We start from the raw sequence: 57671 nt of genomic DNA on the forward strand, positions 1-57671 counted from the left end.
CAGCTGGGACGGCGTCCTGCCCGAGGTCACACTGCTGGTCGAATGGCCCGAAGGCGCCGAGACACCCACCGACTACTGGCTGTCCAACCTGCCCGCCGGCACCCCGATCGCCGAATTGGTCCGCCTCGCGAAGATCCGCTGGCGCATCGAGCACGACTACCGGGAACTCAAACACGGCCTCGGCCTGGACCACTTCGAGGGACGATCCTGGAGGGGCTGGCATCACCACGTCACCCTGGTCACCGCCGCCCACGCGTTCCTCACCGAACAGCGCCTGGCCCCAAAAGCCGATACAGCGGACTCACCCTCTACCAGATCCTCGACACCATCCAGGACCTGCTGAACTGCTGGACCGGTACCTGCACCACCTGCCACCAGCCCCTGCCCAGAACATTCGCCACCAGCCCAAAGAGAGCCAGAACAACCTAACGGAGTCCTACTAGGCGCCAGATCGGCGACGCGGGACGCATTCGACGCTCCAGGGCGTCTGAGCCGCGTACTTGCGACCGTCGTCAGGGCAACGGCTTCGGCACAACGAGGAGTGAGTCATGAAGAGCGTGGTCCACTACCGGGCGGGCGATGCGGCAGCCGTCGCACACATCGAGGACCGACCGGAGGCGCCCGCCCCTCGGGCCGGCGAAATCCAAGTGCGGGTCAGCGTCTCCCCGGTCCACCGCGGCGATCTGGTCGCGACGGAGACCGGCCTGCCGGACGGATCCGCGGGGCACAGGCTGGGCACCGAGGCGGCGGGCGTGGTGAGGGCGGTGGGTCCATCGATGCCGGCGCTCCATGCCGGCGATCGGGTAGCGGTCTTTCCGGCCCCGGGCGCATGGTCCGAGCACATCACCGTGCCGGCCGAGGCCGCCGTAGCCGTCCCGGATCCCTCAGCGACGAAACGGCGAGCGTCCTGCTCGTCAAAACCCTCACCTCTCGTGACGTGCTCCGTGCGGTCGATGAACTGAGGGCCGCCGCGGCGGCGCCGAGCGATTCTCCACTCCTCGTGTCGGGGGCCGCGTCCGCGGTCGGCAAGCTCATCGTTCAGCAGGCCCGGGACCGCGGCTGGCCCGTTGTCGCGGTCGTCCGCAGTGACCGTTCTGCGTCAACGGTCCGCACAAACTGGCCGGACGTGCCCGTCGTGGTCTCCGCAAGCGGCGGCTGGCAGCGCGAGCTGGAGGGGGCGGTCCGCGGGAGGCCGGTGCCCGTCATCGCCGATGCGCACCGGTGGTCCCTTCGTGCGGGAGATCCTGCCCTTTCTCGACGATGGCGGGACGCTGGTCCTCTGGGGCGATCTGGCCGCGCAGCCGTGGACGCTGTCGACGTCGGAGCTGCTTATGTGAGAACTGAAGGTCCGCGCGGTGAGCGTCTCACGCTGGGCGACCCGCCCTGGGGATATCCGGGCCGCGGATCGGCGAGCCGCCGTCCAGATCGCCGCGCATAACCCACACCTTCTCGCCGTTCATGCCGCCTACCCGCTCGACGAACTGCCGAGCGCCATCTCGGCGGCACGGACCAACGGCACCGGCACCGCGTTGCTCAAGCTGAACTGACCAAAGCTGGACCGCAAGGGAGCAGTGACCTCATGGAATTCAGGACCATCGGCACCATCGGTGCAAGAGCACCAGCGCGAGCCGTGGCCGCCCACGCGGCACGCGCCGGGCACCCGGCGCTGGTCAGCAACAGCCGCGGCCCCAGCACACTCGGCGACGCCGTCGCCGCCATCGGGCCCGGCGCCTCGGCGGCCAAGTTCGAAGAAGCGGCGGCGGCCGACCTGGTCCTGCTCGCCGTCCCGTTCGGCGCGGTCCCCGCGGTCGGGCGGCGGCTCGGGGACTGGACGGGCCGAGTGGTGGTCGACATGACCAACCAGTTCGCCCGGTCCGACCCCTACCGCGGCTTCGCCGACGTCTCACCGCTGACCGGCAGCGAGTGGGTCGCCCAGCAGCTGCCCGGCGTCACGCTGATCAAGGCCTTCAACGCCATGTTCGCCACCTACATGGCTCCCGATCCCCGGCACCAGGACGGCAACCAGGTCGTCTTCCTCGCCGGTGACGACGAGAGCGCCAAGGCCCCCTTCACACGGCTGCTGACCGAAGTCGGGTTCGCGCCGGTCGACTTGTGGAGCCGGCCTGGTACGTGGGGTGGGCGGAGGCCCCCGCGCACGTCCGGCCCGTCACCGGGGGGCTCCTACGAGCAGGTGCCGATGACGCACTTGTCGCCGCCGTCGGCGGTCGACGAGATCCTCGGCTCCCGCGGCCGCCCGTCGGGCTGGGTGCTGCAGAAGCTGGACGGCCGGCGCGGGCCCGACCGCGGCGTGCTCCACTGTGACGAGGCGCCACCGGGGGCGCCGGTGCTGGAGCTTGAGCGCGCCCTGGACGCTGCTGAGAGGGTGGGTGTGCGGCTGTGCTCCTTGCGTGGTGCCGCCCCGGAACTGGAGTCGCTGCAGTCGCCCTGGGGCGTCGCTGACCGACACGGCCCACAGCTCGCCGCTCCGGCGGCTGACGACTTTCGCGCCCTTGATCAACGCGTCCCAGTGGCCCTGGCGGGGCGTCTGCGGATTCCAGTCCCCGGTGAACGTGCTCTTGTAGATCCGGAGCCGCCGGTCGGTGGCCTGCCGCACCCAGGTGGCCGCCGCGTCGACGTACGCCTGGAAGCCGGCGTCGATCCCGTCGATGGCCCACTGTTCCTTCCAGACCTGGTTGAAGTCGGCCGCGTCGTCCCCGCTCCTGGAACGGGGCTGAGGATCTGCCCCACCACAGGGGAGCCGGGTAGCGGGAGTCCGGCCTGGCCGCCTGGGTGTGGAGGCGGGGCACGCTCAGCGCGCGGCTGACCGAATGTGGTGGCATACGGCAGAGGCCCGCACGCTGCATATCGCTACAGCATCACGGCGAGCAATACGCGATGGCAGTGCCAGTTAGGGCGTTTGGGGTTGGATTTTGGAAATCGACGACCCAGGTGTCGTCCTGGGTATTGGTGGTCCTCCGATCAGCGAAGTACGGAGATTCTCCGGAGTTCAGGCTGAAACCGCCGGAGATCACCTTCTGGCCGGCCGGACAGACGGCCGTGCTCCGCCCTGCCCCGCCAGGAGGCGCTTCGGTGACCTGTCCAAATGCCATGGTGGTGTTGACGGTGCCGGCGGGGCCTGCCGGACCGGCGGGCCCTGCCGGACCGGCGGCACCGGTTTGGTTCCAGGTCATCGCGAGCTCAGTGGATCGGCACCGCTGTCCGGCCTCGAAATCGATGACCCGGAGCGCTCCGGTGCTCCGGGCGTAGCAGCCTGTGTAGACCCCGTCGGCACCGGGGATGTCGGCGTGTGCGACGCCGCCGAGCATGCTGACGGTCACGCCCAACGCCGCGGCGGCAATCGCGCCCACCTGGGCAGGCCTGCGCCCTGAAAAGGGCGCGTGTAGAGAATGAGACACGACGGTGCTCTCCAGGGAGGTTCGGGGACCGGGGTGTAGGCCAGGCCAGCTGCGGCCGGGGCGTGCCAGCGAAGCGATTCTTCCTAAAGGCCCCGAATTTCACACATGCTCACAAATTATGTCCCTCTTATGCCGCCATCGACGGCGAGAACGCGTGCAGCACGCCGGGGGACGAGAACTCGTCACCCGGCCTACCGTCAGCGGTTCAGGAACCACTGAATGGTTGCCCAGTCGACGGCGAAGACCTCTGCCAGACCGACCGCATCACGTCCCGGGGTCAGGGAACGGGTTACGGATCTGCGAGTGACTGCAGGAATCTCACACCCCTGTGGGACACCTCAAACACGGGGCTCACACCTGCTCACTCGCCCCGATCATGCCGTCGGCGTCCGTTCAAAAACCCGTGCGTACTCCAGTTGTCCCGTTGGGCTCGACGCGACGGGTGGTCGCCGGGAAGACGGGAGTGCCGGGGGTGTCCACGGCTTCGGGGTGAGGGGGGCGGGCAGTCGAAGCGGGTGATGCGGGTGGCCGGACTGGGTGGCGGCGAGGGCGGCGGCTCAGCGCTTGAGGTGGCGAGGCTGGGCTCTGCGGTTGGCGGGTGAGGGATCGCCACGCGGTTGGCCCGCCCGAGCTGGCGGCGCTGGTCCCCCCTACGCTCGATGTAGGGGGGACCAACCCAGAAAAGGGACCGCCATGGACCTCCAGCTCAAGGACAAGGTCGCCGTCGTCACCGGAGCAAGCAAGGGCATCGGCCTCGCCATCGCCGATGCGTTCGCCCGTGAAGGCGCACACGTCATCGCCGGCAGCCGGAGTATCACTCCGGAGCTCGAAGCGCTTCATGAGAAGTACGGCGTCACCGCAGTTCCGGTTGACCTGTCCACCGCAGACGGACCAGACACACTCGTCCGGCTCGTGGTGGACCAGTACGGCAGGGTCGACATCCTGGTGAACAATCTGGGTGCCGCGACGCCCCGTCCGAGCTTCCTGGACATCGACGACGCCGAGTGGCAACGGATCTTCAACATGACCCTGTTCAGCGCGGTCCGGACCAGCCGCGCGGCGCTTCCCCACCTGCTGGACGCGGACGAGGCTGCCATCATCAACATCAGCTCCATCAACGCGCGCCTGCCATTCCCCGCGGTCGTGGACTACTCCGCGGCCAAGGCCGGGCTGACCAGCCTGACCAAGTCACTGTCCGAGGAGTTCGCACCGCAAGGCGTCCGGGTCAACGCGATCGCCCCAGGACCGGTCCGCACTCCCTTCTGGACCGCTCCGGGTGGCTTCGCCGATGCCACGGCGGCCCAGGCCGGCACCACCGCACAGGAAGCCATGGATGTTGTCGTGCCGCAGAGCATGGGCATCTCCACCGGGCGGGTCACCGAAGCTCACGAAGTCGCCGATCTGGCTCTCTTCCTCGCCTCGCCGCTCGCCAGCAACATCACAGGCGCCGAGTTCACCATCGACGGTGGCCAGATCAAGACGTTGTGATCTCTTACCCCTGCCTGCGGCCCTGCCGAGGGAGTCACGGAATCCAGGGCCGAAGACGGTCATGAGGTCGTCGAGGTAACGGACCTGCTCGCCCTCGTCGCGCACCAGGTCGGGCTTGAGGGTGACGCCGTCGGCCTCCTTGGCCATGTACCAGCCGGCGCCGCCGTAGTCGCCCGCGCCCTGGTAGGTGCAGCAGCCAGCCTCCATGATGGCGACGGGCTTGCCGTGGGCGAACTCCTTGCGCAGGTCGTCGCGGTAGGTGGGGGCGTTGCGCAGCCCCCGGAACGCGTCCAGGCCCACAACGTCGAACGGGGTCCAGTCCACGCCGTCCAAAGGGCAGGAGGCGTAGCTCACGCGACCGCCGAAAAGAGGCCGTACGGCGTCGACGACCTCACCCAGGAAGGCGTTGACCTTGCCGGGGATGCCCTGGAGCGCGACCTCGCGGCCGGGGCCCGCCAGGACCGGGACGCGCTCGTTGCAGGTGTCGCCGGGCAGGTATCCGCGGGCGAACAGGCTGAGTTCGCAGCCAGTGACGAGGGCGACCTCGGCGCCGTCCCGGCGCAGCCGCTCCGCCCGTTCGGCGCAGTCGGTGAACAGCGGCAGCATCTCGGCGTTCGTCAGTTCGCAGGGGAACGGTGAGAAGCAGACCTCCAGGCCCGCTTCCGCCGCGTACCGCGCCGTGGTCTCGATCCGGTCCGGGTCGCCGCCGGTGATGCGGACCGCTGTGCAGTGCAGGTCCTTCGCGACGACCCGCTCGAAGCGCCCGGCCCTCGGCCGACTCGTGTGTACCGCCGGCCTGCCTCTGGCTCTCGTCAGCCGCCGGTTTGCCTGAGCAGTTCAGCCGCGATGGAGAAGGGCGGCGCCGCATTCGGAGACTTTCGGGCGTGCTTGACGATGGCCACTTGGAGCGAGCGGTCATCAGGCGACCGCGGGTAGGCGAGACGCACGGGCTCCTGCAGCTCGGGGGAAAGCTCGGTGAAGCGGCCACCGTCGGTGAAGACGCCCTTGTGGGTCAGGTAGGTCAGCAGGCCCATGCGGTCGGCGAGGCCGAGCGAGCTGTGCAGGGCGATGGCTTCCCAGACCCGGCTGATGTCGCCGTCAGGGACCCCGTGCTCAGCCAGCAGCTTTGCGGCGATGTCCGCGCCTTCGACCTCGAATCGGGCATTGCCCTCGGCAAGCGTCCCCAGCCCGAGGTCGTGCATGACCGTGGCTGCGAACAGCAGGCCCTCGTCGTATGCCGCATCGGTTAGCAGGCCTTCTTGCTGAGCAGTCAGCCGTGCGAAGTAGAAACTGCGCAGGCTGTGGTCGGCAATCTGCTTGTCCACCGTCTCGTGCACGATCGCGAGGGCTGCGTCGGCGATGTCGCCAGTTGGTAGAACCAGATGATCGTTCATGGTCCGAACCTAAGCAACCACAGCCGTCCACAAACAGTGGCCCGCGGGCCTTCTCCCGCCATAATTGGGCCATGATCTCCAACGATGTGGCCGTGCCCCTGCGCCATCACGTTGTCGTACTGAGCCTGCCCGGCGTGCTGCCGCTTGAGCTCGGCATCGCGGCGCAGATCTTCTCGATGGACCCGAACTACGAGCTGACGGTTGCGACGTATGAGCAGGTCGTGCCCGTGGCCCGCTCAGGGTTCTCCGTCACCGGTGCAGCCGGCCTTGATGCGCTCGAAAAAGCAGACACTGTTATTGTCCCGGAATACCAGCGCAGCCGGTCGTGGAACTCCCTGACCAGGGAGTTCCTCCGCCAGCGGCGGAAGAATGCGTAGACCCGGTCCCACGGCGGGAAGTCGGCGGGCATCGCCCGCCACTTGATCCCGTTGTCCACGAGATACCGGATCGCATCCAGCATCGCCCGGCGGCAGTACGCCTCCGCCGACCACCCGACCGCGCAGCCGGCCCGGCACCGGCAGCAGCGGCCGGATGACCGCCCACTCCCCATCCGTCATGTCCGTCGGTAGCACGGCCGCCTGACCCCGTTGTCGGCAGCGTTTCCGAACCGGTGAGCCAGGCACTCACACTCCAGAGCGACCGAACTGGACGGCCCCGCCGTCGACAGGGAACACTGCGGCACTGGGGCCTCCTGATGTTGCTCGGTGATTCGACACCAACGAGCTGTTCAGGAAGCCCTATCCGTATGCACCAAGCGCCCCGCGAACACCCGATCGGGACTCCCGTTCGACGCGCATCTCTCAAGATCGGAAAGACAACAGCTACTAACGCCTGTTCCTTCTCGACTCTGTTCTGTTGCATGCAGGAAGTCAGATGTGGACAAAGAAGCAGGTCATCAGATGCACTGCCCGAGCGCAGGCAACAACAGGACGGCGGGCCCGTTTTTGATGGTGTCCCGCCGAGTGGTGTAGTCGGTCTGGGCCCTGAAACACCCGGTTGTCCGCCCTGGGCGTGCAACCGGTGTCAGTGACTGCTCCCTGAACAGATACAGGCCACCGTGCAAGTCTCCCTGGTGAACGGCCCGTTCAACCGGAGGAGCACACGATGGCCTTGTCCCAGTCCGACCTGATGCGGCTGCGGGAGTCACTACATACGGCCGACGGAGTCGAGTCAATCAGGGTTCTGCAGGAGCTCATCGAGGCCGAGATCACCGAGGCCGGCGTGTGGCAGCGGCTGCACGAGGTCCTGCTCGCGAAGCTGCGGGCCGCCGACGCGCTCGATTCCTCCCGCGCGGCCGTGGACTCCTCACATGTCAGGGCCTTAAGGGGCCGAAGACGGGACGAAGTCCTGACGGTGGCCGCGAAACTGCTACTCGACGCAGCCAGCCAGGAAAGGCCGTCCGTGTCCGTGTGAACCACTCGGAATCGTCAAGCCGGGGACCGACACAGCTCGTCGCGTTCAAGGAACGGCCGCTGGATCACACCGCCTTCCCCTATGTGTTCCTGGTCCAGCCATGTGGTGACACCGAGCGCGCCGAGCCTGTGGAGTTCGTCGAGGATCTCCAGCGCCTCCGCCCGTTCCGGCAGTGTCTGCCACTTACCGTCGGGCAACGGGCGTGCGGCCGCGCGGGTAGCGGCCTCCGCACGGTCGGCGGGAATCCCGAACCGGGCGGCCTCGCCACCGAGCAGCGGCAGTGCACCGCCGAGTTGCTCGACGCCTACCTGTCCACCGTGACCGACCTGCTCGCGCACGGCCGCTACACGCCCGCTGTCGGACCGCGCCTGCACAACGCCCACGGGGCCGGCAGCCACGACATGGGCGCCGGCCGCCTGGGCGACCTCGCCTACCAGGCCGCCTGGCGGCACGATCACATCTCCGCGGCGGGCATCCTCAACCACGCCCTGACCCGCGCCCAGAACCCGGCTGCCCGCTGCCTGTTCCCACTGCGCCTCGCCCGCACGCTCGCCGCGCGGAACGAACGCCGCGCCGTACTGCGCGCCCTCGCCGCAGCTGAGACTCACCTCAGTGACGCCGGTGCCGACCGCCCGCCTGGTGCGCATGGGTGTCCGCCGCCGTTATGCGGTCTGTCAAGCTGTCCCAACCTGCACATGTCTCAAGGCTTTGCTGCTGCCTGGCCGCGTGACGGAGCCGCGGACCGGGCAGCAGCAGACGGGTTGGTGGCGATGATCGCTTCGGTGCGTCTTCGTCGAAAGCGCCGGCGGGGCGCGGCGACAGCCGCGCTGAGGCCGCAACGGCAGGGAGGCAATAAGGCATTGTCCTCCGCCGCCCGGTTCCAGGGCGCTGAAACCATCGTGAAACCGCGCTGAATGCACCCTCCCGCAACCTCTGCGGCATGACCACAACGACATCGCACTCACTCGCCATCGCGGCCAAGGGGCTGCGCAAGGCCTACGGGGACAAGACGGTCCTCGACGGCATCGACCTGGCGGTGCCGGCCGGCACCGTCTTCTCCCTGCTCGGCCCGAACGGCGCCGGCAAGACCACCGCCATCAAGATCCTCTCCACCCTCATCACCGCCGACGCCGGCGACCTGCACGTCGGCGGCCACGACCTGGCCGCCGACCCGCAGGCCGTGCGGGCCGCAATCGGCGTCACCGGGCAGTTCTCCGCCGTCGACGGCCTGATCACCGGCGAGGAGAACATGCTCCTCATGGCGGACCTGCACCGCCTCTCCCGCCACGAGAGCCGCCGCACCGCCGCCGAACTCCTTGAGCGCTTCGACCTGGTGGAGGCCGCGAAGAAGCCCGTCGCCACCTACTCCGGCGGCATGAAGCGCCGCCTCGACATCGCCATGACCGTGGTCGGCAATCCGCGGATCATCTTCCTCGACGAGCCGACCACCGGCCTCGACCCGCGCAGCCGCCACACCATGTGGGGGATCATCCGCGAGCTCGTCTCCGGCGGCGTCACCGTCTTCCTCACCACCCAGTACCTGGAGGAGGCCGACGAGCTCGCCGACCGCATCGCCGTGCTCAACGACGGGAAGATCGCCGCCGAGGGGAGCGCCGAGGAGCTGAAGCGGCTCATCCCGGGCGGGCACGTCCGGCTCCGTTTCACCGACCCGGCCGCGTACCAGTCCGCCGCCGTCGCACTGCGCGAGGTCACCCGCGACGACGAGGCGCTGTCGCTACAGATCCCCAGCGGCGGCAGCCAGCGCGAACTGCGCTCCATCCTCGACTGGCTGGACGCCGCCGGCATCGAGGCGGACGAGCTGACCGTGCACACCCCCGACCTCGACGACGTGTTCTTCGCCCTGACCGGCGGCACCAACGTCCCCAACCAGCCCAAGGAGACTGTCCGATGAGCGCCCTCTCCCTCGCCGTCCGCGACTCGAACACGATGCTGCGCCGCAACCTGCTGCACGCGCGGCGCTACCCGTCCCTCACCCTGAACCTGCTGCTCACGCCGATCATGCTGCTGCTGCTCTTCGTCTACATCTTCGGCGACGTGATGAGCGCGGGCATCGGCGGCGGCGCCGACCGCTCCGACTACATCGCCTATATCGTCCCGGGCATCCTGCTGATGACCATCGGCGGCACCGTGATCGGGACCGCGGTGTCCGTGTCCACCGACATGAACGAGGGCATCATCGCCCGCTTCCGCACGATGGCGATCCACCGCGGGTCTGTGCTCATCGGGCACGTCGTCGGCAGCGTGCTGCAGTGCATCGCCAGCGTGGTCCTCGTCGGCGCCGTCGCCATGGCCATCGGCTTCAGGTCCACGAACGCCACGGCCCTGGAGTGGCTGGCGGCGTTCGGGCTCCTCGCGCTGTTCGCCCTGGCGCTCACCTGGATCGCGGTCGGGATGGGCATGGCCAGCCCAAACGCCGAGGCGGCCAGCAACAGTGCACAGCCGCTGATCCTCCTCCCGCTCATCTCGAGCGCCTTCATCCCGGCCGACACGATGCCGGGCTGGTTCCAGCCGCTCGCCGAGTACCAGCCGTTCACGCCCGCCATCGAAACCCTGCGCGGCCTGCTGCTCGGCACCGAGATCGGCAACAACTGGTGGATCGCGATCATCTGGTGCGTCGGCCTGTCCGTGCTCGGCTACCGCTGGTCGACGGCGTCGTTCAACCGCGACCCGAAGTAACGGCCATGACAGCGCGGGCCGCCTCCCGCAGCTCGTCCCGCCCCAGGGCGGCGTACCCCGACACCGCGTCGGCGTACGCCGCCCTGTCGGCTTCCTCGGCCGCCTGCCGGGCGCGGTCCGCCGACATCGTCGGCTGGAACTCCCGCAGCACCCGCAGCCGTTCGGCCAGCGCGATCATCCGTACGGCACAGGCGTCGCCGGACGCGAGCCCCGCCATGCCCAGCGCGTGCAGCGCCGTACCGAACACAGGGAGTTCGCTGGGCGAGCCGGACGGGCCGGAGAGCAGGGTCCGCAGCCCCTGCCGCAGCCGGTCGACCGGCCCCGCGACGAGCTCGATACGGCCGGCGTGCGCGTGCGCCGTCACCAGCACCGACTGGATCTGGAACGCCCACGGGTCGAGCCAGGAGTCGCCGCCGTGCGTCGAGCCGGCCGCGAGCATCCGCTCCACCGCGCCGCGCCACAGCCCGAGCCCGACCTCCGTCAGTCCACGGGCCAGCGCGATCTCGGCGCGCCCGCCGAGGTCGGGCCGGTAGAAGTCGTCCTGCTGCGGGATGTTGTCGCCCTCCGCCTGCCGCAGCCAGTACTCGGCCTCGTCGGGGTCGCCGCGCTGCAGGCAGGCGAGGACGAGGAGCGAGCGGATGCCGATGTAGTCGTGCCCGTCGCCGAGCCACGGCAGCACCTGGAGCGCCGCCTTGAGATGCCCGTACGCTTCCTCGCCCTGCCCCGTCCGCAAGCACAGCTCGCTCAGCCGGGAATGCATCAGGAGCCGCACGGACGGATTGTCGACCGGAGCCAGTGCGACGACCATCCGGCGGGCCGAGGCGAGCGCGCGGTCGATGTCGTGCTCGTACTCCCATACGTAGCAGGCGATGCACTCGGCGAGGCCGGCGACCAGCGGCTGCTCGCTGTCGCAGAGCCCCCGCAGCACGTCGTAGTCGGGAGGCAGCATCTCGGGAACGGCGCTCAGCACCACCGCGTGGGCGCGCAGCAGTGTGTCCGGCGGGGCCGGGGGCAACCGCCGGAGGGTGACGAGCTGGCGTACGGCGCGCGGGCCGGGGCCCATGAACACGGTCGCCGTGCCCAACACCGCCGCGGCGCGGGCGACTTCGACGTATTCGGGCCCGGGGTGGTAGTGCGACAGCGGCGGGCCGGTGTCCGCCGCGAGGGCGGCGAGGCGGGGATAGTTGGATTCGGTGGACCACAGAGCGGCGAGGACGGCGGTGAGGGCGGCGATGGCGGGGCCGTCCGTACGGACCAGGGCGTGCCGCAGGGCCAGTACGAGGTTGTCCTGCTCGGCCTTGATCCGCTTCCAGGCGGCCAACGGCTCCGAGCCGAAGAGCACGTCGTGGTGCGCGACCCCGAAGTCCCGTGCCCAGTCGATGAGTTGACCGACGGCCTCCTCGTCCTCGCCCGCCGCCGTGCGCCGGGCCGCGCTGAACTCCCGTACGGTCTCCAGCATCCGGAACCGCACGCCGGCCGGGGTGTCGGCGACGGTGAGCAGCGATTGATCGGCCAACTGCTCCAGCACAAGCAGCGCGTCCTCGCCGAGCACCTGCTCCGCCGCCTCGCCGGAGAAACCACCGACGAAGACGGACAGCGTGCGCAGCGCCGCCCTGGCGTCCTCGGCGAGCAGGTTCCAGCTCCACTCCACGACCGCGTGCAGCGTGCGGTGACGCTCCGGCACGTCCCGCGCCCCGCCGCGCAGCAGCGCGAACCGGTCGCCGAGGCGGCGGGCGATGTCCGGAACCGACAGGACTCGCACCCGCGCCGCCGCCAACTCCACGGCGAGCGGCAGCCCGTCGAGGTGGCGGCACAGCTCGGCCACCGCGCCCGGCGGCAGCTCCACGCTGCTCCTGGCGGCCCGGGCCCGCTGCGTGAACAACTCGACCGAGGTACCGAGACCGAGTTCCGGCAGCGCGTACACCGCCTCCGATGTGAGGCCCAGCGGGGACCGGCTGGTGGCGAGCACCCGCAGATCCTTGGAGGACGAGACCAGAGCCTGTACGAGGTCGGCGGCGCCCCGGATGACCTGCTCGCAGTTGTCGAGGACCAGCAGCGCGGCCCCGGAGCCGAGCACGCCGAGGATGCCGGACACCGGGTCGTGGCCGCTCATGGCACCGGGCCGCCCCTCCCCCGCGCCGAGCGCGGAGGCCACCTCCGCGGCCACGTCCTCGTCCGCGGTGACGCCGGCGAGCGGCACAAAATACACCACGCGCTGCTCGGCCCGGCGGCTGACGGCATGCGCGAGCCGGGTCTTGCCGAGGCCACCGGGGCCGACGACGGTGACGGCGCGGGAGACGCGCAGCAGCCGCTCCACCGCCGCGATGTCCTCGCCCCGGCCCAGGAGCTGGTTCGGCTCGTGCGGCACGCCGTGCCTGACCACAGGCGCCTCGCCGCGCAGCAGCTCCTGCTGTACGGCCTTGAGCCCGGCACCCGGATCCGTGCCGAGCTCGTCGCGCAGCTCACGGCGGTACGCCTCGTACCGCATCAGCGCCGCGGACGGGCCCGCCGTCGCCGCCTCGCCGCGCAGCAGCTCGGCGAGCACCTCCTCGTCGCGTGGACGCTCCGAGGCGGCCACGGCCAGCGGCCCGGCCGCCTCCGCGTGCCGCCCCAGCCGGGCGAGCGAGAGCGCCTGCGCGCGTACGAGCGTGCCGCGGACGGGGGCGCGCTCGGTGCGCAACGCGGCCACGGGGTCGTCGGTGTCGCCGGCCCCGTCAGGAGTGCCCTCCCACAGCGCGAGCCCGGCCTCGGCCGCAGCCAGCGATCCCGCGTGGTCCCCGGCCCTGGCCCGGTCCGCGCTGGCGGAGGCGTGCAGCAGCAGGGCGGAGCTGTCGACCTGATCCTCGGCGAGGGCGAGCCGGTATCCGGTCGGCGTGCTTGCGAGGACGTCGGCGCCCAGCTGCGCCCGGGCCCTGGACACGAGGACCTGCAGCGCCTTTCCCGGCCGCTCCGGCAACTCGTCCGGCAGCCACAGCCCTTCCACAAGCCGCTCGGTGCTGCAGCCCGTGCGCAAGTCGCCCGCGAGCAGCGCGAGGAGGCCGCGGAGCCGGGGCGCGGTGACCTCCTGTCCGCGATAGGCGACACGCGGCAGCAGGGTCAGGTCGGTGGTCACCCGTGCAGACTAGCCAAGGCGCCGGCCGCCCGAACTCCCACTGCGCGGGCGGCCCTCGCCCAACGCGCACCCGCCGCCTGGGCGGACGCCGCAGCCGCGCCGACCGTTCCTCCACCCGCGCCAACCGATCCCGCCGCCGTGCCCGCAGCCCGTGCCGCCGCGCGTCGGCCAACTCCGCCCGTAAGCGCACGTACCTGGTTGCGCGCTGCCGGCACTGCGGGAGTCCAGCGTCTTGACGTCATTGCGGCGCGCAACCGGTCGCGCAGCTCCAGCAGCCGCAGCAGGTGATCGGCGAGCGCCGTACCGCGGCGGCCCGTACAGCACCCGGTAATGAGGGCGGCACGCGAAGCGACTCCCGAAGTCGTCAACAAACGACTCCCATTCTCGTGTCCACAGCCAGCCTGGCTCACATGCCTGCACAGCGGCACGGCACATAGGGCGCCTGTGTACGGCAGGGCACAAGTGTCTGCTCCAACGCGACGGCCGACCACGGGCTGAAGCTCCCGTGCCCACGCGACAGGAACATTTGGTTCCACTCGTGCGTACTATCTCTACACTTCCACAGGCCGCGACAGTTGTGTCCTGCGGGTGGACCGGCCATCACCGACGGGACACACTCTCCATCCATTCGCGGACAAGCCCCCGTTCCTTTCACCACCATGCCCGCGGACCAAAAGAAAGGCTCATGTCATGCCTGAAAGCCAGACCCACACCACAGAGTTGACCTCGCAATACCTCGCCCAGGTGACGGGCGACCTTGAGCGCAATGCCAAGGAGCAGGAACGTATCGCTGCGGACATCGAGGCCCTGCAGGAGCAGTTGCGTGCCCTGCAGCACGACCACACCGTGCTGGTGAACATGCAGCAGGCACTCGGCGGCGCACGCCCCGCCGCCAAGACAGACACCACAGCCGCGCCGGCCGTGCCGCACCAGGCCTCCGCTGCGCCCAGGCAGAGCAAGCCGAAGAAGACGGCCGCCACAGGTGCGAAGAAGACGGCACCCAAGAAGACCGCCGCCAAGGCCTCACCCGCGCAGGCATCCAAGACAGCGGCCAAGCCGACCCTCGTCGACGTGATCCGCGGCCATCTCGGGCAGCAGAACGAGCCGCGTTCCGCCGCCGAAATCTCCGCCGCACTCACCCAGGCCCACCCTGACCGCAGCATCAAGACCACCGTCGTGCGCACCACCCTGGAAAATCTGGTCGCCAAGAGCCACGCACACCGCACCAAGCAGGGCTCATCCGTCTTCTACACCGCGGCAGCCGCGGAAAAGCCTGCTGCGGCCGAGCCGCACCAGGAGGAGGCCGTGGCCGGCTGAACTCCCCCACCAGCGCCATCACACCGCCGCCAGCACGGGGACGGCGCCAAACATTCCAAGTAGCGGTCGGCGAGCGCCGGGATCAGGTGGCGGAACATGTGCGAGCTGGTCGGGAAGCCGTGCAGGAGCACGACTACGGGTGCCTCGGGGTCGCCGGCCTCCCGGTAGAAACCTTGCAGATCGCGGCGGATGCGGGTCTGGTCGACGCCGTCGGAGTCGTCCTTGCCGGAGGCGAGGAACGCGTCGACGGCCGGGGCGGCGGCGAGGCGGGCCTGCCAAGTGCGCACGACGTCGTGGAGCGGGGTGAGGCTGTAGGTGTGCCGGGAGTCCTCCAATGCCGCTGCCCAGTCACGCTCGAACGCCGGCACCCAGCTGCTGGCGCGGAGTTGGGCGAGCAGCTGCGCGGCAGCGGTGGGAGCGGGGGCGGGCGCGTGGTCGGGCTGGCGCTCACGGGCTCCTCCTGGTGGGTCTCCTCGCCACGGTACGCGGGGCGCGCGCGGCGTGGGGACGGACGCCGCGTCCAGTCCGACAGCGACAACGCAAGACAGCGCCAGCCCGCTCCTCGACCCGTGCCTGTTTGGCATGTGGATCCAACAAGACGGCTTCCCTAAGAGCTTTCCCCTGACCGAAGACGGCGTCGTCCGACCGGTCAATCGCACCGGCTCCGCCTCCGTCAACTTCGGCTCGGATGGCCACGGCGAGATCGTGGCCAACCTATGGCTGACCGGGACCCACGACGGTAAGTCCGTCGAGCTGAACATCACGGGAAGAGACACCTTCACCTACGCTGTCCGAGACTCCACCGTGCACTACGACTCAAATTCGAAAGATATGCAGCAGATTCTGTACATCGACAACAAGAAAGTTCTCTCCAAGCCATACGAGAATCCGCTGCATGCTGACCAGGCCACCTGCACACAGGCTCATCTGACCCTGGCGAACGTCGACAGCACTACCCACTTCGACCGGCCCGCGCCCTGACCGTGGTGCCCGGAAATCGCAGCCCTCATCATCGCAGTCGACCTGGGTATGGGCGGGGAATTCGAGCGTAGCCGGGCGCCATCACAAGATCGTCAACAGAGCCCGTAATTCCACGATCGCGCCGCGAGCGTCGCGTAATTCCCAGCAGGACGGCAGGGTCTGCGAGGGGCCGCCCGATCTTCCCGTGTCCGGGCCGTTCCGCTCAGTCGAGGGCGCTTCGGCGTGGCCAACTCGATGAGCTGCGCTCGCCCTGGACGGATCGGCCCGGCGTTGGTGCTGGCTGGCTGTCGGGCGGCCCCCCGAAGTGCGGCGCCGCTCCGGGAGAGGATTTTTGGTGCACAACGAGATTGAGAGCCATCTGCCCTGACCGTGTGTGACATGCCGCGTCTGGCGTAATGGGCTGTTCGGGGTGGTCGGCCGCGTCACCCTGTGCGGGTTGATCACGGTCGTGTCAGGAGCCCGTGTGTACAGATCACGCGAGCGGGTCGAGCGCATCCGCCGTGACCGCAGGATGGACCAAGCGTGTCGGAGCGGGCGCTGGACCCGTGGCACGAAGTGAGCAGCGACACGGTGGCCGAGGCTTTGACGACGCCGGTGCAGGGGTGCGGCTATGGCGGAAGGTGAGCGGCGGCCTGACAAGGGCATGCCGGACCGCTCGGAAGGGTTCGGTGAGCGGCTGCTGGGGGTGCTGCTGGACCGGGCACACGAGATGCCCCCGCAGCTGATCGCCCCGCTGATCGCGGAAGAGGTGGCCAGGGTCGGTGGCCGCGACGTCTCGATCCTGCTGCAGGACTACGGCCAACTGGTACTGGTGCCGCTGCCAGGTCGGCGGCTGATGGTCGGCGAGCCTGAGCCGATCGATGACTCCCCCGCCGGCACGGCCTTTCTGCACGCGACCACTGCCGAGGTGCCGAAGGCCGACGGCGTTCGGATGTACCTACCGTTGCTGGACGGCAGCGACCAGGTGGGCGTGATGGCCCTCACCCTGGACAGCGTCGATGACGACGACCGGCGGCTGCTGCGCAGGCTCGCCGGCCTGGTCGCCGACATGCTGGTCACCAAGCACAGCTACACCGATCAGTTCTTCCTCGCCCGGCGCCGCGAACCGATGAGCGTGGCCGCGGAGATCCAGTGGTCCCTGATGCCTCCGCTGGCGATGTCCGTCCCGCAGGTCGCGGTGGCCGGAATCCTGGAACCCGCCTACAACGTCGCAGGCGACAGCTTCGACTACGCCCTCAACGAGGACATCCTGCATGTGGCGATGGTCGATGCGATGGGCCACGGCCTGGACGCCGCCACGATGGCCACCGTCGCCGTCGGAGCCTACCGGCACGCCAGACGTGCCGACATCGGCCTGTCCGAGATCTACGCGTTCATGGACCGGGCCATCGCCGAGCAGTTCGGGCCCGACCACTTCGTCACCGCGCAGATGATGCGTCTGAACATCACAACGGGCGACCTGCAGTGGGTCAATGCGGGTCACCCCGCACCGCTGCTGATCCGCAACCACGAGGTCCTTCGGCAACTGGAAGGCCCGACCACCTTGCCGGTCGGCTTCGGCGGTGAAGAGCCCCAGATCAGCCAGCAGATGCTCCAACGCGGCGACCGAGTGCTGTGTTTCACCGACGGTCTGATCGAGGAGCACGAAGCGGGCGAAGAGCAATTCGGCGAGGAACAACTCATCCACTGGGTCAACCGCATCGAACGCACAGAGAAGGGAGTACGAGCGGTGGTGCGCTCACTCTCCCACGCCCTGAAGCAGCAACGGGGCGGCCGCACCAGCGACGACGCGACCCTCTTCCTGATCGAATGGCGCGGGGGCGCGGCCGACCACCTCGCCGTCCTGGAGTGAGCCGACAGCCGCACCACCATAAACAGAGCCGATGGCACGCAGACCCGCTGCCTGGCCAACCACGGTGCACACTCGCCACCGACTGTCCACCAGTGCGCCCCTGACCACGGCCACACACGGAACCGGGGTCCTCACGAGCCTCCACGTCAGAAACGCGAGACGAGGCACGGTGTCGAAGTGCTGTGCCTTCTCGTGGACAGGGCCAATCCGCACCGTCTTCGCGCAGACCGCCGCCGAGACCGTCCGCACCCAGCGGAACGTGGTCGCCGACATGCTCGGCCGGCAGTTTGCCCAGGTCAAGACCGTGCTAGGACGCCGCCACAGACATCACTGCATTCGCGGACTTCCCGTCGGCCCACTGGAAGAAGATCTGGAGCACCAACACGACCGCCGCTCACTCATTTGGAGTAATCGGGCTGTGCTCCGAGTCGCGTGTCACCCGTTCGGAGTCGTCAATGGAGAGTGGCCTGACACGAGACCTCCGTTTCATCGCCCCGAGGGGTTGATGCCATGGGAACCATCGGCTCCACTGATGCCCTCACGGATGTTCACGCCGGCGACCCGTACCCCGTCTATGAATGGCTGCGTGAGACCGAACCGGTGTACCGGTGCCGGACCGGCGCCTACCTCCTGACCCGGTACACGGACTGCCGGCGTGTACTGACCGAGCGCGAGTGCTTCCTCGCCCCGGGCGGTCCCCGGCCGTCCGCGGGGACGGCCGGTCGTTGCGTGCCTGTGCTGTCCCGCGTCATGAGCGCGCAGAATCCACCCCGGCACACCAGAATGCGCACCGCGGTCGCTCGGCGTTTCGTCGAGCACGTGCGACGTCAGCAGCCGTGGGTCAGCAGACTCTGCGACCACCTGCTCGAACCCGTGGTGGAGACGCTCCGCTACGGCGTCGCCGACATGACCACGCTGGCCGAGGCGTTTCCCCGCGACACGATCATGCACGTGCTGGGACTGCCGCAGGGCGATCAAGAGCACGTCTCCACACTCGTCACCGACATCTTCCCCACCTCCGGTCCGCTGCCCGAACGGGACCGCGAGGGCACTGTGGCGATGCGGCAGCTCACCGATTACCTTCAAGGGGAAGTGGCTCGACGTCGCCGCTCGCCCGGCGACGATCTGCTGTCCGAACTCGTCCGAGCTCACACCGCCTGTCCCGAGGCCTTGCCGCACGACGAACTGGTCAGCATCCTCACGGGACTCACGGTCGCCGGGTACCCGCAGATCGCCGCGGGGATCGAGACCGGGATCGTCCTGATGATCCGTCACCCGGAATGGGCGGTCTTCTTGGACGACCCCGTCCGTGCCCGGCTGTTCGTCGACGAGGTGCTCCGCTACGACGCACCGGTGCAGTTCACGCCCGCCCCCCGCATTCCCGCGAGGACGGTGGTCCTCGGCGGCGTGACGATACCGGCGGGAGCGCAGGTCTGGCCGGTGCTGGGTGCCGCCAACAGGGATCCCGGTGTGTTCACCCGGCCCGACGAGTTCTGGCCGGGGCGCGGCGAGGCACGTCACCTGAGCTTCGGCGGAGGCGCCCACTACTGCCTCGGCGCCGAACTGGTGTACCTGGAAATGGCGATGCTGCTGCGACGGCTGCGGCAGCGTCTTCCCGATCTCGCGCAGGCACGGCCGCCCGCCCAGAGGGTTGGGCGGCTGCGCGGGTTCACTTCCGTTGCTGTCATGCGAACGGAGGCTGATCGTCATGACCGGTAGTGGTCCCCACGCATACGCGGACAGCGTGCACGTCTTCCTGGAGAGCGCCGCCTGCTCCACGTTCCTCGACGCTGCTCTTCGTGTCTACGAATCGATCAGGCCGGGCTTTCCCTATCCCTGCTTCGGGGTGCTGGTCGGTCGTATGCAGGGCGGCAGCGCCCGCATCGAGCGCGTCGAATTCGGCCGCAACGTCCGGGCCACCGACGGCGCGGCCCTGGGGGAATTCTCGGAATCCATCGTTCCCTGTTTCGGAACGGCCTATGAGAACCCGCATCGCGGGTACTGGTGCGATTCCGCCGACCTGCTGCGCATCCTGCGGGACGCCGAGCTGGACGGGCTGGACATTCTGGGGTCGATACACCTCCACCCCGACTGGCACAACATCGACTCACCGGGCGGCGGCGGGTCACGGCTGAGCGAGCACCCGACGCGCATGGACACGTACGTCTTCGCCAACACCGGGTGGCCGATCAACCTCATCTGTTACCTGGAACGCCGGAACTGCAGCATGTACCACTCATGGGGCGCATGGACGCCCCGTACCGGCGACCCCTCGAACCCTCATTGCGACGCGCTGCCGGTGCGCCTGGCCCTGCCCGCTCATGCACGGGTTCACCGGACCCGAACGGCCGTGCGCTCCATGGAGGACCCGTGAATGCAGAAGAGGTCAACGACGCCGTCGCCTGCCCCATGCCGCCGGGGCACCGGGATTCCGGCGTTCTCACTGATCTTGTGGACGCGAGGGGCTACGTCGACGCCCCCTATGCACTGCTCGCACAGTTGCGGGCCGAAAAGCCCGTACGGCGCGTGGTGTTCGCCGGCGTTCCCGTGTGGCTCGTCACGCGCCATGAGGACATCCGCACGGCGAGCAAGGATCCACGGCTCAGCAACGATCCGCGGCGCGGCAACAGGACCGTGCAGACCGCTCCGTGGGTTTTCGCCACCGAGACGTACACCGTCACCCGCAATATGCTCCGCTGCGACCCTCCGGACCACACCAGACTGCGTGAACTGGTGGCAGGTGAGTTCACCCCTGGCCGCATCGAGGCCCTGCGTCCACGCATCCAGCAGATCACCGACGACCTCCTGTCCCCGGTCCTTCCACTGGGGCGCCTGGACGTCATCACCGACTTCGCGAAGCGTCTGCCGCTCACCGTCATCTCGGAAGTACTGGGTGTGCCTGCCCGGGGACGGGACACCTTCGCGCGGCTCGCCGGCATCTACGTCGAGATGAGCGAAGGCGACCACGGCCGCATGCCCCGGGCTGCCTCCGAGATGCGGGACTACCTCACCGGACTTCTGAAGGCGAAGAGGCAGTCCCCCGTCCGTGTCGACGACCTGCTGGGGCGACTCCTCTCAGCCGATCACCAGGAGGACGAGGTGATCGGCATGTCCTTCCTCCTCCTCGTGGCCGGTTTCGAGACAACCGCGAATCTCATCGGCAGCGGGGTGCTGGCCCTGCTGGAGCACCCCGAGCAACTGGAGCTGCTCCGCAGGAAGCCACACCTCGTGGGGCAGGCGATCGAGGAGATCCTGCGCTGGAACGGCCCCATCAAGATGGCGCCCGTCCTGCGGTTCACGACCTGCGATGTGGGGATCGGAGACGTCACCGTTCCCGGTGGCGGAGAGGCGGTACTGCTGTCCTACGGCGCCGGCAACCGGGATCCCGCCCGCTTCGCCGAGCCCGACCGGTTCGACATCCTCCGCGACAGCCGAGGGCACCTCGCCTTCGGACACGGGATCCACCACTGTCTGGGCGCGCCGCTCGGCAAAGCGGAAGCCGCGATCGCGCTCCGCGCCCTCCTGGAACGTTGCGACGGACTGGCGCTCGCGAGCGATCCCTGCGAACTGGCCTGGGGACGCAGCCGGTTCATGCGTGGACTGACCAGCCTGCCGGTCACCTTCCGGCCCGTTCCACGAGGGAGCACACCATGACGACTCCACGACCGAGCGCACTCGTGACAGGAGCCTCCCGGGGCATCGGGGCGGCCGTCGCCCGTGCGCTGGCACCCACACACGATCTGCTCCTGGGCGGCCGCGACGCCCGGACGCTCGAGGCGCTCGCCCGCGACCTGCCGGGGAAGGCCGACCCCTGGGCGGTCGATCTGGCGGATCCCGGGGGCCTCGCCCAGGCCACGACGGACATCGACCGACTGGACGTGCTCGTGCACAACGCCGCCGTCGCGGAGCCCGGCACGATCGCCGACACCCCACTGGACGCCTGGCAGCGAATCTTCGCGGTCAACCTCTTCTCCGCCGCCGAACTCACACGCCTGCTCCTGCCGTCCCTCCGCCGCTGCCAAGGACAGGTGGTCCTGATCAACGCGGGGTCCGGACTCCGGATCAAGGCGCACCGCGGTCCCTACGCCGCCAGCAAATACGCGTTGCGAGCGTTCGCAGAGGCACTTCAGGCCGAAGAGGCACCCAACGGAGTGCGGGTGACCTCAATCCACCCGGGTCCGACCGACACCGAGCTGCAACGCAAGGCGGCCGAACGGGCCGGCCGCGAGTACCGCCCGGATCAGTTCCTGCGGCCCGAGTCGGTGGCCGCCGTCGTGCTCAACGCGGTACGGGCGCCCGCGGACGCGACGGTGACCCGTACCGTCATCGACTGAGGACCGCCCTGCGACCACTGAGTTCAGTTGACAGGTCTGCCGCCTGGTCCATATCGGCGCCCGTCCCGGTCTTCTGGCCGCCGGCAACAACGACTCCAGGCGGGACCACTGCACGTCCGTCAGATCTCCACGTGAGCTGTACTGAGATTGGTGGAGTCCCTGATGCCAGGGTTACGATCCTGGCGAAGGAGAACCACATCAGTGCCAGCACCACGGAAATACCCCGATGAACTACGTGAGCGCGCGATCCGCGAAGTCCGGACCACCGGACGACCCGTCGCGCACGTCGCGAAAGACCTGGGCATCCACAAGGAAGCCCTGCGCGGCTGGGTCCGCCAGGTGAGGCCGATGCCGGCGAACGTGACGACCGGCTGAGCACAGCCGAGCTCGACGAACTCAAGCAACTCCGCAAGGAAAACGCTGAGTTGAGGCGGGCCAACGAGATCCTGAAGGCCGCATCGGTGTTTTTTGCCCAGGAGATCGACCGCCCCCGGACGAGGCCGAGCAGGTGATCGACCACCTGCGAGCGAAGGGCCTCGGGGTCGATCCCGTCTGCCGGGAGCTGGACCTGTCGCCGTCGACGTACTTCGCCCGCAAGAAGCGCCCGAAGTCCGCCCGGCGGCTCCGCGACGAACAGCTCATGCCCATGATCGAGCAGATCCACGCCGAGTCCGGCAGCACCTACGGAGCCCGCCGGATCACCCGCGCCCTGCGGCGCAAGGGAGTCGAGGTGGCCCGCTGCACTGTCGAGCGGCTGATGGCCGAGCTCGGCGTTGAGGGCGTCATCCGCGGCCAGCGCAGGCGGACCACGGTGTCCGAACCATCGGCGCCCAGGCCGCCGGACCTGGTCGACCGGGACTTCACTGCCGACGGCCCCGACCGGCTCTGGGTCGCCGACATGACCTATGTCAGGACCTGGTCCGGTTGGGCTTACGTCGCCTTCGTCCTGGACGTGTTCTCCCGCATGATCGTCGGCTGGCAGATCGCGAACCATATGCGGACCGAACTCCCCCTGGACGCACTTGAGATGGCGCTCTGGCGTCGGCGGATCAAGAAGGGCTCCGGCCTGGTCCATCACTCCGACAGGGGGTCGCAATACGTGTCAATTCGCTACACGGAACGGCTGTCAGACATCGGTGCCTCCGCGTCGGTCGGCTCCGTCGCGGACTCCTATGACAACGCCATGGCCGAGGCGCTGAACGGCACCTTCAAAGCTGAGTTGATCGAGATGCAGGGCCCCTGGCGGGACGTCGACCAGGTCGAACGGGCGATCTTCCAGTGGATCACGTGGTACAACGAAGAACGCCTCCACTCCGCCCTCGACTACGTACCGCCCAGCAAGTACGAACGGGACTTCTGGCAGAGCCTGGAACAAGTCCCGCAGTCCGCCTGAACCAACATCATCGGACTCTACGAAACTCGGGACAGCTCAAGTCGTAGAGCAACCTGTGCTTCGCAGGCGACTCGTTCGGCGAGGGTGGCGCCGTCGGGGAGCGGAGGTGCGGCGCTGCCTGTAACCCAAAGTTGGGCGGTGGTTCCGCCGAAGATGGGGCGGAAGCTGATGCCTCGTCCGTCACTGTAGATGAGGTGGGCTGCGCCGTCGGCGGGCGCTTCGGGGTCGATTGCCCAGTCGCCGCCGAGGTTTTGGGTGAACCGCGCCACGGGCCTCTTCAGGCAGCTCTCCGCACGCCGCGATCCCCACGCAGGCGTCACCTGGCGGATCCCGGAACCCGGGTGGGCCGACCTGGAACCCGAGCGGCCACGCCTCCTCGCCGTCATGGCCGAACGAGGCCTGGAGCAACGGCCCACACCGGACCTCTTCACCGCCCTCACCGGCGGCTGGGCCGCCGATCTGATGGAGCAGGTCATCTCGGGACAGCGGGAAGCCCCGGCAGTCATCCAGGAGCACGCCAAGACTGCTCCATCATCACTCCCTGGCAACGTCATCACACTACGCCGGGCCTGAGCCTGGCTCCAGGCGTACGAGCCTTTGGACGACGCCCTTGTCTTCTCTCGTGCCCGCGGTGTCACGAGAGCCGCTGTTCTGCAGGGCCCAGGCATCTACGCTTGCTTTGCCCGTGGCGAAGAGGCGAAGGGGGAACGTCGTGCTGTACATGCCGCTGCACCGGCAATTCCGGTACATCCACGAGCCGTTGCCCGTCGGCGACGACGCGATACCCGGCTTCGGTCACGATGAACTCGTCGCGACGCTGCGGGAGCGGCTGACCTACTCGCACGGCGGCACCTTTCTGGTCACCGGATTCCGGGGCGTCGGTAAGTCGACGCTCGTGCTGCGGGCTCTTTCCGCCGCAGCAACCCAGGCCCAACAGACCAGCACACACGAGTTATTGACCGTGCATCTGAACATCGCGCGGAGAATGGAGGCGGACCAACTGCTGTTCGCCGTCGTCCGGCGGATCTTCGAGACGCTGGACGACGAGGGCAAGCTCCAGCGGCTGCCGCGCGATGTCCAGGAGTCCTTGCTGCTCGCCTACACCCGAACCTCGCTGTCCTTCAAACAGACCCAGTCGGAAGGCAGCGAGCACGGCGGCACCATGGGCATCGGCATCCAGAACGGCCCACTCGCCTCCCTATCGCCCACGCTGAGCATGACGGGTCGGCGGACAAGCGCCCGCGCGACGGAGGCCTCGTTCCTGGCCTACTCCGAGACGGACGTCGAGCACGACCTCATACGGATCATCCAGTTGCTCGGCGGCACCCAGGCCCATCCCGCCGCTCGGCGGCGTCGCCTGCTGCGCCGCCGACGGGAGCCGCGTCGGTTGCGGGTGCACCCCGTGATCGTGCTCGATGAAGTCGACAAATTGACCGACAACTCCGAGGAGGCGCTCGGTCATCTCGAGACGCTGCTCGGCACGCTCAAGAACGTACTGACCGCACGCGGCGCCCACTTCATCCTGGTCGCCGGACCTGACCTGCACGACCAGGCGCTCAGGGACGCGGACCGGGGCAACGGCGTGTACGAGAGCGTCTTCAGCTGGCGGATGTACGTGCCGTGCCTGTGGGCAGCACCCGAGCGGTTGGTACGGGGGCTGTTCGAGGCCCGGCAAGCGGAGATCAGGCGCTCGCTCGGACCACCGCGCCCACCACCGAGGAACTGGCCGGTGGGCCGGACCTGGGACGGGAACGTCCCAGAGGGCTGGCCGGACGACGAGCCAGCGGACGGGCCGGAGGGGCTCGACACGCTGATCGAGTATCTGCGGTTCAAGTCGAGAGGCGTACCACGCAGACTGCTGCAGGAGTTCAACGCCCTGGTTGGATGGGACAGTTCGGGCCACCCCTTGCTCCAGGTGCCAGACGAGGACTGGCAGCGGATGCTGTTCTACGGCCATCTTCAATCGGTGGTGTCTGAAGCGGTATCTGTGGGCGCGGCGAACCCGCTGGCGCCCTTGCCGATCGACAACGACCGGTGGCGTCTTGGCGGATATCACGTAGTGGACTGGGCGCTGCGCAGCCGTGGCCGGGTGTTCACGGCAACGGATGTCACGAGCGACGGTCAACTGGATCCACTGCTGCGGTTGGACAGCCCGATGGTGGAGCGGCTGCTGCGCCATCTGGTGCGCAGAGGGGTACTCGACGTGACGAGCGAGGGCAGCCGGCCCGATGCCACCGAGTACGGCAATCCAGCAGACGCCCGAGTTACGTATTACCGGCTCACCGATTCGTACTCCCGGCAACTGGCGGGCTTCGCGTGGCGCAGCGAGAGCGAACGCGCGGATCTGCGGCTGACGACACCACCTCTGCGCAGTCCCTGGGACACCACGCTCGCGCGCTCGCCTGCGTCTGCGGATCCGTCTGCGACGGGTGCCTCACAGCTTGAGCCGCAACCTGCCGTGCCGCCCGTCGTGCGACTGGGTGACCGCTACGAGGCGCTCAGTCCGATCGGGGCGGGTGGGATGGGTGTCGTCTACCGGGGGCGCGATCTGCGGACCGGTGAGGCTGTGGCGATCAAGCTGCTGCACCGCGGCCTGACGACGGACGAGAACATGCTGGCCAGGTTCCGCCGCGAGGCTCAGATCGGGATGCGCATGCGGCACCCCAACATCGCGCACACGATCGACGTCGTCGAATCCCCAGAGCACGCACTGATCATCGACCTGATCGAGGGTCCCGACCTTGCCCACGTCCTCGATGCGCAAGGGTCTCTGACTCCCCAGGAGACCACCCGGATCGGCAAAGACCTCGGCGAGGCTCTGCGGTACATGGATTCCATGGGCCTGTATCGGATCGACATCAAGCCGTCGAACGTCGTCCTTCACCCGACCCGCGGCGCCGTGATCATCGACCTCGGCGTCGTCCGAGCCCTAGAGGAAGCAGGCACACCGCTGACGCTGGTGGGCGTCGTGATCGGGACGCCGATGTTCATGGCGCCCGAGCAGGTGCGCGGCCAGGTGGACATCAGATCAGACCTGTACGCCCTGGGCACGGTGCTCTACCGGTGCATCGCCGGTCGGCTGCCCCACCAGGTCACCGATGCGGCCAGCATTCTTTACGCCGTCCTCCATGAGGACATTTCTGTGGACGCCCTCCCGGTCTCGCCTGCCCTGCGCGACGTACTGCGTACCTGCCTGGCCCGTGACCCCGATCTCCGCTACCAGCGACCGCAGGACTTCCTCGCGGAACTGGAGGCGACACCGGAGGCCCAGGAGGAGGCGGGGCCACGGGTGGTGCCGGACGCAGGGTGACGTGCGGCGCCGCACAATCGCGGTGATATCCCTGGTCCGGCGCTGGTGGGCCCACAAGCAGGGCCGGGTCGTCGACGAGAACACGCTCGGCGGCAACCTCCCCTTCGCAGGCGGCCTGGGCACCCAGGTGGTGAAGGTCTTTTACCTCGTCGCCGCCCGCATCGGCCTGCGCGAACACGAGGTTGTGGCGGGCCGGGGCTGGATCCCGGCGAAAACCGCGAGCATCCCGGACGACCACAAGGGGTACTACCCCAGGGCCACCCCGATCTCCATCCGGGTCACCAGCACCATCGACTCCGGCTTCCTGGTCGGCGCCCAGCTCGTGGGACGCCTCAGGTCAGAGATCTCCAAGCGCGTCGACACCTCGCGACCACCCTCTTCCATGGCATGAGCGTGGCGGGCATCAGCGATCTCGACCTCTCCTACACGCCGCCGCTCGGTTCCCCGTGGGACGCCGTCCAGCTCGCCGCGCAGACATGGAAGCGCGAGCACCGCCCATGGGCCACGGCCTGACCTGACCGATCGCCGCAGCAGGAGGTACTCCCGCCTGTTGCGGCCGTTTTGACGATCGGCGCAGCGGCCCGTTCCCGTCGATGTCAACCTCGCCAGGTCCGCAGCGGGCAGTTCAAGTGACCCCTCAGGGCCGTTTTCTCTTCGGGCCGTTTCCTTGACCTTGGGCATCACCGAGACGCCCTCTCAGCGGCCACCTGCTACCACTCAACTCAAGGTCCGCTATCAGCACACAGGCCGCCAACCCCTGGACGACATCAAGGATCGAGCGGCACGAAGGCGACAGTCCCTCCACAGCACAGGCAGCAGCAGCCGACGCCGCCCTACCCCTGCCTGCGCACCAGACGTACCGGCATCTGCGCCGCCTCCGCTGCTGGTCCGGTCCTCGACTGGCCGCTCTGTGGATTGCAGCCCCATGCCCACGCAACAGGCACATGGGACAACGCACCGGCCCGGAGACACCGTCGTCTGGACACGGCCGCGCCGTCCCGGCGCCTGTACGGCCCCTGGGTCTTGGCATCGACCCTCAGGACAGTCGCCCGGACGGCGAGCGACAACCTCGATCACCTATTCCGACGCAGGTCAGAGGGGTGGGAGCTCCCCCGAGCGCCGTCGGACTCCAAACTCACGAGCAGCGGATTCAGTCCGTTCAGGCGAAGTTGACGCTCCGACACCCAAAAATGAACGTTTCCGCAGGTCACAGGCCTGCACAGGTGGGGCGGGTGGGACTCGAACCCACGGCCGACGGATTATGAGTCCGCTGCTCAAGCCAACGGCGAGGTTCGCTTCCTCGACACTCTTCGGCCGCCGACGACGTCCGGAAGCCCGCTCCTGGACCGAAAGTTGCCTTGGCTACGCCCCCGCCGAAGCTTGACGACCAGCGGCAGCTCCGTCAGTGAACGTCTCGTATGGAGGAGGCCGAGGGGTAGTCCGGGTCACATGTCCGAGACCAAGATCCGGGCCATTGCCGGACCGCGTTGCCACCCGCCCACCGACAGCGCACCGTCACCGCAGGTCAGCGTGGGTACTGCTCGTGTACCACCATGAGACGAAGAGCATCCCAACGGCCGCCGGCAGGTCAGGAGTCAGATTCACCTCTGCGCAGCAGGCACCCCTTTCTATTTCACCGTCCACCGCCCGATCATCACGCGATGGATCCAAGGCTCAGGCCTCCTCGACATCCACGAAGAGGAGCCGCACACCGCCGGTCGCCAACTCGAAGACCTTGCCGACAAACACCGATGCCTCTTCGGTCGTCACGGCATTGCTGGCCGCGTCGTAGTCGGTGAAGTACAAGTCGAGCACGCGATATGCTGGGGTCGGGCTGCCGTCCTCCTTCGGCCACACCTTCGCGCTCTCGATCCTCTGGACTCCAGGAATCCTCTTCGCCAGCGCGAGCTGCTCGCGGTAACCGGCCTCGAAGTCATCCGGGGATTTCGGGTTCTCGTAGATTGCAGTGATTTTCGTCGGCATTTCCCTCTCCTTGTCCTGTTGCTTACTGGGCCTTCCAGTTCGCATTGTCAGGAATCGATTTGTCAGGCACCCGGACCTGGATGAGGGACGGGCTGCTCGTGTTCTCCAGGGCACCCGTCAGGGCCTCCCTCAGCTCCCTGTACGTGCCGACCTCCCACCCTCGGCAGCCGAACACCTCGGACAGCCTGCTGTAGTTCCACCGGTGCAGGAGGCACGGATCGTAGAACGGCTTGTCGGCATGAAAGACCGAGGAGTCGGCGAGCCACTGCTCCACGGCGTAGACGCCGTTGTCGATGACGAAGATGATCGGATTGAGCCTGAAGCGTGTCTGCGTCGAGAGGCATTGGGCGGTCATCTGGAACCCGCCGTCGCCGGAGAAGACCATGACCCGCTGGCCGGGCGCCGCTGCCAGACAGATTCCCGTCGCGGCCGGCGCGCTGTAGCCGATCGACGAATAGGACGACTGGACGATGAATCCGCCCTGGTTGGGGATGTCGAGCAGCAGGCTCCCGAAGTAGTTCATGCTCGCGTCGGCGCTGATGACGGTGTTCCGGTCGACGTACCGCTGGATGAACTCGTAGAACCCCTGGTACGTGATGATTTCGGAGGAACTCACGTCAGGTGCGCTACGTGCGGGCCGCTCCGGGAGTTTCCGGGACTTGGGCGTGATTTTCGCCGCCAGAAGGCCGTCCATCAGGTGCTCAAGGGCCACATGCCCGGCGAAAAACGTGCCGAGCTTGACCGCTTCGAACGACGCGAAGGCGGTCTTGTCGTAGTCCGGTTCCCAGCCAAGGGAGTTGATGTCCGTCAGCCACACGCCGAGGGCCAGCACGAAGTCGGAGGTGGCGGCCAGCTCTGTGACGCTCTCGGACGAGGCCTGGCCGTCGAGCACGCCGGCGAACAGCAGATCGTCCTCGGAGAGGACGGCCTTGCTGAGGAGTTCCGTGACGAAGGGGATGTTCAGCTGCTGGATCAGGCGCGCGGCCTTGTCCTGCAGGCCGTGCCGGTCGACCTCCGGGCCCACCCAGATGAGAGGGTTCTCGGCGCTTTCGAGCCGCGCGCGGACCTGGGCGACCGACTGATCCAGGCTGTCCCGGTCCGACAGGGGCCTGGCCGGCTTGAGGACGCCGCTGGGCGGCTCGCACTCGAGGTCGACCATGTCCTGGAGCAGCTCGATGTAGATCGGGCGGCGCTCACTGATGCACGTGCTCAGCGCGTGGTCGATCAGGCGCGGCGCGAGCTCCGGGTTGTCGACCCGGATGGCCGCGGCCGTGATGTGCTCGAAGGACTGGAGGTCGGTCTCCCGCCCGGTGATGAAGTGGTGCGCGCTGAAGCCGGTCTGCTCGAAGGTGATGGTCTTCTTGATGCTCGGCGTGCCGTTGATCAGCACGAGCGGCACCTTCTCGACATAGGCGCCGGCGACGGCGTTCACGGCACACAGCGCGCCGGCGGAGTAAGTGACACAGAGGGCCCCGATGCCCTTCAGCCTCGCGTATCCGTCCGCCGCATAGCCGGCGTTGACCTCGTTGACTTCCTCGATGAGTTCGACGCCGCTCGGCGCGACATACCGGTTCAGCCATTCGATGGAGTAGTCGCCCGCGATGGCGAACAGGTGGTCAAGACCCAGCTGGTGGAGCCGGTCTATCAGGTACTGCCCGACCGTGCAGCGCTCTGCCATGGCGTAACTCCTCTGTGATCAGTGGTCAGTATTCGCTTGCACCGCCGAACAGCCGGGGCAGGTAGATGTCGAAGATGCCCGGACACTTGCGCTCCGGATACCGCTGCAGCAGGAAGTCCTTGAAGGCGGCGCCCGTAAGGCCGTCCCCGACGGCCTGCCGGGCGGCGGAGAGGTACTCGATGTTGCGGGCGACCTCGTATCTGTCGGCGGGAAGGCCGTGGCCCGGCAGGAAGAGCTCGTACTCCGACACCAGCAGGTCCTGCAGCACCCGGATCCAGTGGCCCAGCTGTGATGTCAGATACAGATGGGTGCCGCTGTAGAGCAGATCCTGGGCGAAGTACACCCCCAATTCGGGAAGCCCGAGGGTGAGATGGAAGTCGGTCTCGGTGTCCGTCACCCGGTCCAGGACGTACCTGACCCCGTCGATCGTCTCCTCCCCGGGGCTGGCGACCTGCTTGGGGACGACGATGTGCTCCGGGAGGAGGCCGCCGAGCTTCCAGTGGTCGCGGAGCGACTCCTCCCCGTGCTCGTGGATGAAGGTCATGGTCTCGGAGAGCGCATAGACCGTGACGTCGCGGAACGCGGCGCCCAGGCCGAACCAGTGGTCGGGGTGCCGGTGGGAGAGATACAGCCGGTCGATCGGCTTGCGCAGGCTGTCCGCGTACGCCCTGAACTCCCTCGCATAGGGGGCGAGGAACTGTGCGTCGACGAGTACGAGGGAGTTCCTGGACTCGACGATGTGCGTCGCGTTCGCGATGTTGCCGTCGCTGAAAGAGGAAACGAAGGTGTGAATACGGACGTCGCCCGCCCGCTTCACGACCATGACGATGGGGTCCGACATCTGAGCCGGCATCCGGGACCTCCCCGATTCGGAACGGGACGAGAGAAGGACGGGGTCATGCGGCGACGCGCGTGTTCAGTTCCTCCAGCGCCGCTTTCGCGACGTCGTAGGCGCTGTCCGCGCCCCGCACCGGGGCGTCCTCGCCGGGCCGCCAGAAGCGCCTGCGCGCCATCCGCATCGAGCTGACGAACGGCGGGATCGCGTTGAACACCTCGATCAGATACGGCCCGCGGTACACCGGCTCGACCTCGCTGCGCACGAGATCCCACGGAATCCAGCTGTCCTTCACCGTGCCCCGGTCCGGCGCCGAGATATGGACGTAGTGCAGCCGGTTCTGCCGCACGGCCCGCGCGATGTTGTTCCGGAAGACCGAAGGACCCTGGCTCTCCATCAGGACCTGCGCGGTGTCGATCGTCACGCCGCCCTGCGGGTGTTCGAGCCCCTCGAGGAAGTCGAGGACCTCCGAGACCATGTTGGGCGGCGGAGTCTCCCAGCTCTTCACGGGCTCGATGGCGAGCTTCACCTCCCGGGCCGCGGCGTACTCCGAGAGGTCCTCGAAGACTCCACGGGCCGCGTGGAAGCGCGGCTTCATCCACTCCTGGAGGTCGTCGCTCCACAGCGGCTCGCCGTCGTCCGTGAGGGGGAAGACGCCGTAGGGGTAGAGGAACGGACCCGACATGATCGTGTCGCCGCCGCCCAGGGCCCGGGTGATGTCGACACGCGACTTCAGATAGGAGAGGGCCTGGGCGCGCTGCTCCTCGTAGGGCGAGGTCGGGTCGAAGGTCCGCGTGGTCCCGACGTTGGTGGTGAACCTGACCCCCCGCAGGCCCGCCTGGTCGAAGGCCTTCCTCAGGCCGATGTAGCCGTCGAGCTCGAGCTTGTGGTCGACGGTCGCGGGCCGGGCGGCGATATGTACGTCGAAGCCGGCGTAGCCCATGTCGGTCAGGGCCTTCAGATGAGTGATGAGGGTCTGGGTGTAGCGGGTGTCCTGCGGACGCAGATCGGCCGTGAACATGAAGAAGCTGAAGTACACGTCCCGGTCGACGTTCGGTTTGAGGCCCCGCGCCAATGTCACGTTCATCGTCACCAGCCCAAGACGTCGGCGAGGTAGGAGCGGGCCTTCTTGGCGTACTCGAGCGGGACGGCCTTGTTCGGGTCCTGCTCGGCCTCCACCACCAGCCACCCCTCGTACCCGGCGTCGGCCAAGACTTCGAGGATGGGCCGGAAGTCGATCGCGCCGTCTCCGGGTACGGTGAAGACGCCGAGCTCGACGGCCTCTTGGAACGACAGGCCTTCTTTACGCACCCGGCTGACGATCCCGGGCCGGATGTCCTTCATGTGGACGTGGCCGATGCGGTCGGCGTGCGCCCGGGCCAGGTCCAGCGGGTCATCGCCGGCGAAGGCGAGGTGGGCGGTGTCGAGCAGGAGGTGGACCAGGGCGGGATCGGTCGAGGCAAGCAGCCGGTCGACGTCGGCCCGGGTCTGGACGCCGGTACCCATGTGGTGGTGGTAGCTGAGCTTCATCCCGGCCGAGCCCGCGATCTTGCCGAGTTCCTCCAGACCGGACGTCAGGGCGTCCCACTGGGCGTCGGTGAAATGCGGGCGGTTGGCGAACACATCGACGGGAAGCAGATGCGACGAAGCGCCGAACTCGGCCACGACCAGCTCGGTCCCGCCCAGCGCCTTGAGATGGGCCAGCGTCTCCTCGAAGGCAGCGATCGTCTTGTGCCGCATCTTGCCGATCGTGAAGTACGTGCTCGTCCAGGGCTCGGATATCTGCAGGCCGCGGAGGTCGAGGGCGGCCTTGAGCACGGCGGGGTCCGAGGGGTACTTGTGCCCGATGCTGCAGCCCTGGAAGCCGGCGAGCGCCATCTCGCTCACGGCCTGGCCGAAGGAGATGCCGGCGTCGATGGTGGGGAAGTCGTCGTTCCACCACAGGGTGCAGCAGACGCCGAGCTTCACCTTGTCCGGGCCGAGACGGCCCGCTGATTCGGTCATTTCGTCGCCCCCTTCAGATAGCGGTCCTCGATGCGGGGTGGCTGGGCCCAGGAGCCGTAACCGGGCGCCTTGGCACCTGGAGGGTTGGCACCGATCGCCCGCCACAACAGCCCCTCCTGGTAGGAGGCGGCGGTGACCGTGGAGGTCTCACCCGCCGCACGGGCCCCGTGGCGGTCGGTCCACTCGGGTGGCAGCGAGTACCACATCCCGGCGTACCAGAGCTTGATCACGTTGCGGGCCACCGGGCCCAGGCGGTCGTCGCTGAAGATCCGGTGGCGTAGGGCCCGGTCGAACACATCGGTATCGAGAGGGGTCCGGTCGAGCGGGGTCCGTTGATGACTTCCGGCATCGCCGGCCGCGTCGGCCCGGGCTGCCCGATGGGCGTCCAGGAGAGCGACGACGACCTCGTCGCCGCAAGCGGCTCGCACTTTGGACAGGTACTGGTCGGCCATACCGGTGCCGAGCAGTGCGGTCTCCTCGAAGGCGGTGAGGTCGACCGACAGGGAGAGGAAGCCCTCGAACGACGGGGCGGTCACGGCGTCGCTGCCGGGATCTCGAAGGTGGGAGCGGAGTGCAGGCCGTCGCTGCCCGGCAGGGGGTTGCATATCAGCCGGTTGAACCCGTCGCGCAGGCGGAACATGTCACGGACGGCCTCCTGCAGGAGGTCGGGGTTCCCGTTGAACGCCCTGGTGAGCAGGGCGAGGAAGGCGCCATAGTCGGCGTTGAACTCCCGTGCCGCAGCGGCGAGTTCCGAACCCGCCGGGTAGTCGGCGAGCCGGGCACTCACCTTCACCGGGTACACCTCGTCCCAGGCGACGCTGAGCGGTGCTCCCGAAGGCGCATCGGGGTCATCGCCCACCTCGTAGTAGCGGCCGAGCTGCAGCTGCCGGAACCGGTAGTAGTGGGCCAGCTCCCCGGCCGCGTCGTGGATGCCCGCATCGAGGCCCTCGCCCTGATCGGCGATGAAGCTCAACGCCCGGCAGGCCGAGTCCAGGTCGGTCACGACGATCACGTCCCCGCCGCCAGAGTAGAAGTACTCGGACCCCACCTGCAGGGCCGGATCCCCGCAGAAGAGCTGCCCCGGATCGGCGGCCGCCACCTTCTCCAGCCCTTCGATGATCTCCGCGTAGAACTCGCCGATGCTGTAGAAGCGCATCTTCTCGGCGGTCGGACTGGAGACGAGGAATGGCCCCCCGCTGTCCGGCAGCGTCAGCAGCCGTTCGGCATCGGGTGCCCGGGCCGGCCGCTCGATCTTGCAGAACGTCTCCACCGCCTCGGGGGAGAGCGGCCGCAGGTCGACGGTGAAGTCGTCCTCCCCGTCGGGGAGATAGGCCGGGTAGGAGGGTACGAAGCCGGGGCGGGTCAGATCGGGCTTCCCGCCAATGGCGTTCAGGACGTTGGCGACCAGGGTCAGGTGCAGCATCTCCTCCACCGCGACCACCCGGATGATGTGGGCGGCGTCGGAGTTGGTGGTGGATTTTATGGAGTAGTACGCGGTCAGGTACGGCGGGATCGTCGCGTGCTCGAGCGCCATCGCCGCGTGCAGATAGGCGATCAGCTCGTCGCGGTTGTCGATGGTCGACGCGGTCACCGGGCCACCTCCTCCTGGGGTTGGCGCTGGGCGGCGACGTTGATCGGCGCGGTCTCGGAGTCGAGCTGCGCCAGCATGGCGCGGGCGCTGCGCAGGCACAGGGCGGCGACGGTGAGCGTCACGTTCGACGTGCCCACGGTGGGCATGCTTCCCCCGCCGACCAGATAGAGGTTCTCGTGGTCCCAGGACCGCTGATCCGCGTTGACCACCGAGGTCGCCGGGTCGGAGCCCATCGCGTGGGTGCCGGCCAGGTGGTTGCCCCCGCGGATCTCGTACCCCTGACCGTCGTGGACGGCGTAACCCCAGAAGCCCGGGTCGTAGGCGGTGTGGTCCTCGGCCCCGAGGCGGGCGAAGATCCGCTTCGACAGCTGCCGGGCGTACGCCACCCCCCGCATCGTGTACTCGGGGATGTCGTAAGTGAGGATGGGCCGCATGTTCCCCAGCTGGTCGGTGAAGGCCTGGTCCACCGAGATGCGGTTGCTCGGGTTGGCGGGGACCTCGACCATGAACGCCAGCTGCAGCTGGCGGGAGACCCGGTCCACCAGGCCCTGGCGCAGCGACTCACCGTAGCGGCCGCCGGAGTCCACCAGGTCGATCAGGTCGGTCATCGGCGCCCCCCGGGCCCAGCCCCAGCCGTCGTTGTGGATGTCGACGCTGAATGCGGCCTGGCGGCGGCGGAATCGACCCCCGCGCAGGTCGGTGATGCCGCCCGTGCAGTTGGTGCCCCGGAAGGTGCCGGCCGCCTCCGGCAGCAGGGCCCACGCGAGCAGGTACGCGTGGTCCATGAAGTTGCGCCCCATCAGGCCGCTCGAACTGCGCAGGCCCGAGGCCAGCATCAGCCGGGGGTTCTCCACCGCGTTGGCGGCCAGGATGAACAGCCGTCCCCGGGCCTTCATGGTGGTGAAGCCGGGGCTGTCGGGCGAGTCGTAGCGGCGGTACTCGATCTCGGTCACCCGGCCGGTCTGCTCGTCGACGTGCACTTTGTGGGCCACCGCCTGGGCCACCAGGTCGACCCGGCCGGTCCGCAGGGCGATGGCGAGGGTCTTGCCGGCGTTGTACTTGGCCTGCACCGGACAGATGGGCACGCAGTTGTTGTTGCCCTGGCACCGCTCGCCGACCTCGACCTGGTACGTGCTCACCGCCCCTTGCGGCACATAGCCCTTCCCGCCGTCGTAAGCCGGGTTGGGTATCCCGTTGCGCCCCTGAGGGAACGGCCGGACCCGCAACTCCCGCTGTTCACCGTCGAGTTCGACCGGCATTCCGTCGAGGTCCTTGGCGACCACCTGGTCCAGGTACGACAGGGGCAGCCCCTTCATCGGGAACACGTAGTCCTCGTCGAAGGTCATCCCGAGGTAAACCTGGTCCGCCACGTCGGCGGAGACACCGATCTCGCGTTCCGCCTCGTTGTAGTACGGGGCGAGGTCGTCGTAGGTGAGCGGCCAGTCGGTCCCCTCGCCGTAGAGCGTGTGCATCCGGAAGTCCTCGGGCAGCATCCGCAGCGTCTTGCCCTCCCAGTGCATGGTGGTGCCACCGAGGACCCTCGTGTAGGTGGTGTCGGTGGCGAAGGGCCCGCTCTGGACGATGTAGGACGAGGCGTCGGGCGCCCCTGGGAAGATGCGCCGCGCGTCGGTACCGCGGGGCATCGGGGCATTGGCGACGGCCGGGTAGGGCGCCTGGTTGTCCTTGCTGATCGCCGAGTAGAAGCGGTCGAGATACTTCTCGTAACCCCTCAGCGTGAGGTCTTCGGCCGGGCCCGCTTCGAGCAGCAGCACTCGCCTGCCGGCATCGCTCAGCCGCGAGGCGATGAGGGCGCCGGCGATTCCGCCGCCCACGATGACGGCGTCGTAAAGGACCTCGGCCGCCGCCGCGGGGTCGGTGCGCTGCGCCGCCCCGCCGGGGAACTTCTCGTACATGGGGCGGTCACCCCTCCTTCGCTGGGCGCAGCCGGGACCACCGAAGTGGTGGCCCGGATTCGAGTCGGTCGGCCACGGTCACGCTGCTTCGGCGCGAGCTCGCATGGCGGACAGATAGGCGGCGTAGCTCCACGTCAGGTTGCGAACGCTGCGCTCGTAGCCGGTGGTGCCGTCGAACTGCTCGGAGAGCTCCAGGTGGTCGCTGTGGTAGATGACGGCCTGCACCATGTCGTCACCGGTGGTCAGCAGGGCGGCGGCAGCTGCTGCCGGGGCCGAAGACGCATCGATGCCGGACTGGGCGAAGAAGGGTGCGGACAGCTCGTCCAGCGGTACCTTGCCGCTCGACTTGATCTCGGCGGCCAGCTTGTAGTGCAGCTCGGCGACGTTGCACGTGGACAGGGCCCAGGGGTGACCGCCGAGCGTCGGGTGCGCGGTGTCACCGTTGTAGACATCGCCCGGGTAGCGACCGAACAGCGGCCCGATGCCGAGCTGTTCGCGGTCCGCCTTGTTGATCGGGTAGAAGGCGATGCCGCCCTCCTCCCACTGCGCGCGCAGCTGGGCCGCCGTGGCGAGGAGCTTGGTGTCGGTGAAGGACACGGCGCCGTACAGGGCCGCCTGGACGATGTCGATGTTCGGGTCGTAGCCGTCGACGACCGGGCGCTGGGGTGAGGGCTGGGCCCCGCCGCCGGGGTCGGCCATCAGGCTCACGTACTTGCTCCCGTCCCAGTGTCCTGCGAGGGCCTCGCGCAGCCACTTGATGGCGGGCTTCAGCCCGGTCGGCTTGTTGATGCCGATGATCTTCGAGGACTGAATCTCCTCGAAGCAGCGCAGCTGGGCGGCGCGGGCGAAGAAGCCGAACCCGCTGTGCTCCTCCCACAGGTTGGTGGTGGGCTGCTGGTAGACGCCGAGGAGGAAGTCCACGTTGGAGTTCACCAGGTCGACCGCCCGCTTCTGGGCGCCGAGGTCGAGCTGGTCGTAGGCGGCCAGGATGGTGATCGACTGCAGGGCGGGGCCGTCGTTCTGCTCGGTCCACGGGCGGGAGTCGCCAGCGATGTTGAAGCAGGCGTGCCCCTTGGTCGGCTGGGCGTTGGAGTGGCAGAGGTCGGCGAACTGCACGTAGTCGTTGAGCGTCTCCACCGTCCCGTCCTGACCGGTGGGCATGTTGGCCTTGGCCACCTCCATGGCCGTGATGGCTCCGTCGCGCACCCAGTTGAAGACGTAGTCCTCGTCGATGCCGGGGGTCTGGGCCGGGAACGACGGGGCGGCGATGACACAGCCCGGCTTCGAGTCCCGGGAGTAGTCGCCCGGCGATTGGGGGTCGCGGAAGGTGAAGCCGTTGCTGGCGATGTTCCGGAGCATGAAGGTGAGCATGATCGGCACGAGCGTCTGCGGGTTCACCGCTCCCGGTGCGAGGGAAGTCTGGACGTTCTCCCGCGGTTGTAGAGCTTCGGCCGGCCGGTTTGTGCGGGCGCGCATCTCTGGCGTGATGTAGGACTCGGACATTGCTGAACTCCGTTATCTTTCGAGCGGATCCATTGGATCCGGCCGGCGGTCGAATCGCTGGTCAAGCGGGTCGAAAGGCTTGAAACTGAGCGCATCCATGAGTTGTGCTCGACGGGGTGCGCGGGCTTCCGGCGTGAGTGAGCTCGACGGATGGCACGCGAAGATCACTGCCGCATCACCAGCGGTGCGCGGGAACCCTCGAGATGGCCGAATGGGTCGCGGACGCCTTCCGGTCGACTGGGGGCACAACCTGCCTACTACCGGATAAGTCAGGCGGGCCGATCACCTCGGACTCATGTTTTCGCCCTGGAGGCACGGTGAGGAGAGTCGCGCACGACAAGGCCGTCAAGCCTGCGATGACCAACTAATCCGGTGTTCGCGTCGACGCCATCCCGTAATTGCAGTAACTAGGGAATGCATCTATCCGCCCCCTCCCCCGTTTTCTCGGAAAGCACGCGATATCAAGGCTTTCCGGTTCACTGAACAATGCAGAGCTGCTTTGAAGCAGCCTGAAACGTGGCCACGGTACGCGATGTTCGTGCCACTTGGCGGCACCCCCACTTTACGTAACGCAAGCTACAGCTAGCGGGAAGGTGCCGCAATATGAAATCCACATGTTGCGTACGAGGTTGGAGTAATCGGGAGCGACTCACTGTTGCAGAACTGCGCATCAAAGCCTGATAGTGTGCATCAGTTTCAGCCATATTCCTATTCCCATTGACTGCGTTCTCACTCCTGTGCAAGATCTCAGCGTGGATCCACTGTGTAATCGTCGATCGCAGTTCATGATTGGTTCTCGGTCGGACACCACGTACGCCCCTTCCCCGAGGCCGGCGAATACTGCCCAGCCCCGCGCACCCCTGGGTCCAGCGCCCCGGCGCCAAGACCAACCCTGATGTCGCCCACGTCCGCATCGGCGAGCCACGCCGGGCGCACTTCCAACCAGGACCAAGATCCGGACCGTTCACGGACCAGCACCCCGTCTCTCTCGGGACGGGACCGCCTTCTCGACAGGTCAGCGTCCCGGCCGGCAACGCCGCGCGAGGGCCAACCTGACCGGCGTCGCTCTGGTCCTCGGCATCACATCCGCCGATCAACTCGAAGCCACCCGCGCCGGAATCACAGCCGCCGCGGGAGGGACCCGGGGCCCAGTCCCTGAGACTCCCCCGGGAGATTCCCCCCCTCGCGGAAACTTCTGTCCCAACTCTTGACCCGCTAGGCGGGGAAGTGCACAGTCTGTCGTTAATGCGCATTAGCTAATACGCATTAACGACGCCGCCGATAGAGCCAGACCCTGCCCCGGAGGAGAGAAACGCTGTGGAACACAGGAAGCGGCCCGGACGTACGCCCGCTCCGGCCGGGCGTACGTCACGACCCCGGCAGGCCGAGGTGGCCCGGCTCGCGGGAGTGTCCCAGGCGACCGTGTCCCTGGTGCTCTCCGCAAAACCCGACGGCAAGGGACGCGTCATCTCCGAGGAGACCCGCCGGCGGGTCCTGGAGGCAGCCCGCAGCCTCGGCTACGTGCCCGACCCGGCCGCCCGACGCCTGGCCGCCGCCCGCAATAACCTCCTCGGCGTTTTCAGCTTCACCGCCACGTTCCCGACCGATGTGCAGCACTCGTACTACCCCTTCCTGGTCGGCGTGGAGCGCGAGGCGGCGGCGCTCGGCTACGACCTGGTGCTGTTCACCGGGTCGAGCACCGGCGGCGCGGGGGCCGCGGGTCCCGACGCCCTGAGCCGGGTCCGGCTCGCCGACGGCTGTCTCTTCCTCGGTCGGCACACACCCCGGGCGGAGCTCAAGCGGCTGGTCGAGGACGGCTTCCCGGTCGTACACCTGGGCCGCCGCGAGGAGTTGGAGGGCGTGGCATGGGTGGGCGCGGACTATGTCGAAGCCACGCGTGACGTCGTAGGCCACCTGGCCGAGTTGGGGCATCGGCGGATACTCCTCGTCCGCGAGGACGACGACGCGCCCGCTTCGACGGACCGTCAGCGCGGCTTCCTGGAAGGGCTGGAAGCAGCAGGTCTGCCCTCCGGGCCCACGACCGTCTTCCGGTCCGCGGATCCGCAGCGGGAGCTCACGCCCGAACGGCTGCGTGCCTGGGCCGATGAAGGGGTGACGGCCTTCGTCGCGGAGGAGACCGACACCGGGGCGGCCTGGCGAGGCTTGCTCTCCGCCGTGCGCGAGGCGGGCCTCGACTGCCCCACAGAGGTGTCTCTCGCCCTGCTCGGCAGCCCGCCCGCCGACCTGGCGGGTGAACCCGAACCCACCGGATTCGACATCCCCCGGCCGCAGTTGGGCGCCGCGGCCGTACGTCTCCTGGCCGCGCTCGTCACGGGCGAGGAGGCGCGAGAACCACTCGTCAGTTGTGTGTTCCGCCCGGGCCTGACGACCGGACCGCCGCGTGCCCGTTCCTGAGCACGGTCCCTACAGACCCCCACACCCCCCGACGAACGTGAACCAGCAGCAAGGAGAAGCGTGATACCCAAAGCCGACATCCTCGTCGTGGGCGGCGGTCTCGGTGGCGTGGCCGCCGCACTCGCCGCCTGCCGGGCAGGACGCAGCGTCGTGCTCACCGAGGAGACGGACTGGATCGGCGGCCAGCTCACCAGCCAGGCCGTACCGCCCGACGAGCACCCGTGGGTCGAGCAGTTCGGCACGAGCGCCTCGTACCGGCGGCTGCGCGAGGAGATCCGGAGGTACTACCGCCACTGGTACCCGCTGCGGGCCGAGGCCTTGGCGCTCACCGACCTCAACCCGGGAGCGGGCCGCGTCAGCAAGCTCTGCCACGAGCCAAGGGTCGCCCTCGCCGTCCTGGAGGGCATGCTCGCGCCCCACCGTGCAGCGGGACGGCTGACCGTACTTACGGAGCACCGGCCGATTTCCGCCGAGTCCGACAACGATGTCGTACGGTCGGTGACCCTGAAGGACCTGCGCGACGGGACGCATCGCACCCTCACCGCGCGTTATGTCCTGGACGCCACCGAGACGGGCGAACTCCTCCACCTCGCGGGCGTCGAGCACGCGAACGGGGCCGAGTCACGCGCCGAGTTCGACGAGCCGCACGCCCCGGACGAGGCTCAGCCCCTCAACCAGCAGGGCATCACGGTCTGCTTCGCACTCTCCCACCACGAGGGCGAGGACCACACGATCGACCGCCCGGAGGACTACGGCTTCTGGCGCACCTACCGGCCCTCGTTCTGGCCCGGCCCGCTGCTCGGCTTCGAGGCGCCCGACCCGCGCACGCTGGAGCCGGTGCCGCGGACCTTTGTACCGAATCCCGTTCTCGACCCGCTCAGCGTCTCCGCCGACCAGAGCGCCGATGCCGGCGACAAGGAACTGTGGGGCTTTCGCCGCATCCTCGCCCGCAAGCTGCACTCCCCGGGCGCTTTTGACTCCGACATCACGCTCGTCAACTGGCCGCTCAACGACTACTGGCTCAAGCCGTACATCGGGCAGGAGGCCGAAGCGCTGCGCGAGGCACGGCAGTTGTCGCTCTCGCTGCTGTACTGGCTGCAGACCGATGCGCCGCGCGCGGACGGCGGCACCGGCTTCCCGGGCCTGCGGATCCGCCCGGACGTGACCGGCACGGCGGACGGCCTGGCCAAGGCGGCGTACGTCCGCGAGTCCCGCCGCATCAAGGCCGTCACCACGGTCACCGAGCACGACGTGGCGATCGACCTCGTCGGCCCACACGGCGGCACGCGTCACCGCGACTCGGTGGGTGTCGGCAGCTACCGCATAGACCTGCATCCCTCGACCGGCGGCGACAGCTACATCGACATCGGGTCCGTGCCGTTCGAGATCCCGCTCGGCGCACTCGTGCCGCGCCGGGTGCGCAACCTGCTGCCCGCCGGCAAGAACATCGGCACCACGCACATCACCAACGGCTGCTACCGGCTCCACCCGGTGGAGTGGAACGTCGGCGAGGTCGCCGGTGCCCTGGCCGCGCACTGCGTCGCGGAGGACGTCGAGCCGCACCAGGTCCAGGCCGAGGACAAGCGGTTCGAGGAGTTCGCGCGGCTGCTCGACCGCGACGGAGCGCAACGCCACTGGCCGGACGTACGCGGCTACTGAACGACCCCCGCGCGGACGGGAGTTCCGGGCGGGGCGGCTCCACCCGCCCCGCCCGGTGACCGCCCGCGCGAACCGATCCAGCACAAGGAGGTGCCCGGACATGAACACACCCCGCATCCGCGTCGGCATCGACGTGGGCGGAACCTTCACCGACGCCGTGGCCGTGGACGCCACGACCCTCGAACTCCTGGGGCAGGTCAAGGTCCCCACCAGCCACCATCACGAGGACGGCGTCGCACACGGCATCGTCGAGGCGCTCGACCGGCTCCTGGAGCAGACCGGCCGCGCCCCGGCCGACGTCGCCTTCCTGGCGCACGGCACGACCCAGGCTACCAACGCCCTCCTGGAGGGCGACGTGGCGACCGTCGGACTGATCGGCATCGGGACCGGCCCCGGAGCGGTGCTCACCCGCCGCCTCGCCTCGTTCGGCAAGCTCGAACTCGCCCCCGGTAAAAGGCTTCCGTTGGCCTACGCGCATGTCACCGACCCTCAGGACACGGCAGCCGTCCGCCGCGCCGCCGAACAGCTGAAGGACGAGGGCGCTCAAGTCCTCGTCGCCAGCCAGCCGTTCAGCGTCGACCGCCCCGAGGGCGAGCAGGCTGTCCTGGACGCGGCACGGCCGTTCGGGCTGCCGATGACCGCCGCGCACGAGATCACCTCGCTGTACGGGCTGCACAAGCGCACCCGTACCGCCGTGGTCAACGCGGCGATCCTGCCCCGCATGCTGGCCACCGCCGACCTCGTCGACGCCTCCATCACCAAGGCGGGCGTGACCGCGTCGCTGATGGTGATGCGCTGCGACGGCGGTGTGATGGCGCTCGGCGAGATGCGCCGCCGACCGCTCCTGACGGTCCTGTCGGGACCGGCTGCCGGAGTCGCGGGCGCTCTGATGCAGGAGCGTGTGAGCGAGGGCGTGTTCCTCGAGACCGGAGGCACCTCGACCGACATCAGCGTCGTACGCCGCGGCAAGGTCGCCGTCCGGCACGCCACCATCCTCGGCAGGACCTCATATCTGAGCGCCCTCGACGTGCGCACAGTCGGCGTCGGCGGCGGCTCCATGGTGCGGATCGGCCAAGGCCGGGTGACGGGCGTGGGACCGCGCAGCGCCCACATCGCGGGACTGCCGTACGCCTGCTTCGCCTCCCCCGACCAGCTGCGCGACGCCAAGGTGGACACCATCCGGCCCATGGACGGCGACCCCGCCGACTACGCCGTGATCGACGCGGCGGGCGGGCGATTCGCCGTCACCATGACCTGCGCCGCCAATGCCCTCGGCCGCGTCCCCGAGGGCGCCTTCGCCCGCTGCGCCCCCGAGAGCGCGCGCGCCGCGATCGCGCCGCTGGCCGCCGTGCTCGGCACCGACGTCGCGACCGCGGCCACGCGGATCCTCGACGCGGGCATCGCCCAGGTGAGGACGGTGGTGGACGCCATGATCCGCGACTACCGCCTCGACAGGGACACGGCGGTCCTCGTCGGCGGAGGCGGCGGTGCCGCGTCCGTCACCCCGCACCTCGCTCACAGCAGCGGCATGGAGGGCCGGATCGCCCGCCACAACGAGGTCATCAGCCCCATCGGCGTCGCCCTCGCGCTCGTACGGGAACAGGTCGAGCGGATCGTGCCCGGCGCTTCGCAGGAGCAGATCCTTGCCATCCGGGCCGAGGCCGAGCGGGCGGTCGTCGCCCAGGGCGCCGCCGCCGAAGGCGTCGAGGTCGAGGTCACCGTGGACCCGCAGACCAACACCGTGCGCGCGGTCGCGACCGGCGCCACCGAACTGCGCACCCAGGACAGGTCCCACCGCGCCGACGACACCGAGCGGCTCTGTGCCGCGGCGGCCAGTCTCAAGGCCGCCCCCGCGGCGGTTCACGTCCTCGCGGGCACCGCCGCCCACACCGTCTACGGCACGCAGACGCGCCGCCGCTTGCGGCCGACCCGCCGCCCCATCCGGATCGTCGACGTGGACGGCGTCGTACGCCACCACGCCGCCGACGCCCGAGTGGAAACCACCACCGTGGCCCGCGCCCCGGAGGTGCTCGCCCGGCTGGTGGGCGAGTCCACCTCGTACGGCGACGGCGGGGTACGCGCTCCCGCCCTGCGGCTCTTGCTCGGCTCCCGCATCGCCGACCTGTCCGGCGTCCTCGATCCCCAGCCTCTGCTCGCGCTGGCTCGCAGCGAGTTGCGGGCCCGTGCGGCCGACGAGCCGGTGGTCGCGGTCCTGGAGGTGCGGTCATGACGGCCACAGTGGGTGAACACGCCGTCCAGGACAGGGCGTTGACGGATCCGGCTTCCGTCGACGACATCGATTGGGCCGTACGGCTGCTGGCTGCCACCCCCACCCACGAGGGCCGCGACCGCGAGCTGCTGCGCCAATGGGCCCGTAGGGCCGACGAGTTCGGGTCCCGGCTCGCCCCCGTCCCGTCCACCGCGCGCGTGGTCGAGCGGGACGGCGGCCTGGAGCGGATGCTGCTCGCCCGCTATACGTCACGGCCTCCGACGGTCGAGCTCTACACCGACACGCTCGCCCTGGCCGAGGAGCTGGTCGACGCCCGCGGCTGGCGTGCCTGGTACCCGCCGGGCTCGGTGCGCGCGGCCGCGCTGGCCCACGAGGCCGTGCACGCCCACCTTCACCACGGCCCGGCGAAGGCCGCGCTCAAGCAGGCACTCGGCCACACCGTGCTGCGCGTCGGACGTCACCGCGTGGCCGGCCATGTCGCCGGTGCCGAGGAGGTCGCCGCGCACGCCTACGCCAGAACCGTCTGCGGACTCGGCCGCAGCCCCCTGCTCCTCACCGCCGCCCTTCGCGCGGCGCTCACCCGGCCCGGAAGAGAGAAGTGACCCATGGGTGTCGTCATCCTTCTCGTCATGGCGGCCGGCGTCGCCCTGATGCTCACCCGCAGACTGCCCACCGCCTTCGCGCTGGCTCTGCTCGCCGTCGTCATCGCCTTCCTCGCCGGGGCACCGCTCACCGGCAAGAACAGCGTGCTGGACACCGTTCTCCAGGAAGGCGCGCCGACCCTGGCCGCCACCATGATCGCGATCATTCTGGGCTCCTGGCTGGGCAAGCTCCTCGACGAGACCGGCATCGCGGGCACGCTCGTCCGCAAAATCGTCGAGTTCGGCGGTGACCGCCCGACCGTGGTGGCCCTCGGCGTCCTCGCCGTATCCGCACTCGTCGGAACAGTGACCGGCTCGGCACCAGCCGCCATGCTCGCCGGCATCGTCGGCATCCCCGCCATGATCGCCGTCGGCGTGCCCAAGGTGACCGCCGCGGGCACGGTGCTGATGGGCATCGCCGTGGGCATCCCCTTCGAGCTGCCGCTGTGGCAGTTCTTCTCCACCGCGCTGGATCTGCCGATCCCGACCGTGCGCGGCTTCATGGAGAAGCTCTTCCCGTTCGCCCTGGTCGCCGCCCTCGCGTTCGTCCTCGTCGAGACGCGACGGCGGGGCACCGAGCACGCCTGGTCACTCAAGTCCGTCGACGCAAAGCCTCGTTCACGACGCGAGGACCTGGGCGATGCGCCCTGGTACGCGCTGCTCACTCCCGCCGTCCCGCTCGTCCTCGCCCTGGGCTTCGAACTCGCCATCATTCCCTCGCTGTTGGCGGGCGTCCTGTACGCGCTGGTCACCACGACCCGGCCCGGCGAGATGAACAAGCGGCTGCTGCGCACCCTGTACGGCGGCTTCGAGGTGGCCGCCCCGCCGATCGCCCTGTTCATCGCCATCGGCATCCTGCTCGCGGCCGTGAAACTGCCCGGCGCCGTCGACGCACTCGAACCGCTCGTCAAGGCCGTCAGCCCGCACAACGCCGTGGTGTTCGTCCTCGTCTTCACGCTCCTCGTCCCGCTGTGCCTCTACCGCGGCCCCCTCAACGTGTTCGGGCTCGGCGCGGGCATCGCCGGCGTCCTCATCGCCACCGGCATCTACCCCGCGGCCGCCGTCCTCGGCATGGCCACCTCGTACAACCAGGTCTTCGGCGTCGCCGACCCCACCAGCACTCAGACCGTGTGGAGCGCCCAGTACGCGGGCGTCACTCCCCAACAAGTCATGGTGCGCACCCTGCCGTACGTCTGGGCGGTCGCCCTCGGCGGCCTGTGCGTCACCGCCGCCACCTACCTCTGAGCCGGCGGACCCCGTCCGGGCCGGCTGAGCCGCAGACCTTCTGGCATTGGAGGCCACCATGCACGAGCAACACCTCGACCGGCGTCTCTTCCTGCGGGCCACCGCCGCCACCGGAGCCGCCCTCACCCTCGGGACGGCCCTGGGTGCCCAGCCCGCGGCCGCGGCGCCCGGCGGATTCCCCGACTACACCTACGTCCGCACCCTTCTGACACCGTCTCAGCTGAAGTACAACCCCACCGGCGAGATCATCTTCCCCTGCATCAGAGGCGTCTACGACAAGCTGAGCTCTCCCCTCGGCCGCTACTACCTGTACTACGCGCCGCACGACGCGCCCGGTGGGATCTGCCTGGCATACGGCAACTCACTGGAAGGGCCGTTCACGGAGTACCCGTCGAACCCGATCGTCTCCAACAACTGGTCCCCGCACTACTCGGTCAGCCATGTCTCGTCCCCCCACGTGCTGTGGAACGAGGACGCCAAGGAGTTCTGGCTGTATTTCCACGGAGAGAACACCACGACCCGCCTCGCCCGCTCGACCGACGGCATCCACTTCACGTACGACAAGGTCGTCCTGTCGGCATCCATGCTCCCGGCGGGCACCACGGAGACGTCGTACGCCCGGGTCTTCCGTCAGGACCTGCCCTCACGCGGCGCCCGTTACGTGATGGTCTTCATGCTCAACAACACCACCAACCACCGTGACATCCACTGGGGTTGGTCCGCCGATGGCCGCACCTGGACCTACGACCAGCAGCCGCTGGTCCGGCACAGCGACGTCGGCGCCGTCAACATCGGCGGCCCGCACCTTCTCTACCGCAACAACAGCACCTACGTCGTCTACAACAAGGACAAGGAGAGCGGCGGCGACATCATGATCACGGAAGTCGGCAACGACTTCAGCAAGCGCAACCACCTCGGCGTCTTCTACAACTCCCGCAGCACAGCTCCGGAGAACGGGCGCTCCGCGGCTCCTTCCTTCGGCACCGACGGCGGCGTCCCGTACATGGTCTACGAGGCGGGAGAGAGGCTCGCGGGGGCCATCGCGGTGGCCCGGGGCTGACCCGACGGGTCGACTCCCCGCTGACGTCCGGAACTCGTCAGCGGGGAGGGACCCGACGCCTCACCGCGCCACCGCCTCCAACCAAAACGCCTTGCCCTTCGAGGTGTTCTCGGACAGGTCGATCGACAGCCCCTCGGCGCGCAGCTGCCCACCCGTGAACTCCCCCTTCGCAGCGTGGGCCTGGCTGCCGTCGTCATCGATCGTGATGTCAGTGATGGCGTAGGTCGCAGGGCCCTTCAGCCAGCGCACCTTCGCATCGACCGTGGTCTGGGGCGTTCCGGCCGCGGTCGCGATGAGGAGCGCGGTGCGGCGCCGTACGTCGGCCCACATCCACACGTACGGGCCCTTGCTGCTGTCCCACTCCGTCGTGTCCCAGCCCTGCCCCAGGTACACCGGCATGAACTGGCCGTCCGTCAGGGCGGTGATCTCGGGCCGTCTGCGCCAGGCGTTGAAGACGCCCATCAGCTTCACCGCCGCCTCGGGCCACTTGCTCGCGTCGCCGGGATCCTGGCCGAACTTGACCGCCCGGACGGCCATGTAGGAATAGTAGTCCTCCATGCGGCCGGTCATCCTGCCGCCGTTCATGTACGTTGCGCCCATCGGCAGGTGGCCGAACGCGGTGAGCGCCGTACGCAGCGACAGGTCCTCTCCGGTGATACCTCCGTTGGAGGTGTTCCAGCCGTTGTACGCGATGTGCAGCAGGCCGTTGTTGCGGTCGCCCTGCGTGGGGGCGATGTCGAGTTCGCTGGTGAGCTTGGGCAGGTACTGAGGGTTCTTCGTCACCAGGTCGTCGAGCATCGCCCTGGTGAGGACGGCCTTGCGGTAGACGTTGTCGCTCGCGTGCGAGTAGGCGGTCGTCTGCTCGTTCTGCCAGTACTCGGTGAGATCGATCATGTGCTGGGTGACGCCGTAGTCGTTGAGCAGTGTCTCGATCTGCCCTCTCTTGTAGGCCAGTTGAGCCGGGTCGGCGAGGTCGCGGCCCTTGAGGTGGCCGTCTCCCGTCAGGCAGAACCACAGACCGAAGCCGAGTCCGTTGCCCTTGAGGGTCTTCGAGAGCGTGGCCAGGCTGGTGATGGACTTCTTCATGGAATCGCTGGGTTCGATGGAGTCACGCGTGGTGTTCCAGTAGTCGTCGAGCATCACCATGTCGAGGCCCGCCCGCCTGGTCTGCGGAATGACGGTGTCGTAGTAGTAGCCGGCGGGCAGTTCGTGGCCCGGGCCGCCGCGGTAGTCCCAGTCGTTCTGGTGGAAGAGCGTGGTGGTGTGGTGGTACTTGAAGCGCTTGCGGAAGTGCAGTTCGTCGGCCATCTTGCCGTCGACGACATCGCCCTTGAACACGGTCAGGTTCACCGCGAGGTACTCGAACTCCTCCCCCGGCGACAGCGTCAGTTGCAGCGATTCGGGGTGGGTGTCCACGGAGACGGTGTCCTGCTCGTGCCAGGCGTTGATGCCCGCGAACGGCGGCAGCATGTAGTCGGTCGGGTAGTTGCCGTTGCCACGCTGTGTCTTCCAGTTGAGCTCGGGGCTCACGCTCCAGCCGTCGCCGGTGTCGTACACGGTGAGGGCCTTCTTCGGCCAGGACTTGCCGACGGGTTCGGTGCTCAGCGAACCGCGGGTGCTGAACCACTTCATGTTCGGGACGTGGTGGAGGGTGTGCGGGTCGTTCGGCAGCCGTAGGTCGATCGCTCTTGAGCGGGTGAGGGTGAGTTCACGGGCGGTGTCCTCGTTGCGTACGAGGGTGAAGTAGCGCAGGCCGGCGTCGCCGTCGTAGATCTCGAAGACCAGGGTGACGCGGAACGGGCAGGGCTCGGTTCTGCTCAGGGGGATGCGGATGCGCTCCCCGACCCGCCAGGATCTCTCCGTCGTGCGTACGGCGATGAGTTCCCTGGTCGTCGCTCCCAGTCGCCAGCCTCCGTCGTCCGCGCGGACGGTGTCGGTGCCGTCGAGTTCGTGGGCGAAGAGCGACGAGGGGGCGCTCAGGTAGTCGCGTCCGGCGCGCTTGTTGAGGATCCGGGTGAGGTGGATCCCGCCGTTCTGGTAGGTCACGGTGGCACGCAGGGAGTCGTTCTCGAAGGTCCACTCTCTGGATCTGCGTCGGATGGTGTCCGACACGGCGGCGGCGGATCCGGTGCCCGCCGCGAGGAAGGCGGCCGAGGCCGCGCCGAGGAAGAGACGACGGCTCACAGGAGACATGGAGGAGATCACCCTTCGTCTGAGGGAGGCTCGATGCGGAGCTCAACGGCCGTGATGGCAAAGGCCAGCGGCCCGGGCAGGAGCGGGGCGAGCAGCGGCAGCATCCACAGGAACGCGACGCACAGCCCGACGGCTGCCGTGATCAGGGCGCAGCCCGCCGGGTCGGCAACGGAGCGTGTCACGGCCCGGCGCAGGGTCGGACGCCAGCCGAGCGCCGGCTCCGGATCCGCGGTGGCGCGGAGGGCGAGGACGAGTCCCATGGCCGCGAGAGCTGTCAGTGCCCAGGACACCGGGCGGGCGCCCGGAAGGCCTGCCCTGGCGAGTGCGAGGTCGAGGACGACCAAGGTCAATGCCGCGAAGACCGTCACGCCCGCCAGCAGGGAACGGAGGAATCCGTGAGCGCGGAACTCGGCGACGTACTCCCCCAGCGTCGCCGGACGGTCCTCGCGGATCGAGCGCCGCAGGACGGCGCAGGCCGCGGCCAGCGCCGTCGGAGCCGTGATGAGTGGCAGGGAGGCGACTGTTGCGGCCAGACCGACGGCGAGCATGTCGGCGAAGAGCGCGAAGCGAGGTCCGAACAGCTCACCCGGCTCCCGGCGTTCATGTACGAAAGAACGCACGGCTCAACCCTTCAGCCCGGACGTCGCCATGCCCTGCACCAGATAGCGCTGGAAGGCGAAGAAGAACAGCACGATCGGCAGGAGCGAGATCACCGACATCGCGAACATCGGGCCGTACGCGGAACTGCTGGACTGGTCGACGAAGTTCCGCAGAGCCAGCGTGATCGTGAACTTCTCCGGGTCGAAGAGGTAGATCAGCTGGGTGAAGAAGTCGTTCCAGCTCCAGATGAAGGTGAAGATCGCGGTGGTGATCAGCGCGGGCCGGGTCAGCGGGAGGACGACCGACCAGAAGATCCGGAACGGCCCGCACCCGTCGATGCGGGCGGCCTCGTCCAGTTCGCGTGGCAGGCCGCGCATGAACTGGACGATGAGGAAGACGAAGAACGCCTCCGTGGCGAGGAACTTGGGCAGGATCAGCGGCCAGTAGGTGTCCACCATGCCGAGCTTGTTGAAGATGATGTACTGCGGGATCAGAACGGCGTGGTGCGGCAGCATCATCGTCGCGATCATGAAGCCGAACATCACGCCCCGCATGCGGAAGCGCAGCCGGGCGAAGGCGTAGGCGGCGAGGGAGCAGGACACGACGTTCCCGATGACCGAACCCACGCTGATCAGGAGCGAATTGATCAGGAGCCGGGACACCGTGACACCGCTGACACCGTCCAGGGCGGTGGTGTAGTTCGACCACTCGAAGTGGCTCGGCAGCAGCTTGAGGCTGGTGAGTACTTCGTCCGCCGGTTTCAGTGACGTGGCGAGCAGCCAGACCAGCGGGTAGAGCAGGACGAGCAGCGCGGCCAGCAGTCCGACGTGCTTCACCACGGTCACGGTGCGAGCTTGCGTGTCGCTGCTCTTGAAGCTGCTGCCGTTGCTCTTGAGGCTGGGCGCGGTCGTAGCCATCAGGCCCCCTCGTTGGCGTAAAAGACCCAGGAGCGCGAGGTCTTGAAAAGGACGAGCGTCACCGCGCCGATGGCCAGGAGCAGGACCCATGCCATGGCGGAGGCGTAGCCCATGTGTGAGGCGGAGAAGCCGCGTTCGTAGAGGTAGAGCGTGTAGAACATGGTCGAGTCGGCCGGGCCGCCCTTGCCGCCGCTGATCGCGAACGCGGGTGTGAAGACCTGGAAGGACTGGATGGTCTCCAGGACGAGGTTGAAGAAGAGCACTGGGGACAGCATGGGCAGCGTCACGGACACGAACCGCCGCCACCGTCCCGCGCCGTCGAGTGCCGCGGCCTCGTACAGGTCGGACGGGATCTGCTGCAGCCCGGCCAGGAAGATGACCATCGGGGCGCCGAACTGCCAGGCGGAGAGCAGCGCGACTACGAACACCGCGAGGTGGGGGTCGGAAACCCAACCGCCGGTGTGGATGCCGATGGAGGACAGCACGTCGTCCACGGTGCCGCCGTCGTTGTAGAGCGCTCGCCACACCAACGCGATCGACATGCTCGCGCCGAGCAGTGAGGGGGCGTAGAAGGCCGAGCGGTAGAAACCCTTGGCGCTGCGCGTGCTCCTGAGCAGCAGCGCGGCGCCCAGCGCGAGGGCCAGTTTGAGCGGGACGGCGACCACGACGTACAGGAGCGTGGTGCCCACCGACCGCCAGTACCGCGGGTCCGCGGTGAGCATGTCGGTGTAGTTGCGCAGTCCCACCCACTTGGGGGCGTCGAAGAGGTCGTAGTCGGTGAACGACAGGTACAGGGAAACGGCCATGGGCGCGAGCGTCAGGAGGACGACCCCGAGGATCCACGGGGAGAGGAAGACGTAGGCGGGGCCGTGTCGTACAGCGCGCCCACGGCGTTCCCTCGGTGTCGCGGAAGCGCGTGCGGCACGGGGCGGGGTGGCCGTGGCGGTCATCGCAGCTCCCTCTTCGCCTCGGCCACGAACTCCTCGGCGGCCCCTCGCGGGCTCTGCATCCCGTAGGTGACCCGCTGGTAGTCGCGGGTGAAGGAGACCTGGAGGACGACATCGCCACGGGGTGGCGCCATGGGCGGTGCTTCCGTGCCGTAGGCGGCGATCTTGCGCCCGTAGTCGTAGACCTCCTTCTCCGGGCCGGTGAGACCCTTGCCGATCGCTGCGGCGATCTTCTGGTTGGGAGGTGTGGAGCGGGCGACGCCGAGGATCGTGCCCGCGTCGGGGTCGTTGAGCAAGAAGTCGATCAACTCGGCGGCCTCCTTGGGATGGTGGGTTGCCGCGCCCACGCCGACGAGCATGGTCGGCTTGAAGTACTGGCCCACCCTGCCGTCGGTCGTGGGTACGGGCGCGAAGTGGACGTTCTCGCCGAGCAGCGGCGGATATCCGAGGAACGGGGCGTCCCAGTTGAAGTCGGTCGCCGCCAGCCCTCGGCCCATCGGGGTGTCCTCGACGGCGCCGCTGATCTGGGCGGTGTCCCTGGCCTGCGAGACGATGCCCTGGCGGCGCAGCTGGTCGGTGAAGGTCCAGAACTCGGTCAGGTCGTCGGCGGTGAAGCCGAGCCTGTGCTGGGAGACGTAGAGCTCCTTGCCCCTGCCGCGCAGCCAGGTCTCGAAGGCGTCCTCGTTCACGCCGATGTCGGTGAGGCCGGTGTAGGCGTGACCGCCCGGGCCCTTCATTCCGAGCGCGCTGACCTTCTTGCCTGCCTCGACCCAGTCGTCCCAGGTCCAGCCGGGCCGGGGCGTCGCGACTCCGGCCTTCCTGAAGACCGTGGAGTCGTAGGCGAATCCGGTCGATCCCCGGCCCATCGGGAGGGCGTACTGCCGGCCCTCGTAGACGCCGGTTCGGGTCAGGCCCTTGTCGAAGTCGGCGGTCCGTAGCGTGTGGCTCTTGATGTAGGGGCCGAGGTCCAGGAGTGTGCCGCTGCCCGCGTACTGGGAGATCTGCCGGTAGTCGAGCTGTGCCACATCGGGAAGGTCACCGCCCGCCGCCTGCGTGGCGAGCTTCTGCACATACGCCTCGTAGCCGGCGAAGGAGGTGCGCACCGTGATGCCCGGGTGCCTCTTCTCGAAGAGGTCCACGGCGTCGTTGGTGCGTTGCGCGCGGTCCTCGTTCCCCCACCAGGAGAAGGTGAGCGTCACTTTCCCGCCCGCCTCCGTGCTCTGCCCGTTGCCGCTGGAGCAGCCGGTGAGGCCCGCGAGGAGCAGGGCGAGCACGGTGCCTGCGGCGGCGCCGAGAGTGCCTCGTCTCCGGCGGATGCTGGGTCGTGTCATGGCGATGCCTCCTGGGGCGTGGCATGGACATCGTTGTCGGAGATCAGGAGCAGTTGCCCTCCCCGGCAGAGCGTGCGAGACGGCCGGCCAGGAGCCCGCGAACCGCCGTCGACGGCCGTCGGTCACCCGCAATGGCAACGTTCCCATTGCGGGCGGGAAGACACCGGGAAGAAGAACGCGGCGTGCGCATCATCGCGAGGAACTCTCCATCAGACGGGCGGCTGACATGGCGCGGGAGCGCGGCCCGTTGGGCCGTGCGGGGTGAACGGCGGGCCGCAGCAAGCGCTTTCACCTCCGGGAAACCTAAGTGGCGTTCGACCGGCCGGTCAACGGTGCTGCAGGAAGTACTTGATTGGACCAAAGGTGCGCGTACGCCGGTCGTCACACGTGATCTGCCGAGTGCCGCAAGGGGCTCCGAGAGCCTTGACGTGCACACGGTGCGGCCACACAATGACCGCACACTCTGACAACGTTGTCGAAGGGTTGCGTCGATGTCGCAGCACGCCGTGGGGTTCACACGCCGTCAAGCCATGCAGCTACTCGGCGTATCCAGCACCGTGACCGCCTTCCCGCTCACCTTGGGTTCGGGCCGGGCCTCCGCAGCGACAGCCACGGCCGCCCCAGCAGCGGATCCTGTCTCCGACACGTACTACCGCGTCCTGCTCTCACACACCCGGTGGTCGGAACAGCAATGGGACCCGGCCCAAGGCCACTACACCGACAAGGACTTCGGCTTCGCCGTCGTACTCGGCAACGCCGTCCTGCTGACCCGGGGCTCGTACGACGCCGAGCGCGCCGGAGTCGACAGGGACACCCTGCGCGCCAGGACCGTCGCCACCGTGAAGCACTTCGCGGCATCCAACCGGCTGACCGGCGGCACCTTGTGGGGGCGGAAGCTGTTCTGGGACACCACGTTCCAGTCGTACTTCGTGCTCGCGGCCCGCCTGTTGTGGGACGACCTCGATGAGGCGACGCGCCGGGATGTCGACACCATTGCCCGCGAACAGGCGCAATACACCACCCAGTTGGGCACGGGCGACGATCCCGACTCCGCCGGCTGGACCCCGCACGGCCTCAGCGGGGGATTCGAAGGCGACACCAAGTTGGAGGAGATGGGGGTCTATACCCAGTCACTGGCCCCCGGTCTGGCCTGGGCGAGCGACGATCCGCGGTACGAGGCATGGCACGCCGCCTTCGGCCGGTGGAGCCGCAACGAAGCGGGTCTGCCGGCCGCCGACCTCGCCAACCCGGCCCGCGTGGACGGGGTCGCCGTCAGCGCGAACACCGCGCAGAACCTCTTCGACACGTTCATCGTCGAGAACCACGGCTCGTTCGGCCCGCACTATCAGGAAGAACTCTGGCGTACTTCGGGACGCAACAGCGCCCACTTCCTCGCCGCGGGCCGTGTCCTGCCCGAGGTGCTCACGGCGCAGCCGAATGCCGGGCCGTTGTGGCGCACCCTGCTCGGCGTGATGAGCGATGCGGGCGAGCCCCTGATGCCGATGGTCGCCGATCGCGAGCACCTCTACGGCCGGGACGTCATTCCGCTCGCCTTCCTGGCCCAGGTCGTCGGCGACCGCGCGGCGGCCCGGTGTGAACTGGCCCTGGCCGAGCGCCTGGAGGCGTATCAGGAGTACCCGCCGCAGTACCGCCTCGCGAAGTTCTCGGGCGAGCCCAAGTACGAGCCGGAGGCCCGGGCCGAACTGGCCATCAGCTACCTCCTGCACGAGTGGCGGGCCCGGTCGGGGCAGGCACCCGTGCGTCCGCTGTCACGGCGCGAGCTCTTCGAGCAGGCGAGCGGCGTCACCGACTACGGCTCGGGTCCCGGCCTCGTCTCCCATCAGTCACCGGGCGCGTGGTCCGGTGTCGTCAGCAAGTCCGGCTTCGTGAAGTTCGCCTGGCAACCGGCCCATGACGACTGGCTGTTCGCACTCAGCGGTACGACACCGATGTTCCTGCCGAGCACCGGCGCCAAGATCACCGGGCGTTCGGTCGTCACGTACTCGCTGCCGCGGGACGGGTTCGACGGCAGCGCGAGCCTGCTCACGCTGGACCACGGGTATGCGGGGTTCACCACGTTGCCGTCCGGCGCCGTCGTGTACGCGACTTCCGGAACGGCGTACGGCGAGGGCCACTTGGAGGTGCGCAACCTGGCCATGCCCGGGATGCCGGGGCTGGACGGGAACCGTACCTATCAGGCGGCCGAGGGAAGCACGACGGTCGTGGCCGGGAGCGATGCCACCACGTCCGCCGGCCCGCGCGTCGACGAACTCACCTTTCCCCGCGGCCAGTTCCGTCATCTGCGCATGCTCGGGGTACGTCCCGACGCGTCGTACGGCTACTCGCTGTACGCCTTCGAGATACGGGACGGAGCCTCGGGCAGCGACCTGGCGCACGAGGCCGGGTCGACAGCCTCAGCCTCCTCCTTCGACCCGGGCAAGGAGCCCGCGCTCGCCGTCGACGGTGACGCCACGAGCCGCTGGGCGGTGTCGCGCGCGGACCGTCCACGTGCGGACAGCTGGATCGCGGTCGACCTGGGCGCGTCCCGGGACGTGGACCGGGTGACGCTTCGCTGGGAGGCCGCGGCGGGCCGTGCGTACCGGATAGCGGGATCGGCCGACGGGCAGCAGTGGACCGACCTGGCGGCCTGGCCACGACCGGACCTCACCAGCCGCGGCGGATGGCTGGACATCGACGGCCGCGCGGGGCTCGTCGTACGAGGCGGCGCCAACCCGCTCTCGGTGTACGGCGACACGGTCGTCCTCTCCGACGGACCGGCCGAGAGCGTGGTGGTCGAGGCACTCCCCGGCGCGACGCCCGAGGAACTGCGTGCCGCGGCCGCCCGCAAGACCCCGTCGACGCAGTCCGCACAGGTGAAGGCAGCCCTCACCGACCACCACCTGAGCCTGTTCAACCTTTCCTCGGACTCCGTGACCACCACCGTGACGATCCCGGGTTCGCCTGACGAAGGAATCCGCCTCTACCAAGGCGTTCAAACCGTCACTGAATCGGGCACGGACTTCCACGCCGAACTCTCCGCCGCCTCTGCCGCCCTGGCGCCTTCGCGCATCGTCCTCTCCGGCGGCCCCATTCCTGTCGGGCTCCGCGCCGAGGTGCGCGACGGCCGCACCGTACGACTCACCGGCCCCTCCTGCCACGTCACCGTCTCGGCACAGGACAGGAGCCTCGACGTCACGGTCCGTGCGGGCCGCACGACCACCGTCACCGTGCCGCGAGCCACGGCGTACCCCCTCGCCGACCTGGCACTCGGCCGCACCACCTTCCCGACCGCACCGTTGCCGCCCGGTATGACGGACCCCAAGGCCGCGGTCGACGGCGACGCAGGCACCGCATGGTCGCCCGGTCCCGACGGTCGCATGGTCGTCGACCTGGGTGCAGAACAGCACATCACCGAGATCCGGACCCAGTGGCGAGGGGGCCATGTCCCGGCATCCCAAGTCGAGTTCAGCCTGGACGGCCGTACGTACAGCGGCGCAGCGCAACTGTCGGGGCGTGGCGTCCTGCGCACCGACAGCACCGCCCGCTACGTGGCACTACGGGTCATCACATCAGCCACGGGATCTGCCTCACTCATCGCCCTCAACATCGCGTAGGAGTGACCGCACCGGAGACCTCCGCCTTGGGATGAACCGACGCACGGGGTGCGGCCTGGCGTGCCGCCGCGGAAGGGTGCTGCGCAGCCGACTGCACCGCACCGCGGTGCAGTCGGTCGTCAAGGAGGGCGGGCCGGATCAGCGGCTGTCGGAAGCTTCGTGCCACTCGCCGCGACCGGGCGTAGTCGGGTCCGTCGCGGTGCCACTCGTGTGAGGCGGCTCAGAAGACGGGCTCAGGTTCCTTGCGGTCCGCCGGTGCCGCCTTCTGGAGGCTGCTTCCTTCGACATCGAGGTCGGGCAGGATCCTGTCCAGCCAGGCCGGCAACCACCAGGCGCCCCGGCCGGCGAGCGCGAGTACCGCCGGTACGAGCGTCATGCGGACGGCGAAGGCGTCGATGGCCACGCCGACGGCCAGGGCGAACGCGATGGGTTTGATCAGGGCATCGTCCAGGAGCATCCGCTCCCGCAGGAGGACCGGGGAGGTGCCGTGCCAGCGGCGTACCGCGCGGCGCAGCGCCCGTTCATCGGAGAATCCCGCCCGGCGGGCGATGTCACGCAGCGTCAGTTCCGGGCGGAGCAGCAGCTGTTCGACGCGTTCCCGGCGC

45 protein-coding genes and 7 pseudogenes (1 of these 52 running past the window's edge) are annotated in these 57671 nt (G+C 68.7%); 30 read left to right on the top strand and 22 right to left on the bottom strand.

What is annotated here, in order from left to right:
- The 4 genes from ACZ4WS_RS42870 to ACZ4WS_RS42885 form a co-directional block, all read left to right on the top strand.
- A partial coding sequence (locus ACZ4WS_RS42870; RefSeq protein WP_467988874.1) for a transposase occupies positions 1–343 on the top strand: 343 nt, incomplete at its 5' end.
- 205 nt (positions 344–548) lie between these two features.
- Positions 549–962 carry an alcohol dehydrogenase catalytic domain-containing protein gene (locus ACZ4WS_RS42875; RefSeq protein WP_467988875.1) on the top strand — a complete coding sequence of 138 codons (414 nt, stop codon included), beginning with the start codon at positions 549–551 and terminating at the stop codon, positions 960–962.
- 393 nt (positions 963–1355) lie between these two features.
- On the top strand, positions 1356–1547 hold the full coding sequence (locus ACZ4WS_RS42880) for a hypothetical protein (RefSeq protein WP_467988877.1): 192 nt from the start codon (positions 1356–1358) through the stop codon (positions 1545–1547).
- A gap of 32 nt (positions 1548–1579) precedes the next feature.
- Positions 1580–2824 (top strand): NAD(P)-binding domain-containing protein, encoded by a 1245-nt coding sequence (locus tag ACZ4WS_RS42885; protein WP_467988879.1) that lies wholly within the window; start codon positions 1580–1582, stop codon positions 2822–2824.
- A 52-nt stretch (positions 2825–2876) separates the two neighbouring features.
- Here ACZ4WS_RS42885 and ACZ4WS_RS42890 read toward each other — a convergent pair whose 3' ends face one another.
- The gene (locus ACZ4WS_RS42890) at positions 2877–3368 is read right to left on the bottom strand and encodes a hypothetical protein (RefSeq protein WP_467988881.1); all 492 of its coding nucleotides are present in this window, start codon (positions 3366–3368) and stop codon (positions 2877–2879) included.
- Positions 3369–4109: 741 nt separating this feature from the next.
- Between ACZ4WS_RS42890 and ACZ4WS_RS42895 the strand changes: the two genes are divergently transcribed.
- Both ACZ4WS_RS42895 and ACZ4WS_RS42900 read left to right on the top strand, forming a co-directional pair.
- On the top strand, positions 4110–4904 hold the full coding sequence (locus tag ACZ4WS_RS42895; RefSeq protein WP_467988883.1) for an SDR family NAD(P)-dependent oxidoreductase: 795 nt from the start codon (positions 4110–4112) through the stop codon (positions 4902–4904).
- A 225-nt stretch (positions 4905–5129) separates the two neighbouring features.
- Entirely contained in the window at positions 5130–5543 is a 414-nt protein-coding gene (locus ACZ4WS_RS42900) for a hypothetical protein (protein ID WP_467988885.1), read from the top strand.
- Between the two features lie 173 nt (positions 5544–5716).
- Here ACZ4WS_RS42900 and ACZ4WS_RS42905 read toward each other — a convergent pair whose 3' ends face one another.
- Entirely contained in the window at positions 5717–6298 is a 582-nt protein-coding gene (locus ACZ4WS_RS42905; RefSeq protein ID WP_467988886.1) for an HD domain-containing protein, read from the bottom strand.
- Between the two features lie 71 nt (positions 6299–6369).
- Here ACZ4WS_RS42905 and ACZ4WS_RS42910 point away from each other — a divergent pair, with 71 nt between their 5' ends.
- Positions 6370–6675 (top strand): type 1 glutamine amidotransferase family protein, encoded by a 306-nt coding sequence (locus ACZ4WS_RS42910; protein ID WP_467989002.1) that lies wholly within the window; start codon positions 6370–6372, stop codon positions 6673–6675.
- An 11-nt stretch (positions 6676–6686) separates the two neighbouring features.
- Here the strand turns inward: ACZ4WS_RS42910 and ACZ4WS_RS42915 are convergent.
- Positions 6687–6848, bottom strand: a pseudogene (locus tag ACZ4WS_RS42915) (transposase); the annotation flags it as partial.
- 662 nt (positions 6849–7510) lie between these two features.
- Between ACZ4WS_RS42915 and ACZ4WS_RS42920 the strand changes: the two are divergent.
- A pseudogene (locus ACZ4WS_RS42920) lies at positions 7511–7621 on the top strand (IS5/IS1182 family transposase); the annotation flags it as partial.
- Between the two features lie 104 nt (positions 7622–7725).
- Here the strand turns inward: ACZ4WS_RS42920 and ACZ4WS_RS42925 are convergent.
- Positions 7726–8358 carry a hypothetical protein gene (locus tag ACZ4WS_RS42925; RefSeq protein ID WP_467988888.1) on the bottom strand — a complete coding sequence of 211 codons (633 nt, stop codon included), beginning with the start codon at positions 8356–8358 and terminating at the stop codon, positions 7726–7728.
- 293 nt (positions 8359–8651) lie between these two features.
- Here ACZ4WS_RS42925 and ACZ4WS_RS42930 point away from each other — a divergent pair, with 293 nt between their 5' ends.
- Together ACZ4WS_RS42930 and ACZ4WS_RS42935 are read left to right on the top strand one after the other, a co-directional pair.
- Entirely contained in the window at positions 8652–9623 is a 972-nt protein-coding gene (locus ACZ4WS_RS42930; protein ID WP_467988890.1) for an ATP-binding cassette domain-containing protein, read from the top strand.
- Entirely contained in the window at positions 9620–10408 is a 789-nt protein-coding gene (locus tag ACZ4WS_RS42935) for an ABC transporter permease (protein WP_467988891.1), read from the top strand. Before ACZ4WS_RS42930 ends, ACZ4WS_RS42935 begins: the two co-directional genes overlap by 4 nt.
- Here the strand turns inward: ACZ4WS_RS42935 and ACZ4WS_RS42940 are convergent.
- On the bottom strand, positions 10389–13520 hold the full coding sequence (locus ACZ4WS_RS42940; protein WP_467988893.1) for an ATP-binding protein: 3132 nt from the start codon (positions 13518–13520) through the stop codon (positions 10389–10391). The two genes, ACZ4WS_RS42935 and ACZ4WS_RS42940, sit on opposite strands and share 20 nt — an antisense overlap.
- Positions 13521–14210: 690 nt before the next feature.
- Here ACZ4WS_RS42940 and ACZ4WS_RS42945 point away from each other — a divergent pair.
- A complete protein-coding gene (locus ACZ4WS_RS42945) occupies positions 14211–14837 on the top strand; it encodes a hypothetical protein (RefSeq protein WP_467988895.1) in 627 nt (208 codons plus the stop codon).
- Positions 14838–14896: 59 nt separating this feature from the next.
- Here the strand turns inward: ACZ4WS_RS42945 and ACZ4WS_RS42950 are convergent.
- Both ACZ4WS_RS42950 and ACZ4WS_RS42955 read right to left on the bottom strand, forming a co-directional pair.
- Positions 14897–15028: pseudogene (locus tag ACZ4WS_RS42950) on the bottom strand (alpha/beta fold hydrolase); the annotation flags it as partial.
- A gap of 69 nt (positions 15029–15097) precedes the next feature.
- Positions 15098–15421, bottom strand: a pseudogene (locus ACZ4WS_RS42955) (DUF6247 family protein); the annotation flags it as partial.
- Here ACZ4WS_RS42955 and ACZ4WS_RS42960 point away from each other — a divergent pair.
- The 12 genes and pseudogenes from ACZ4WS_RS42960 (at position 15420) to ACZ4WS_RS43015 (ending at position 27220) form a co-directional block, all read left to right on the top strand.
- Positions 15420–15818, top strand: a complete 399-nt coding sequence (locus ACZ4WS_RS42960; protein WP_467988896.1) for a hypothetical protein — start codon at positions 15420–15422, stop codon at positions 15816–15818. The pseudogene ACZ4WS_RS42955 and the gene ACZ4WS_RS42960 overlap by 2 nt on opposite strands.
- 610 nt (positions 15819–16428) lie before the next feature.
- Positions 16429–17670, top strand: a complete 1242-nt coding sequence (locus ACZ4WS_RS42965; RefSeq protein ID WP_467988898.1) for a PP2C family protein-serine/threonine phosphatase — start codon at positions 16429–16431, stop codon at positions 17668–17670.
- A 205-nt stretch (positions 17671–17875) separates the two neighbouring features.
- Positions 17876–18053 (top strand): annotated as a pseudogene (locus ACZ4WS_RS42970) (transposase); the annotation flags it as partial.
- 127 nt (positions 18054–18180) lie between these two features.
- Positions 18181–19389, top strand: coding sequence for a cytochrome P450 (locus ACZ4WS_RS42975; RefSeq protein ID WP_467988900.1), 1209 nt, complete (start codon positions 18181–18183; stop codon positions 19387–19389).
- Entirely contained in the window at positions 19379–20044 is a 666-nt protein-coding gene (locus ACZ4WS_RS42980) for a hypothetical protein (RefSeq protein WP_467988902.1), read from the top strand. Before ACZ4WS_RS42975 ends, ACZ4WS_RS42980 begins: the two co-directional genes overlap by 11 nt.
- A complete protein-coding gene (locus tag ACZ4WS_RS42985; RefSeq protein WP_467988903.1) occupies positions 20041–21324 on the top strand; it encodes a cytochrome P450 family protein in 1284 nt (427 codons plus the stop codon). Before ACZ4WS_RS42980 ends, ACZ4WS_RS42985 begins: the two co-directional genes overlap by 4 nt.
- On the top strand, positions 21321–22004 hold the full coding sequence (locus ACZ4WS_RS42990) for an SDR family oxidoreductase (protein ID WP_467988905.1): 684 nt from the start codon (positions 21321–21323) through the stop codon (positions 22002–22004). Before ACZ4WS_RS42985 ends, ACZ4WS_RS42990 begins: the two co-directional genes overlap by 4 nt.
- Before the next feature lie 162 nt (positions 22005–22166).
- Positions 22167–23397, top strand: a pseudogene (locus ACZ4WS_RS42995) (IS3 family transposase).
- A 255-nt stretch (positions 23398–23652) separates the two neighbouring features.
- Positions 23653–23970: a hypothetical protein gene (locus ACZ4WS_RS43000; protein ID WP_467988907.1), complete on the top strand. Its 318-nt coding sequence runs from the start codon at positions 23653–23655 to the stop codon at positions 23968–23970.
- A gap of 148 nt (positions 23971–24118) precedes the next feature.
- A complete protein-coding gene (locus tag ACZ4WS_RS43005; protein ID WP_467989000.1) occupies positions 24119–26707 on the top strand; it encodes a serine/threonine-protein kinase in 2589 nt (862 codons plus the stop codon).
- Between the two features lies 1 nt (position 26708).
- Complete coding sequence (locus ACZ4WS_RS43010; protein WP_467988909.1) at positions 26709–27098, top strand: hypothetical protein; 390 nt, start codon at positions 26709–26711, stop codon at positions 27096–27098.
- Positions 27095–27220: a hypothetical protein gene (locus tag ACZ4WS_RS43015; protein ID WP_467988911.1), complete on the top strand. Its 126-nt coding sequence runs from the start codon at positions 27095–27097 to the stop codon at positions 27218–27220. The genes ACZ4WS_RS43010 and ACZ4WS_RS43015 overlap by 4 nt, the downstream gene beginning before the upstream one ends.
- 1161 nt (positions 27221–28381) lie before the next feature.
- Here the strand turns inward: ACZ4WS_RS43015 and ACZ4WS_RS43020 are convergent.
- From ACZ4WS_RS43020 to ACZ4WS_RS43060, 9 genes are all read right to left on the bottom strand, one after another.
- Positions 28382–28690 (bottom strand): EthD family reductase, encoded by a 309-nt coding sequence (locus ACZ4WS_RS43020; protein WP_467988912.1) that lies wholly within the window; start codon positions 28688–28690, stop codon positions 28382–28384.
- A gap of 22 nt (positions 28691–28712) precedes the next feature.
- Positions 28713–30368 carry an alpha-keto acid decarboxylase family protein gene (locus ACZ4WS_RS43025; RefSeq protein ID WP_467988914.1) on the bottom strand — a complete coding sequence of 552 codons (1656 nt, stop codon included), beginning with the start codon at positions 30366–30368 and terminating at the stop codon, positions 28713–28715.
- A 25-nt stretch (positions 30369–30393) separates the two neighbouring features.
- Positions 30394–31221, bottom strand: coding sequence for an MBL fold metallo-hydrolase (locus tag ACZ4WS_RS43030; RefSeq protein WP_467988915.1), 828 nt, complete (start codon positions 31219–31221; stop codon positions 30394–30396).
- Between the two features lie 43 nt (positions 31222–31264).
- Positions 31265–32290: a TIM barrel protein gene (locus tag ACZ4WS_RS43035; RefSeq protein ID WP_467988917.1), complete on the bottom strand. Its 1026-nt coding sequence runs from the start codon at positions 32288–32290 to the stop codon at positions 31265–31267.
- A gap of 2 nt (positions 32291–32292) precedes the next feature.
- Positions 32293–33207, bottom strand: a complete 915-nt coding sequence (gene iolE, locus ACZ4WS_RS43040; protein WP_467988919.1) for a myo-inosose-2 dehydratase — start codon at positions 33205–33207, stop codon at positions 32293–32295.
- A complete protein-coding gene (locus ACZ4WS_RS43045) occupies positions 33204–33743 on the bottom strand; it encodes a hypothetical protein (RefSeq protein ID WP_467988921.1) in 540 nt (179 codons plus the stop codon). The genes iolE and ACZ4WS_RS43045 overlap by 4 nt, the downstream gene beginning before the upstream one ends.
- Positions 33740–34798, bottom strand: a complete 1059-nt coding sequence (locus ACZ4WS_RS43050; RefSeq protein ID WP_467988923.1) for a ferritin-like domain-containing protein — start codon at positions 34796–34798, stop codon at positions 33740–33742. Before ACZ4WS_RS43050 ends, ACZ4WS_RS43045 begins: the two co-directional genes overlap by 4 nt.
- Positions 34795–36711 carry a GMC family oxidoreductase gene (locus ACZ4WS_RS43055; RefSeq protein WP_467988925.1) on the bottom strand — a complete coding sequence of 639 codons (1917 nt, stop codon included), beginning with the start codon at positions 36709–36711 and terminating at the stop codon, positions 34795–34797. The genes ACZ4WS_RS43050 and ACZ4WS_RS43055 overlap by 4 nt, the downstream gene beginning before the upstream one ends.
- A gap of 78 nt (positions 36712–36789) precedes the next feature.
- Positions 36790–38109, bottom strand: a complete 1320-nt coding sequence (locus ACZ4WS_RS43060; protein WP_467988926.1) for a glycoside hydrolase family 15 protein — start codon at positions 38107–38109, stop codon at positions 36790–36792.
- Positions 38110–39531: 1422 nt separating this feature from the next.
- Here ACZ4WS_RS43060 and ACZ4WS_RS43065 point away from each other — a divergent pair.
- From ACZ4WS_RS43065 to ACZ4WS_RS43090, 6 genes are all read left to right on the top strand, one after another.
- Positions 39532–40629: a LacI family DNA-binding transcriptional regulator gene (locus tag ACZ4WS_RS43065; protein WP_467988928.1), complete on the top strand. Its 1098-nt coding sequence runs from the start codon at positions 39532–39534 to the stop codon at positions 40627–40629.
- A gap of 60 nt (positions 40630–40689) precedes the next feature.
- Positions 40690–42288 (top strand): FAD-dependent oxidoreductase, encoded by a 1599-nt coding sequence (locus ACZ4WS_RS43070; protein WP_467988929.1) that lies wholly within the window; start codon positions 40690–40692, stop codon positions 42286–42288.
- 100 nt (positions 42289–42388) lie between these two features.
- The gene (locus tag ACZ4WS_RS43075) at positions 42389–44518 is read left to right on the top strand and encodes a hydantoinase/oxoprolinase family protein (RefSeq protein ID WP_467988931.1); all 2130 of its coding nucleotides are present in this window, start codon (positions 42389–42391) and stop codon (positions 44516–44518) included.
- Complete coding sequence (locus tag ACZ4WS_RS43080) at positions 44515–45120, top strand: hypothetical protein (RefSeq protein WP_467988933.1); 606 nt, start codon at positions 44515–44517, stop codon at positions 45118–45120. Before ACZ4WS_RS43075 ends, ACZ4WS_RS43080 begins: the two co-directional genes overlap by 4 nt.
- Before the next feature lie 3 nt (positions 45121–45123).
- The gene (locus ACZ4WS_RS43085) at positions 45124–46404 is read left to right on the top strand and encodes a TRAP transporter large permease subunit (protein WP_467988935.1); all 1281 of its coding nucleotides are present in this window, start codon (positions 45124–45126) and stop codon (positions 46402–46404) included.
- A gap of 58 nt (positions 46405–46462) precedes the next feature.
- Positions 46463–47464 (top strand): hypothetical protein, encoded by a 1002-nt coding sequence (locus ACZ4WS_RS43090; RefSeq protein WP_467988937.1) that lies wholly within the window; start codon positions 46463–46465, stop codon positions 47462–47464.
- 60 nt (positions 47465–47524) lie between these two features.
- Here the strand turns inward: ACZ4WS_RS43090 and ACZ4WS_RS43095 are convergent, their stop codons facing one another.
- The 5 genes from ACZ4WS_RS43095 to ACZ4WS_RS43115 are packed head-to-tail and all read right to left on the bottom strand — an operon-like array spanning position 47525 to position 53452.
- The gene (locus ACZ4WS_RS43095) at positions 47525–49657 is read right to left on the bottom strand and encodes a hypothetical protein (RefSeq protein ID WP_467988939.1); all 2133 of its coding nucleotides are present in this window, start codon (positions 49655–49657) and stop codon (positions 47525–47527) included.
- 8 nt (positions 49658–49665) lie between these two features.
- Positions 49666–50277: a DUF624 domain-containing protein gene (locus ACZ4WS_RS43100; RefSeq protein WP_467988941.1), complete on the bottom strand. Its 612-nt coding sequence runs from the start codon at positions 50275–50277 to the stop codon at positions 49666–49668.
- A 3-nt stretch (positions 50278–50280) separates the two neighbouring features.
- Positions 50281–51174 (bottom strand): carbohydrate ABC transporter permease, encoded by an 894-nt coding sequence (locus tag ACZ4WS_RS43105; protein WP_467988943.1) that lies wholly within the window; start codon positions 51172–51174, stop codon positions 50281–50283.
- Positions 51174–52124, bottom strand: coding sequence for a carbohydrate ABC transporter permease (locus tag ACZ4WS_RS43110; protein WP_467988945.1), 951 nt, complete (start codon positions 52122–52124; stop codon positions 51174–51176). The genes ACZ4WS_RS43105 and ACZ4WS_RS43110 overlap by 1 nt, the downstream gene beginning before the upstream one ends.
- Positions 52121–53452 carry an ABC transporter substrate-binding protein gene (locus tag ACZ4WS_RS43115; RefSeq protein WP_467988947.1) on the bottom strand — a complete coding sequence of 444 codons (1332 nt, stop codon included), beginning with the start codon at positions 53450–53452 and terminating at the stop codon, positions 52121–52123. Before ACZ4WS_RS43115 ends, ACZ4WS_RS43110 begins: the two co-directional genes overlap by 4 nt.
- A gap of 530 nt (positions 53453–53982) precedes the next feature.
- Here ACZ4WS_RS43115 and ACZ4WS_RS43120 point away from each other — a divergent pair.
- On the top strand, positions 53983–57066 hold the full coding sequence (locus ACZ4WS_RS43120) for a discoidin domain-containing protein (protein ID WP_467988949.1): 3084 nt from the start codon (positions 53983–53985) through the stop codon (positions 57064–57066).
- Between the two features lie 451 nt (positions 57067–57517).
- Here the strand turns inward: ACZ4WS_RS43120 and ACZ4WS_RS43125 are convergent.
- A pseudogene (locus ACZ4WS_RS43125) lies at positions 57518–57671 on the bottom strand (AraC family transcriptional regulator); its annotated part runs 902 nt beyond the window's last position; the annotation flags it as partial.

Source organism: Streptomyces sp. NPDC029292 (assembly GCF_055569295.1).

What these genes read in the sequence shown, in the direction of transcription:
- ACZ4WS_RS43055 (WP_467988925.1), bottom strand. Translation starts at nt 36,711, where the DNA reads ATGTACGAGAAGTTCCCCGGCGGGGCGGCGCAGCGCACCGACCCCGCG.
- ACZ4WS_RS42945 (WP_467988895.1), top strand. Translation starts at nt 14,211, where the DNA reads ATGCCTGAAAGCCAGACCCACACCACAGAGTTGACCTCGCAATACCTC.
- ACZ4WS_RS43085 (WP_467988935.1), top strand. Translation starts at nt 45,124, where the DNA reads ATGGGTGTCGTCATCCTTCTCGTCATGGCGGCCGGCGTCGCCCTGATG.
- ACZ4WS_RS42980 (WP_467988902.1), top strand. Translation starts at nt 19,379, where the DNA reads ATGACCGGTAGTGGTCCCCACGCATACGCGGACAGCGTGCACGTCTTC.
- ACZ4WS_RS43115 (WP_467988947.1), bottom strand. Translation starts at nt 53,452, where the DNA reads ATGACACGACCCAGCATCCGCCGGAGACGAGGCACTCTCGGCGCCGCC.
- ACZ4WS_RS43015 (WP_467988911.1), top strand. Translation starts at nt 27,095, where the DNA reads ATGAGCGTGGCGGGCATCAGCGATCTCGACCTCTCCTACACGCCGCCG.
- ACZ4WS_RS42965 (WP_467988898.1), top strand. Translation starts at nt 16,429, where the DNA reads ATGGCGGAAGGTGAGCGGCGGCCTGACAAGGGCATGCCGGACCGCTCG.
- ACZ4WS_RS43035 (WP_467988917.1), bottom strand. Translation starts at nt 32,290, where the DNA reads ATGAACGTGACATTGGCGCGGGGCCTCAAACCGAACGTCGACCGGGAC.
- ACZ4WS_RS43075 (WP_467988931.1), top strand. Translation starts at nt 42,389, where the DNA reads ATGAACACACCCCGCATCCGCGTCGGCATCGACGTGGGCGGAACCTTC.
- ACZ4WS_RS43110 (WP_467988945.1), bottom strand. Translation starts at nt 52,124, where the DNA reads ATGACCGCCACGGCCACCCCGCCCCGTGCCGCACGCGCTTCCGCGACA.
- ACZ4WS_RS43105 (WP_467988943.1), bottom strand. Translation starts at nt 51,174, where the DNA reads ATGGCTACGACCGCGCCCAGCCTCAAGAGCAACGGCAGCAGCTTCAAG.
- ACZ4WS_RS42960 (WP_467988896.1), top strand. Translation starts at nt 15,420, where the DNA reads ATGTGGATCCAACAAGACGGCTTCCCTAAGAGCTTTCCCCTGACCGAA.
- ACZ4WS_RS43025 (WP_467988914.1), bottom strand. Translation starts at nt 30,368, where the DNA reads ATGGCAGAGCGCTGCACGGTCGGGCAGTACCTGATAGACCGGCTCCAC.
- ACZ4WS_RS42930 (WP_467988890.1), top strand. Translation starts at nt 8,652, where the DNA reads ATGACCACAACGACATCGCACTCACTCGCCATCGCGGCCAAGGGGCTG.
- ACZ4WS_RS43080 (WP_467988933.1), top strand. Translation starts at nt 44,515, where the DNA reads ATGACGGCCACAGTGGGTGAACACGCCGTCCAGGACAGGGCGTTGACG.
- ACZ4WS_RS42895 (WP_467988883.1), top strand. Translation starts at nt 4,110, where the DNA reads ATGGACCTCCAGCTCAAGGACAAGGTCGCCGTCGTCACCGGAGCAAGC.
- ACZ4WS_RS42925 (WP_467988888.1), bottom strand. Translation starts at nt 8,358, where the DNA reads ATGCGCACCAGGCGGGCGGTCGGCACCGGCGTCACTGAGGTGAGTCTC.
- iolE (WP_467988919.1), bottom strand. Translation starts at nt 33,207, where the DNA reads ATGACCGAATCAGCGGGCCGTCTCGGCCCGGACAAGGTGAAGCTCGGC.
- ACZ4WS_RS42875 (WP_467988875.1), top strand. Translation starts at nt 549, where the DNA reads ATGAAGAGCGTGGTCCACTACCGGGCGGGCGATGCGGCAGCCGTCGCA.
- ACZ4WS_RS43030 (WP_467988915.1), bottom strand. Translation starts at nt 31,221, where the DNA reads ATGCCGGCTCAGATGTCGGACCCCATCGTCATGGTCGTGAAGCGGGCG.
- ACZ4WS_RS42905 (WP_467988886.1), bottom strand. Translation starts at nt 6,298, where the DNA reads ATGAACGATCATCTGGTTCTACCAACTGGCGACATCGCCGACGCAGCC.
- ACZ4WS_RS42990 (WP_467988905.1), top strand. Translation starts at nt 21,321, where the DNA reads ATGACGACTCCACGACCGAGCGCACTCGTGACAGGAGCCTCCCGGGGC.
- ACZ4WS_RS43005 (WP_467989000.1), top strand. Translation starts at nt 24,119, where the DNA reads ATGCCGCTGCACCGGCAATTCCGGTACATCCACGAGCCGTTGCCCGTC.
- ACZ4WS_RS43095 (WP_467988939.1), bottom strand. Translation starts at nt 49,657, where the DNA reads ATGTCTCCTGTGAGCCGTCGTCTCTTCCTCGGCGCGGCCTCGGCCGCC.
- ACZ4WS_RS42910 (WP_467989002.1), top strand. Translation starts at nt 6,370, where the DNA reads ATGATCTCCAACGATGTGGCCGTGCCCCTGCGCCATCACGTTGTCGTA.
- ACZ4WS_RS42935 (WP_467988891.1), top strand. Translation starts at nt 9,620, where the DNA reads ATGAGCGCCCTCTCCCTCGCCGTCCGCGACTCGAACACGATGCTGCGC.
- ACZ4WS_RS42975 (WP_467988900.1), top strand. Translation starts at nt 18,181, where the DNA reads ATGGGAACCATCGGCTCCACTGATGCCCTCACGGATGTTCACGCCGGC.
- ACZ4WS_RS43020 (WP_467988912.1), bottom strand. Translation starts at nt 28,690, where the DNA reads ATGCCGACGAAAATCACTGCAATCTACGAGAACCCGAAATCCCCGGAT.
- ACZ4WS_RS43120 (WP_467988949.1), top strand. Translation starts at nt 53,983, where the DNA reads ATGCAGCTACTCGGCGTATCCAGCACCGTGACCGCCTTCCCGCTCACC.
- ACZ4WS_RS42885 (WP_467988879.1), top strand. Translation starts at nt 1,580, where the DNA reads ATGGAATTCAGGACCATCGGCACCATCGGTGCAAGAGCACCAGCGCGA.
- ACZ4WS_RS43090 (WP_467988937.1), top strand. Translation starts at nt 46,463, where the DNA reads ATGCACGAGCAACACCTCGACCGGCGTCTCTTCCTGCGGGCCACCGCC.